This is a genomic window from Actinosynnema sp. NPDC002837 (assembly GCF_040295345.1).
Classification (GTDB): Bacteria; Actinomycetota; Actinomycetes; order Mycobacteriales; family Pseudonocardiaceae; genus Actinosynnema.
The window spans coordinates 1-45,160 of record NZ_JBEOVG010000075.1; the positions used below are offsets into that span (position 1 = coordinate 1).

Below are 45,160 nucleotides of genomic sequence, written 5' to 3' on the forward strand. Positions count from 1 at the left end.
AGGCTGAGACGTGATGCATAGCCGATTGAGGCGAAGTAGAGTGATCCCATGCTGCCGAGAAAAGCCTCTAGTGAGTGTTCATGCGGCCCGTACCCCAAACCGACACAGGTGGTCAGGTAGAGAATACCGAGGCGATCGGGCGAACTGTGGTTAAGGAACTCGGCAAAATGCCCCCGTAACTTCGGGAGAAGGGGGGCCGAGGGATTTGAAGCCCCTTGCGGGCTAGGATTTTTCGGCCGCAGAGACCAGCGAGAAGCGACTGTTTACTAAAAACACAGGTCCGTGCGAAGTCGCAAGACGATGTATACGGACTGACGCCTGCCCGGTGCTGGAACGTTAAGGGGACCGGTTAGCTCTTCGGGGCGAAGCTGAGAACTTAAGCGCCAGTAAACGGCGGTGGTAACTATAACCATCCTAAGGTAGCGAAATTCCTTGTCGGGTAAGTTCCGACCTGCACGAATGGCGTAACGACTTCTCGACTGTCTCAACCACAGGCCCGGCGAAATTGCATTACGAGTAAAGATGCTCGTTACGCGCGGCAGGACGGAAAGACCCCGGGACCTTTACTATAGCTTGGTATTGGTGTTCGGTTCGGCTTGTGTAGGATAGGTGGGAGACTGTGAAGCTGTGACGCCAGTCATGGTGGAGTCGTCGTTGAAATACCACTCTGGTCGTACTGGATGTCTAACCTCGGTCCGTGATCCGGATCAGGGACAGTGCCTGGTGGGTAGTTTAACTGGGGCGGTTGCCTCCCAAAGGGTAACGGAGGCGCTCAAAGGTTCCCTCAGCCTGGTTGGCAATCAGGTGTCGAGTGCAAGTGCACAAGGGGGCTTGACTGTGAGACCGACAGGTCGAGCAGGGACGAAAGTCGGAACTAGTGATCCGGCCATGGCTTGTGGAAGCGTGGTCGCTCAACGGATAAAAGGTACCCCGGGGATAACAGGCTGATCTTGCCCAAGAGTCCATATCGACGGCATGGTTTGGCACCTCGATGTCGGCTCGTCGCATCCTGGGGCTGGAGTAGGTCCCAAGGGTTGGGCTGTTCGCCCATTAAAGCGGTACGCGAGCTGGGTTTAGAACGTCGTGAGACAGTTCGGTCCCTATCCGCCGCGCGCGTAGGATACTTGCGGAAGGCTGTCCCTAGTACGAGAGGACCGGGACGGACGGACCTCTGGTGTGCCAGTTGTCCTGCCAAGGGCATTGCTGGTTGGCTACGTTCGGAAGGGATAACCGCTGAAAGCATCTAAGCGGGAAGCCTGTTCCTAGATGAGGTATCCCACCCCTTTGTGGGTTAAGGCCCCCAAGAGACTATTGGGTTGATAGGCCGGAGATGGAAGGTCGGTAACGGCTGGAGTTGACCGGTACTAATAGGCCGAGGACTTGTCATGAAGACGCTACGCATCCACTGTGCGGTTCTGAAAGAACCGAACCGGACCGCCTTGGTCCACCCGTGTAGGACTGGGTGGGTTGGGGTGCCTACGGGTTGGTAATTTCATAGTGTTTCGGTGGTCATAGCGGTTGGGGAACACCCGGTCCCATTCCGAACCCGGTAGTTAAGCCTTCCAGCGCCGATGGTACTGCACTCGTGAGGGTGTGGGAGAGTAGGACGCCGCCGAGCATACTTCACCCTCAGGGGCACTCGTTTACTCGAGTGCCCCTGAGGGTTTTTGGCGTTCGACGCAGTTTTTCCACGTGACCGCGAACCCTTTCCACGTGACGGCGAACCGTCACTTTCCGGCGGCTTCGACCGCTATTCGGGCGACGCGCTTGGCGCGACCGGGTGACGCTCCGTTTGCCGCGGTTGATCGTCCATACCGTAGCCGGCATGAGCAGCGGTAGTGGGACGAGGGAGGCGTCGGTGCCATGGCGCGCGCGCAGACAAATGAGACGAAGAGGCAGGCACGTCCGTGCCCGCCCGTCGTCGTCGGACACACCGATGTGGGCTTCGGCCGTTCTCGGCCTGGTGGTCCTCGTCGCTTTGATCTTGTTGTTGTTGACCTACGTCTGACTCGGAGTCATTCCACGGGCTTCAGGTCACCGGTGGGAAAACGGCGTTCGTTGCGCTCGATCTTGGCGAACGCGGCCTCGATCAGGTCGACGTCCAGCTTGTCGGCCAACCGCACCAGGTAGTGCATGACGTCGGCCAGCTCGTCACGGACGTTCCACGCCAACTCGGGGTCGTCCATCGCGTGCGCGGCCTGCTCGGGCGTGAGCCACTGGAACAGGTCGGTCAGCTCCCCGACCTCCCCGGACAACGCCATCACCAGGTTCTTCGGGGTGTGGTACTCGTCCCAGTCACGCGCGGCGGCGAACCGGCGCAGCGCGTCCCGCAGGTCTTCCAGGTTCTTGCCCGCTGAATCCGCACCCACTGCATCCGTGCCCACAGAGTTCATACTCGCAGAGCTACCACACGGTGGTCGCTGGGCCGCACGCCGCGTACCCGTTTGAACGCCGTGCTGAACGCGAACCCGTCGCCGTAGCCGACCGCACGCGCCACGGACTCGACCGTGGCGTCCGGCTTGCCCAACAGGTCCGCGGCGACGTCCATGCGCCACTGGGTCAGGTACGTCAGCGGCGGCACGCCGACCAGTGCGGTGAACCGGCGCGCCAACGCCGCCCGGGACACCCCAGCGCGCGCTGCGAGTTCCGCGACGGTCCACGCACGCTGCGGCTCGTCGTGCATCGCGCGCAGGGCGGGGCCGACGGTCTCGTCGCTCAACGCCCGGTACCACGCGGGAGTGTTCGCCTCGGGCCGGGCGAACCACTCGCGCAGCGCGTACACCAGCAGGAGGTCCAGCAGTCGTTCGAGGACGATGTCCTGCCCGGCCTGGTCCCTCGCCACCTCCGCGGCCAGCACGTCCACCGTGGGGCAGTGCTCGTCGTCGCACGTCACGACGAAGGTCGCCGGCAGGGCGTTCAGCAGTCGCGCCGCCACGCCACCGTCGACGGAGTAGGCAGCGGTGATCACGAGCGACTCGCCGTCGTCGGCGAGGCCGTAGGTGCGGGTGCCGACGAGCCACTGCTCGCAGTCCGCCTCACGGACCTCGAGCTGAGGCGGCGTGGACGGGTCGTCGGCCAGGACGAACCGCTGCGGTCCGTGGATCAGGCCGATCGACCCCGGCCGCAGCAGGACCTGGGTCCCGTCCTCGGCCAGCAGCCAGGTGTCGCCGCGCACGGCGGCGACGAGCGTGAACGGACGCGTCTCCGTGAACGCCAGCGCCCACGGCGGCGAGGCGAACGAACGGCACACGTCGGCGCTTCGCGCGCGCAAGCCGCGCAGGAGATCGGCGAGCGCGTCCTCGTCGGCCGCGGCGGAGACTTCAGCCGCGTTCAGGTCAGCCACTCCGCAACCCCAGCCACGGCGTCCACGGCGCTTCCACGTCATCCATGTAGACGATTGAACATGCATCCGGGACGGTGAGCCATGTTCCGTCCGGCACGATCTTGATTGTCTTGTGGCATGACAATCCTGGTGCTCGGCGCGACCGGCAAGACCGGTCGCCGTGTCGTTTCCTCCCTCGACGCCCTCGGCGTCGACTACCGCGGCGTGTCCCGCAGCACGGAGATCCGCTTCGACTGGTCGGACCCGTCGACCTGGGCGCGTGCGCTCGACGGCGCCACCGCCGTCTACCTCGTGCCGCTCGCGATGAACCTCGACGACGCCGAGCTGGTGGAGTTCGTGCCGCAAGCCGTGGCGGCGGGTGTGCGGCGGATCGTCCTGCTGTCGGCGCGGGGCATCCCGACGGACGACGGTCGTGAGCGCGCCGTGCGGGAGTCCGGTGTGGACTGGACGATCCTGCGGCCGACGTGGTTCTCGCACAACTTCAGCGAGGACTACTTCCTGCCGGAGGTCCTGGCCGGCGAGGTCGTGTTGCCCGCGGGAACCGGGAACGGCAACGGCGCCCACCCGTTCATCGACGCGCAGGACATCGCCGACGTGGCGGTGGCGGCGTTGACCCAGGACGGGCACGCGGGCGTCACCTACGAGCTGTCCGGGCCGGAGGCGTTGACGTTCTCCGAGGTGCTGGCGCGGATCGGTGAGGTGTCGGGTCGTTCGATCCGCATCACGGACGTGCCTGCCGCCGACTACACCGGCATGTTGGTGCAGGCCGGCATCGAGCCCGCGTACGCGGAGGTGCTGACGATGTCGCTGATCGCCATCCGCGACGGACACGACGCCGCGTTGTCCGACGGCGTGCCGTCCGTGCTGGGACGTGACGGACGGCTGTTCGGCGACTACGCGAAGGAGTCGGCCGGCATCTGGGCCTGACGGGCCACCCGCGACGGGCCACCCCTGACAGGTCACCCTCGACAGGTCACCCTCGACAGGTCACCCCCGACAGGTCACCCCCGACAGGTCACCCCCGACGGGCCACAGGTCACTCCCTGACGAGGGTGAGGTTCGGCCTGGCGGTGCGGCCGGGGTCGCCCTGCCCCGGCAGGGCGGTGAGCACGAGGCCGAACACCAGCCCGTTCAGCTCCTCCACGTCCAGCAGGAGCTCGCGGGCGACACCGTGCGGCGTGGTGCCCTGGGCGCGCAGGGCGCGGAAGACCTTGGCGAGCAGCTGGGACGTCTCGCGGTGGGCCATCCCGACGGCACGGCGGGCCAGCTGGGCGCACACGGTCGCGTGCTGGGTCCGCGTCAACAGCCCCAGGTCGCGCAAGCGGTGCGCCAGGGTCACCGGGTCGACGTGCCAACCGGCGCTGTGCGCGACGACGTGCTCGGTGAGCGGGCCTCGGGCGACGCCGGCCAGCACGCCGGCGCGGGGCAGCAGGAACGCGGTGGCGAACGTTTGCGGGTCCGACGCCCCGGTCAGCCGCCCGAGCTCGCGCGCCGCGTCGAGGCGGGCCTGACCCGGCGCGACCGCCGGGTCCAGGAAGACGTACGGGGTGCCGTCGTGCCGGCAGGAGAACGGGCCGACGCCCGCGCAGTCCGGCGGCAGGGAGAAGACCCGGACGCCGTGCGCCTCCAGCAGGTGCACCATGTTGGGCGCGGGCCGGTGCGGGATGCCCCAGCGGGCGCGCAGCACCTCGGCCGCCGTCTCCGGGTCGGGGTGCTCCCACGTCGGCACGTCCGGCTCGGGGAAGGTGAACGCCCGCGTCAGCCAGCCGTCGAAGCCGATGGCCAGGCGGGCGGCGCCGATCGCGGCGTCCCGCTGCCGCTTGGCCGCCGGTCTGGTGAATGCCACCTCGACCTCCGGCACGTCGTCGGCTTCGAGGAAGCCCGGCGGGAAGCCGAGGGCCTCGGTGAGCCTGGCCGTGGTGGCCGGTCGTGGTTGGCGGCGGCCGTGCTCGTAGTCCCCGATGCTCGCCGGGCTCGTGCCCGCCTTGCGCGCCAGCTCCACCGCGGTGAGGCCGCGGCGGGTCCGGGCGAGGACGAGGCGGGAGGGCGTGAGCATGATCGCGCCATTCTCGCACCCGCCTACCGGCGCGGCGTGACGGTGACGTCCACCTCGTCCGGGCCGTCTGGATCGCGCGGGGTGGGCAGCGGGCCGAACACCAAGGGCGGCAACGTGATCCGGCGCGCCCACCGGTCGACGACCTGGCCCTGCGGCGTGGGTTCCGGCTGCGCCACCTCGCGCAGCACGACCAGCCGTTCGCCTTCCTGCCGGGGGTAGGTGACCAGGAACCACAGCTTCCACTCGTGCGTGTGCAGCGAGTCGAAGAGGGTGAACTGGTCGCTGTCGTTGCCGCGCATCATGGCGGCGATGGCCGGGCCCTTGGCGTAGTCGCTGCGCAGGGGTGCGCCGGGCGTGCCGGTGTGGCGGTTGCCCTGGAGCGTGCCGAGCACGACCGGTCTGGTGGGGTGCTGGACGAGGCCCGCGTTCCACTTGTCGACCCGCGTCCAGCCCTCCGCCACGAGGACCTCGCGGAGCCTGCCGACCCGGTGGATCCAGTCGAGCAGGCCGGCGCCGTTGGTGGGCCCGAGCGGGGGCGCGGAGGCCCGGGCGTCGACCCCGGCCCAGATCGCCTCGTCCAGGTGGTCGGTGCGCAGGCCGAGCTCCGCCAGCTGGGCGTGGTGCTCGGCGGTCAGCTCGGTGGCGTTCGACATCCTCATGCCCGGCACGGTAGCGCCGACCACCGACAATCCGGCCGCCGACGACCGGGCCCGACGACCGGGCCCGACGACCGGGCCCGACGACCGGACCAGACGACCGGACCAGACGCCGGGCAGCCGGCAGCCGGCCGCCGCGGAACCTATGGTCGGAAACAGGGGCAGCGGGAACCGCGCCGGGAAGTGGAAGGATGACGTGGTGGATGCGCGGCGCAGGAACAACGTGGTCGTGACCGGCAACGCCGGCGGTCCCGTCGTCATGCTCGCGCACGGCTTCGGGTGCGACCAGACCATGTGGCGGCTGGTGGTGCCCGCGCTCGCCGCCACGTGCCGCGTCGTGCTGTTCGATCACGTCGGCGCGGGCCGGTCCGACCTGTCCGCGTGGGACGAGCGGCGTTATTCGACGCTCGACGGGTACACGCGGGACGTGCTGGACATCTGCCACGACCTCGACCTGCGCGACGTGGTGTTCGTGGGCCACTCGGTGTCGGCGATGGTGGGCGTGCTGGCGGTGGCCGCGGAGCCCACGACGTTCGCCAAGCTCGTGCTGGTCACGCCCTCGCCGCGGTACGTCGACGACGGCGACTACCGGGGCGGGTTCAGCGCCGCCGACATCGACGAGCTGCTCGACTCGCTGGACAGCAACTACCTGGGCTGGTCGGCCGCGATGGCCCCGGTGATCATGGGCAACGCCGACCGGCCGGAGCTGGCGGCCGAGCTGACCAACAGCTTCTGCCGCACGGATCCCGCGGTCGCGAAGGTGTTCGCCCGCACGACGTTCCTGTCCGACAACCGGGCGGACCTGGCCGCGGTGACCGTGCCGACGCTGGTGCTGGAGTGCGAGCAGGACGTCATCGCGCCGCCCGAGGTGGGCGCGTACGTCCACGCGCGGATCCCGGGCAGCAAGCTCGTCACGCTCCCCGCCACGGGCCACTGCCCGCAGCTGAGCGCACCCGAGGCCACCGCGGCGGCGATCGCCGAGTTCGTGGCGGACACCGCGTGACGGGCGACCGCGAGGCGTTCTCGGCGTTGTTGGAGGACAGCGCCGACGACCTGTACGAGAACGCGCCGTGCGGCTACCTGTCCACCATGCTCGACGGGCAGATCGCGAAGGTGAACGGGACGCTGCTGCGGTGGCTGGGGTACGAGCGCGTGCAGCTGGTGGGTCGGCTGCGGTTCGCGGACCTGCTCACCGTCGGCGGCAAGCTGTACCACGAGACGCACTTCGCGCCGTTGCTGAGGATGCAGGGCGAGGTCGGCGGCGTGGCGTTGGAGATGGTCGCGGCCGACGGCACGCGGCTGCCGGTGCTGGTGAACTCCACCCTGAAGACGGGCGGTGACGGTGAGCCGTTGCTGATCCGCACCACGGTGTTCGACGCGAGCGACCGCCGTGCGTACGAGCGGGAGCTGCTGCGCGCCCGACAGGAGGCGGAGCGGGAGCGCGACGAGATCCGGCGGCTCGCGACGACCCTCCAGCGCACCCTGCTGCCGCCGGTGCTGCCCGCCGTGCCGGGCGTGGAGACGGCGACGCACTACCACCACGCGTCGCCGTTCGAGGTGGGCGGCGACTTCTACGACCTGTTCCCGCTGGCGGACGGCCGGTGGGCGGTGTTCCTCGGCGACGTGTGCGGCAAGGGCGCGAACGCGGCGGTGGTGACGTCGCTGACCCGCTACACGCTGCGTTCGGCGGCCGTGTACGACCCCGACCCGGTGGCGGTGCTGACCAACCTCAACACCGTGCTCAACCAGGAGGTGGACACCGGGTACCCGCGGTTCTGCACGGTGACGTTCGGCGTGCTGACCGTCGAGGAGGACCGCTGCACGCTCACGCTGGCGGCCGGCGGCCACCCGCCCGGCCTGCTGCTGCGCGCGGACGGCACCGTCGAGTACGTGGAGATGCCCGGTGGTCAGCTGATCGGGATCCTGCCGGACGCGCGGGTCGTCACCACGACCGTCCACCTGGCCGCCGGTGACACGTTCGTGCTGTACACCGACGGTTTGATCGAGGCGCGGACCGGTCCGGAGACCCGCTACGGCGAAGAGGAGCTGCTGGCGTTCGCGGCCGGCCTGCCCCCGGTGTCCGCGGCGGGGGCCGTGGACGCGTTCGTCGGCCTGCTGGACCGGCTGGGCGACGGCGTCGAGGACGACACGGCGGTGCTGGCGATCGGCGTTCCGGCCGGTTAGCGCGTTCGGCGGCGCGCGGGCGGTCCGAGCAGCCGTCGGCCCGTGACCAGGGCGATGGTGGCGAGCACGAGGGGCGTGGCCAGCAGGAGCATGAGCGCCCACACGCCGGGCCAGGAGGTGGCGCGGGCGTCCCGGTTGAGCGGTGCCAACGACCGCCCGAGCGACAGGCCGCCGAAGGCGAACATGGTCATGAAGAGCGACGACGTCCACGCCACGACGATCCCCGAGCGCAGTTCGCGGACCTTGTGCAGGTCGAGGTGCTCGGCCGACACGTGGCGTCGGGCGGCGAGGAGGAAGGCGCCCGCCAGCACCACCATGACCATGCTGCTGCCGATGAGCGACCAGCTGAAGACGCCGAGCGCCGGGTACACGGGCGGCAGGTGGCCGCCGAGCAGCGCGAGCAGCGGGATCAGCACGAGGCAGGCGGTGATCAGCAGCACGGCGACCCGTCGGCAGCTCGTGCGGATCCGGTGCGCGTGCGGCGCCGGGATCCACAGGTACCGGGGTGGTAGGGGCGGCGGCGGGTAGCTCACGGTTCTGCCAATCCGGTCGGAACGACCTCGTGCCGGTGTGCGCGTGTGCCACCGGTCCCGACATCCTTGCAGCGGGTAGTCAACCAGGTTCGGAAAGTAATCGGCGTTGCGGGTCGCTCTACGGCTCCCAGACCTGGATCGCCCTGACCACGAAAGGCGCGTCCGGCACGTAGGTGCCCTTGCCCGGGTAGGTGGTGAACTCGGCCTCGGTCGAGCACGTCACCCGCTGGTAGACCGAGGTGTCCCTGGTCAGGTTGTTCACGAACGAGCGCGCCACGAAGCCGTCGGGCAGCGGGATGCACTCGCGCGGGTTCGCGGACTCCAGGTCGAGCCGGTGGGCGTCGCCGGTGTACTGGACGCCCGACCACACGCAGAACTCGCCGCGGTCGCAGGTGGGGTCGGGTTGCCGCGCCACCGCCGTGCCGCTCGATGCCAGGGCTCCGGTGGTGAGGGCCAGGGCGGTCACGAGGCCGAGGGTCGTCATCGGGGTCACCGCTCCAGGGTGCTGTGGTCGGCGGCCGTGCGGGGGCCTGGCGACCGCCGTTCACCTGATTGTGTGGGCAGGTCCGGGTTTCGGCAGGGCGAGGCGTTCGGCGAGGCGGAGGGCGTCGTGCGGTGCGACGGCGTCGGTGTCGTTGTCGAAGTACGCGTAGACGTCGTGGTCGGCGGCCCAGGCGCGGATCTTCGCGGACCACTCGTCCAGTTCGTCGTCGGTGTAGCTGCCGACGTACAGGGCCTGGTTGCCGTGCAGCCGCACGTACGCGAAGTCCGCCGTGACGTCTTCGACGTAGGGGAACCGGTCGGCGGAGTGGGAGACGACCAGCGCGATCCCGTGCGCGCGGAGGAGGTCGTGGAACTCCGGGACCTGGAACGTCGAGTGCCGGACCTCCAGCGCGTGCCGCAGTGGTCGGTCGGCGTCGGTGGTGGTCCAGGCGCGGTCGTCCGGCAGGCGGTCGTCGTGCCGTTCGGCGAGTTCGGCGGCGGCGGTCGTGGTGCGGGGAAGGAGGTCGAAGAACGTGGTCAGCCGGTCGGGGTCGTAGGCGGTCGTCGGGGGCAACTGCCACAGCACCGGTCCGAGCTTGGGGCCGAGTGCGAGCACGCCGGAGGCGAAGAAGTTGGCCAACGGGGTCTCCACGTCGCGCAACTGCTTGAGGTGGGTGATGAACCGACCGCCTTTGACCGCGAACAGGAAGTCGTCCGGCGTCTGCCGCGCCCACGTCCGGTAGCTGGAGGGGCGTTGCAGGGAGTAGAAGGAGCCGTTCAACTCGACCGACGTGAGGAGCCGGGAAATGTGCTCCAACTCCCGCCGCTGCACCAGGCCTTCCGGGTAGAACGCCCCGCGCCAGGTCGGGTACACCCAACCCGACGTCCCGATCCGCACCTCGCCCGTCACGTCGACGGGGTACCCGGATGATCTCCGGCGTACCCCGCGCTTGACCTCCACCGCACTCGAAGGTGCAAGTTGTGCGCATGGACGACCGCACACTTGATGCCTACCTGGCCAGGATCGGCGCGACGCGCGCGAGCACCCTGGTCGAGCTGCACGAACGGCACGTGGCCTCGGTGCCCTTCGAGAACCTCAGCATCCACCTCGGCGAGGCGATCGTGCTCGACGAGGACCTGTTGGTAAACAAGATCGTCAACCGGCGGCGCGGTGGGTTCTGCTACGAGCTCAACGGCGCGTTCGCGGCGTTGTTGACGGCGTTGGGGCACGACGTGCGGCTGCTGTCGGCCAAGGTGTTCAACGACGGCGCGTACGGGCCGCCGTTCGACCACTTGGCGTTGCGCGTGGGCGATCTGCTCGTCGACGTCGGTTTCGGGCGGTTCAGCCTGCGGCCGTTGGACCTCGTCAGCCGGGAGGACCAGCACGATCCCGCCGGTGTGTTCCGGATGGTCGACACACCGGCGGGCGACGTGGACGTGCTGTTCAACGGCGTGCCCCAGTACCGCCTCGAACTGCGCCCGCGCGCGTTGGAGGAGTTCCGCGCCACGTGCTGGTACCAGCAGACGTGGCCGGAGTCGCCGTTCCGGCGCGGTGCGACGTGCTCGCTGCCGACGGCGACCGGGCGGATCACCATCGCGGAGAACAAGCTGATCACCACGACCGGTGACGACAAGGTGGTCGAGGAGTTGGACGACGACGCGCTGCTGGACGCCTACGCCAAGCACTTCGGCGTCGTGCTGGACCGCGTGCCCCGGCTCGGCTGACCGCACCTCCCCTGACCGTGCCTCGGCTGACCGCGGCTCGGTTGACCGCGCCTCAGCCCAGCCGTTCGGCGAGCGCGAGGGCGTCGAACGGCGCGGCGCCGCTCATCGTGTTGTCGAAGTAGACGTACACGTCGCGCGAAACCGACCACTCGCGGAACCGTGAGGCCCAGCGGTCCAGGGCCGGGTCGGAGTACGCGCTGACGTAGAGCTCTTCGTCGCCGTGCAGGCGGGCGTAGACGAAGTCGGTGGTGAGCTCGCGCGGTTCCGGGAAGCGGCCGGAGGATTCGGCGACGACGAGCGCGACGTCGTGCTGCGCCAACAACTCCACCAGCTCGGGGGTGTCCCAGCTCGGGTGGCGGACTTCGAGCGCGTGCCGGACCGGCGGGTCCGGCAGCAGTTCCAGGAACGTGGCGAGCCGCTCGGGCCGCCACGGCAGCGTCGGCGGCAGCTGCCACAGGACCGGCCCGAGCTTCGGCCCGAGGTCGAGGACACCGGAGCCGAAGAACTCCTCCACGTCCTTCCCGACGTCGCGTAATCGCTTCGTGTGGGTGATCTCCCGATGGCCTTTGACGGCGAACACGAAGTTCTCGGGGGTGCGTTCGAACCAAGATTTGAAGTCCGTCGGCTTGCGCAGCCCGTAGAACGAGCCGTTGATCTCGACCGTGTCGAGGCGTCGTGACAGGAACTGCAATTCCAGCCGCTGTTGCAACCCGCGCGGGTAGAACTCACCACGCCACTCGGGATAATGCCAGCCGGAAGTGCCGATTCGGATCTTGCCCACGGTGATCTTGTTGCCCATCCGGGTCACCGCCCAAACGTGTTCGGCTAGAAGCCCGCGCCGTCCAAGGCGCCACTCACCACGCGATCGACCCGCGCCTGTTGCGGATCGCGCGCCAACGCCTCCGTGCACGGGCACCCGGCCAAGTCGTTGCCGCACAGGTACACGCCGAGCACCCGCAGGCTGCGCGCCGTCTGCCGCAATCGCGCCGCGCCCCGCAACCTGACCTGCCCGTACACCGCCTTGGCGAGCTGGTACGGCACACCGGGCCCGAGGTCGACGCACGCCTGGCTGTCCAACTCCTCCGCCACGTGCGCGATGGGCCGACACCCGTACGCCCGCGCCGACCGCACGAGCCTCTGGTCCAGCCTCGCCACCAGCCGCTTGGCCACCTCGTCCCGCCACGCCCGGTCAGCGCGCAGGTACGCCACCAACTCCTCCACGCGCACGGGATCGGGCCGGGGACGGCGGGCGCGCGCTCTTCGTCGTTGCGACATGACTCTCAAGATCGTGCGTCGCAGACGGCTGTGAGCCCTCCTCACCCGGCTGCGCGATCAGAGCACTCGCGCGCACTAGTACCTCGGATACCGAGAGACACCACGCCGGTCGTCAACGCGCCGATTTCTCCAGGTACTCCTGGGTCTCGGGGTCCGTCGAACAAACGCAAACCCCGCGCGGCCGGCGAGTGAGCAACACCCGGTAGGTGTTCCGGATGAGTTCGTGGAAGTTCGCGTCCTCGGCCTTCTTGACGGCCGGGTCCGATGTCGAGCAGACCCGCGCTCCACGCGTCGCAGAACTCCGAGCCACCACACCGGTACTGGGGCCCGCCACGTGCACGACGTCGACGTCGTAGCCGAGCGCCCGGGCCGGCGGGAGCCCGTCTCACTGAGCTCCAGCAGCACCTCGACGTGCCCGAGTCCGGCCTCGACCACGTCCGTCAGGAACGGGGGCAGGCTGATCTTCCACGACCGCACCTCGGCGGTCCCCACACCCGCCTCGGACTGGATGAGGGCCTGCTCTTCCGGCACGGTGTGCAACCGATCGGACATGTCGAGCAAGGTCCGAGTGCTGCGGCGCACGAGAGCCACCGGTTGATCCCCCACCTGGGCACGCGGATTACAGGTGCGGGTCGGGTGGGTGGCAGCGACGAGCGTGCGCTCGGTGCCCGGCAGGCCGCGTCCCGAGGTTAGCCCGACAAGACCTCAGACGGCCCACCGATGCCCTGCACAGGTGAGGGGAAGCGCTATGCCACGGACACCGGCGCCAAGCGCAGAACGGCGTGCCGCCCGCCGGTCAGGTTCCGGTCGGCCCAGTCGAGCACCGAGGACTCCTGGGCGAACAACACGATCTGCTGCCGTTCGGCCAAGGCCAGCAGCAGGTCGAGGATCGCCGAGGTGCGGGTGTCGTCCGCCTGCACGGTCACGTCGTCCAACAGCAGGGGGGACACCTCGTCCGCCGCCGTCAGGTGTCGGACGAGTGCGAGGCGGAGCAGGAGGTAGACCTGTTCGGCGGTGCCGACGGACAGGACGTTCGCGTTCCGCCATTCCCGTGAAGGCCCGCAGACCCGCACCGACAGCGTCGCCGGATCGAGTGCCGCGTCCACGTAGCGGCCGTCGGTGATCACCGGAAGCCACTCGCGCAGCGTGCCGACCAGCACGGGGGCGATGTCGCGGTGGACGGCTTCCTGGGCACGGGCGAGGTGCGCCCTGGTCACGTCGAGGGTCCGGGCGAGCTGCTCGACGTCGTCGAGCGCGGAACGCGCCGCCTCCACCGCCTCCTCGGCCTCGGACACGCCGGGAAGCGTCCGCGCCCGCTCGACGAGCGCGCCCTCCGCCAAGTCCGCCTCGGTCGCGAGTTCGGCCGCTTCCGCGCGTGCGGTGGCGGCGAGTTCCTTCGCCGCCACCAGCGCGGCGTCGACGTCGGCCACCTCCTCCACCCGCACCGAACAGGCGCCGGCGGACTCCTCGCACCGCAGTCGTGCCCGGTCGGCCACGTCACGCGCTTCCCCGGCCGATCGCCGCAGTGCCGCGTCCTGCTCCCGCAGGGAGAGGAGGTCGCTCTCCAGCTCGGCGAGGTCGGCTCCGTCGAGCAGCCTGGTCAGCAGCAGCCAGTCGGCGTGGTCGCGGTGTGCCTCGGTCGACTGCCGGTCCCTCGCCTCCCGCCAGCGGGTGATGACCGCTGACAACTCCTCGGCAGCGATGTCCCCCGTCACGGTGTGGCCGATGGCCTGCGCGGCCTCTCGCAGCAACCCGACCGCACGGGCTCGGGCCGTGATCGCGTCCCGCACGGCCGCCTCAGCCGCCACCCGGTCCGCCAACGACCGTTCGAGCGGTCCGCGGCGTGCGGCGACGCCGGCCTGGCGCGCGTTGACGGCACACCGTGCCTCGTACTCCTCGAACGACCACCGCACGTCGTCCGCCACGGCCGCGCCTCGCTGCCGCAGAGCATCGGCGAGCGCGACCCCCGCGCGGCCGACCCGGTCACGCAGCCGTCCGTCCTCGGCGCGCCAGGCGTCCGCCGCCGCACGCGCCTCGATCAGCCGCTCCGCACGTCCGGCCAACGCCGACAACTCGCGGGGGTCGGGCGGGAGGCCCAGTTCGCCGCACCGCGCCACCAGATCGGTCCGTGCCCGGTCGGCCCGTTCCCGCTGCTCCACCGCGGCCGCGTGGCGGGCCTCCGCGGCGGCGAGCGCGTGCTCGGCCTCGTACAGGGATCGACGGGCGTTCTCGGCGTCGATCCGGGCCCGTTCGGCTTCCGCCGCCACCTCGCCGTCGACCCGCGCCGCGCCTCGACGCCGCACGAATCCGACCCCGCCGCACAAGACGGAGAGGACGAGCGCCACCACGGCCACGGCGAGGGGACCGACCGCCACCAGGACGAGCCCGCTCACCAGCAGCACGGCGGCCAGCCCGAACACCACGGGCCGCAGTGCGGTCGCACCGCCGGACGCGGCTTGGACGGCGGCGTCGTGGCGGTGCCGGGCATCCTCTTCGCGGCGTCGGGTGTTCTCGGCTGTCGTGGTCGCTTCGCGCTGACGGTGACGCGCTCGTGCCACGGAGTCGGCCAAGGTCCCCGGATCGATCTCCGGCACGCCGTCGGTGGAAGCGAGGTCGGCCGCCAGGCGGCGCAGCACCGCCGGTCCCGCCACCACCGCCGCCTCGGTCGGGCCGTCCTGGTCGGTCGGAGTCGCCGGCTCCTTCGACCGGTGCGCCTCGGCGATGGCGAGCGCCTCCCGGTGCACGTCGGCGGCGGCGCGCACGTGCTCTTCAACAGCGGTGTCACCGGTGGGGGATGGAGGGAGTTCGTCCAGTTCCGCGCGCAGGTCGTCGGCGGTCGGGCCGTCGAGGGTGCGGGGCAACGGCGCGACCTGCCAGGCGGCTTGCGCCCGTTCGACCAGGGCGGCCAGGTCGTCCTGCGCCGCGGGCGCCGCCGGGGCCACCCCGCCGAAGCGTGCGTCGAGCACGCGGATCCGGTCGAGCCGGGTGGTCTGTTCCTGAAGGCGGACACCGTGATCGGCCACCGCTCGTTCCGCGCGGTCGGCCTCGGCGAGCGCGGCGTTCCAGGAACGCCACACCTCTCGCAAGCGCGTCAAGCCCTCGACGGCTTCCCCGGCCAGGGCGGCCCGGTGCGCACCGAGTCCGGCCTCCAGCCGCAACTTCTCCGACCGCTCGACGAGGTCGAGGTACTCCCCGTGCGCGCGCTGGGCCAGGACGAGCTGCTCCTCCGCCTCCGCCAGCCGCCTCCGCGCCGTCCTCAGCGGTTTGACCGCGTTGGCGCGTTCGGTTCCGACGTGCTCACGGCGGAACTCGTCGATGTGCTGCAGTGCCACGGCGGCGGTGGCGTCCGTGCCCGCTGTGGCCGCGGCCCGCTGCAGGTGCTCCTGCAACGCGCCGGAATCACCGAGCACGCTGAGCACGTCCGCCTGCCGCACGCACGCGGTCGCGGCGAACGAGCGGCGGTCCAGCCCCAGCCACCGACTGGCGTCCGGTGCACCGGCGAACATGATCTCGGCACTGACGTCCCTGTTCAGCGCGAGGTCCAAGGCCCGGCAGTCCACCTTGCCGAGCAGGTCCTGGCTGAGCTCGACACGTCGTCCGTCGGCCAGTTCGATGATCGCGGACACCGTCCACGCGCCGCCGCGCCACGGTCGGTGCCGGTCGGCGAACCGCTGTTCGGCGGGCCCCGGCCTGCCTCGTCCCCGTTGCCGCCCGCACAGCGCCGCGTAGATCGCGGCGTGCCAGGAGGACTTCCCCGACTCGTTGGGGCCCGCCACCACCGTCAGACCGGGGGCGAACTCCAGTGTGTGATCGATGAGCGGGCCGAAAGCACGTGCGGTGACCGACTCGATTCTCATGTGTTCCCCGTGTTCGACAGATCAGTGGACGGCGAGTTCGGAGGCCCGGCCGTCGAGCGCGCGCAGGCCGGTGACCAGGACACGTCTGCGGGTCTCCTCGTCCAAGGTCGGGTCCTCCCGGACGTTCCGGACGAACTGCCCCCGCACGGTCGGTTCCCCGGCGAGCGCGTCGAAGTCGTAGGCGACGTGCACCGGCCCGAGCCGTGGGACCAGGGCGTCCAGGTGCGGTGCGAGCGTGGCGAGGTCGGCCGGCCGGAGGTCCACCTCGGGCGCGATCTCGCCGGTGATCGTGACCCGCGCGACCCCGCTCAACCCGGCGACCGCCGCGATGACCTGTTCCCGCACCTGTCCGGAGTGGCTGACGCCGTCCAGGCGCACCGTCACGTCGTGCACTTCGCTGACGGACACGTCGTGGCGTTCCCGTTCCACGGTTCCGTCGTCGTGCACGGTGAACAGGACGACCCCTCGGCCCGCTGATTCGCCGAAGGCCAGCGGGTCGGGATTGCCGGGATAGGTGTGCCGTTCGGCGTCCCTCGCGGTGTGGAAGTGGCCGACGAAGGCGTGGTCGATGCCGGCGGCCTCGATTTCCGACGCGGTGAACGGCGCGTGCGGCAGCTTGCCCGATTCCTGGAATCCGATGGTCGCGGTCTCCGAACCGTGGAACAGCGCCAGGTTGACCCCGCCGCGGTCGACGCGGAAGTGCTCGACGAATCCGTCGGTGTTGGCGGGCGCGCGATGCGCGGCGCCCCACAGCGTGAGGCCGTCCGCCAATTCATGCGCGACGAATCGGTCCTCCGTGAACAGGTGCACGTTCGGGGTCCACTCGACCTGGTGGTAGAGGCTCTGCGGCCCGTACCAGTCGTGGTTCCCCGGCGCGAGGAAGACGGGCATGTCGACGCTCTCGAACGCGTCGCGCAGGAAGTGCGCGGTATCAGGTGAGAACCGTTCGTGTTCGTACAGGTCACCTGCGCAGAGCAGGGCATCCGCCTGCTGGGCTCGCGCCAGGGCCGTGATGCTCTGCAACGTCTCGCGCAGAGCGAGTCGGCGGGCACGGGCCAGTGCCGGGCCGGCCCACCGGAAATGCGTGTCGAGGTGGAGGTCGGAAAAGAGTAGGAGTCTCACATTCACCTCGTGGTCGCGCGCGGCGAGCACGCCCGAGCCCGACACCCGCTCGAACCGGGTGTTCGTGGTCCTCGTGTGCTGTTCTGGTGACCGGCATATAGGCCAGTCGCCCGTTGCCGTTACACGAGATGCGAGAAAAGGGACTTCAGCGTGATTTTCCGGGGGTGACCACGAAACGACTCGGCTCCGCCAGCACCGAGGCCGCGCCGTCGAGGTCGGCCAAGCGGGCCGCCAACGTCGCCGTCGCCAAGGTGTGGGGCAGCGCCTCGCTGAACTTGAGGCCCTCCAACGCCCGCTCGTCGACCTCCGGCAGGCACAGCCGCTCGGCCGCGTCGGTCAGCGCCGCCCGCCACATCTCCACGGTCACATCCGTGCGGAGGCGGATCGACGCGTCGTCCACGCGCTGCTTGGCATCGGTCAGTTCGGACAGCGTCGAGGCGAGCGTGGCGTTGGCCCGGTAGCCCGCCCACGTCCACCATCGCACGTCCGCGTCGTCACGGGTCACGACCGTTCCACCGGGGTGGACGGTGCTGCTCGCGTCCTCACGCTCTTCGGCCAACGCGCGGAGGGCCCGCTGCGTCATCTTCACCGGCGGGTCGCTGCCCAGCAGGACGTCCCGGACGGCGCGGCTCAGCTGCATCGAGGCTCCGCTCAGGCCCGGGGTGTGCCAGCGGGCCTTGCCGCCGCCGGTCGCCTCCTCCACGAAGCAGCGGCGGCGCTTCCAGTCGATCCAGCCGACCTTCCAGCTCCGACCGCCCAGCAGCAGCAGGCGAGGGCCTTCGACCTTCTCGGTCAGCAGGGCCGGATCGGTGCGTCCGATCTCGCGGCGTCCGTGCAGGACGGTGAACTGCGGCGGCGCGGTGAACACCGCCGTCATGTCCATGAAGTGCCGGCGTCCGAAGCGCTGTTCCGCCGCCGGCCCGATGAACAGCATGTCGCCGTCGCGGTCGAGGAACCCGTTGTCCACCAGGTGCCGCAGGATCGGCTCGGCACCGCGGTCGAACGGCGCGAGGCCGTTCCAGCCCTCCACCCACAACCGGTCGCCGATGCGGTTCTCCTGCAGCGCCAGCGCCAACAACTGCTGCGCGACGATGTGGCGGGGTTGCGGTGGTGCGCTGACCGGCTCGACGAACCCCCTGCTCCACAACAGGAGCAGCCCCGCCGCCCAGGCCACCTGGTCGCGCCTGATGGCGAGGAACAGGCAGTTGCGCACCGTCCCGGCCCGGCGGCCGGTGCGCCCGAGGCGTTGCAGGAACGACGCCACCGAGCCGGGCGCGTTGATCTGGATGACCCGGTCCAGGTCACCCACGTCGATGCCCAGCTCCAACGTGCTGGTGGACACGATCACGCAGTCGCGGGCCTCGGCGAAAGCCAGCTCGGCGCGTCGCCTCTCGTCCACGGACAGGGACGCGTGCGACAGGAACGTGGTGACCCCGCGGCTGCGCAGCGCCTCGCCCAGCTCCTCGACGAGCTGCCGGGAGTCGCAGAACACCAGCCGCTTCTCGCCCCGGTGCAGCGAGGAGATCACGGTGGCCGCGTTGGACACCGAGCCCACGTAGTCCAGCTCGATCTCGCCGACCGAGGCAGGGGCCACCGGGGTGCCGTCCACCCCCGGCGCGATGACCCGCGCCGGCCGCGTCCCGCGACCGGAACCCTGCAACCAGGTGAGCAGGTCGTGCGGGTTGCCGACCGTCGCGGACAGGCCGACACGCTGAATCCGCCGTCCGACCACCCGCGTCAGGCGCTCGAGGACGGCCAGCAGGTGCCAGCCCCGGTCATCGCCGGCGAACGCGTGCACCTCGTCCACCACCACCGTGCGGAGACCGGCGAAGAACGTGCCGTGCTCGACCTTGACGCTGACGAGCATCGCTTCCAAGGACTCCGGCGTGGTGAGCAGGATGTCCGGCGGGTCGCGGAGGATCTTCTGGCGGGTGGCCTGGGTCGTGTCGCCGTGCCACAGGCCGACCCGCCGCCCCAGCCACGAGGCATAACCCTCCAGCCGGGGGTGCAGGTTGTTCAGCAGTGCCTTGAGCGGGCACACGTAGATGACCGACAACCCTGTCCACTTGTGTTGCTCCATCGCGCTGAGCAGCGGGAAGCACGCGGCCTCCGTCTTGCCCCCGGCAGTGGGCGCCAGCAGCACGGCGTCGTCACCATCGACCAGCGGCCCCACCGCCTCGGCCTGCAACGGCCGCAGCGAACCCCACCCCAGGGTGTTCACGATGTGGTGCACCAGCACCGGGTGCAGGCCGTCGAGGCCGGTGGTCACGGCAGGTCCAGCTCGACGTCGTCGGCGGATCGCGCCGCCGCGTTCCGCTCGACTTCCGTCAGTTCGGACTGCGTCAGGGTGAGGGCGTAGTGCTTGCGCGGGTCGAAGTCGTCGTGCTCGTCCACGCGGTCCAGCACGTCGGCGACCAGCTTGCGCAGGAAGATCCGCGGCGCCACCCCGACCTGACCGCCGAGACCGCCCGTGACGGCGTCCGCCAGCTGGGCGATGTAGGAGTTGTCCACAGCGGACGACACGCGGTCGGGGTGGCGCGCGACACCGACGTACAGGTCACGCACCGCCCGGCCGAGTTCGCCGAGTCGGACCAGGTCGAATCCCGGCAGCCGCAACTGGACGGCCCGCGGCGAGTCGAACCTCGGGTCGGTGGTGAAGTCCGTGGCGAGGCGCTGCGCCAGGGGCGGTAGCCGCTGTACGCCCTGCTGACCGTCGAAGAACGCGGGCGTCCCGGTGATCACCAGGAACAGGCCGGGGAAGCGGCCCGCGTCGATCTCGTCGAGCAGTTGCCGCAGGGCGTTGAGCCCCTTCTCCCGCACGTCGCCGCGCACGCGTTGCAGGGTCTCGGTCTCGTCCAGCACCAGCAGCAACCCGGGGTGCCCGGCGTCGCGCAGCACGGTCAGCAGGCCCTGGAGGAAGCCCAGCGCCTGGAAGTGGTCGATGTCGCCCTTGACCTTCGCCGTGCGCTTGGCGGCCGCCGCGACGTGCGGCTGGCCCGCGAGCCACGCCGCCAACCCGTCCGCGATGTCGCTCTCGCCGGCTGCCACGGCCTTCCGGTAGCCCCGCAGGCCTGCGGCGTAGCCGGGCGTGGTGCGGGCGATCTGGCCGAGCCTCAGCTCCAGCAGCGCGTCGACCGCGTCCCCGAGGCGCTCGGCGTCCGACCCGTCGACCTCGCCCTCGGCCAGGACGTCTTCCTCCAACGCGAACATCCAGCTGTCGAGCACCGAGCGGAAGGCGCTCGGTGGGCTGACCGCTGTGGTCAGGTTCTCGCACAGGCGCCGGTACACAGTCTCCAAGCGGTGCAGCGGGGTCTCGGTCTCCGAGACCTGAATCTCGCTGACCGCCATGCCGGAAGCTTTGGCGCGCTCGGCGAGCCACCGGGCGAGGAACGTCTTGCCCGCGCCGTACTCGCCGCGCACCGCTTTGAAACCCGCACCGCCCGCCGCGCACGACGCGAGCTCCTCGTCCAACGTCGGAGCGAGCCGATCGAGCCCGACGGCGAACAGGTCCAGGCCGCTTTCCGGCACGGTGCCGCGACGCAGTGCCGCCAGCACCGCCCGCCTGCGTGCCGGACTGATCGGAGTCATCGACGCCCCTCGGGGAACTGCTCGTCGAGCAGCTTCTCGTTGATCACTACCGTGCGCCCGTCGTCGATCAGGTCGACCACGGGGAACTGGTCGATGTTCAGCACCCGGCCCAAGGCCGCGACCAAGCCGCGCGGGTTGCGCCCCGGTGTGCCCGCGGCGCGCAGGACGTCCGCGACGGGCATCCTGCCCCCGGCGGCCAGCACGGCGTCCACCACGTCCCGGAAGACCTCCGGTTTGAGCACCCTGTTGGCCGGCTGGCCCTTGTGCGTGTTGACGAACGTCTCGCCGCTGATCAGCAGGGCGCCACGTGACTCGGGTGCCGGCTCGTCGCCGAAGAGGTCCGGCTGGGTGTCGGGCGCCTTCGTCTTGCGCTTGACCGCGGCCGCCTGCTTCGGCTGCGGGGCGGCCTGCCGTCCGGTCCACCAATCGGGTGGACCCTGCGAGTGCACCGCCCACCCGGTCAGCTCCTCGACACCGGGCGGGAGCAGGACGACGAGCGGGATCGCGATCTCGGCCAGGGCGGCGCCGCCGTGGTAGCCGTGGCTGCGCGCGCCGTAGCGGACGTCCTCCGTGGCGGCGAGGACCGCCGTTCCGCCGGGCACCAGGACCCGCGGACCCGTCAGGGTCACTTCGTCGGGCTGGTGCTCGCCGTTCGGTAGTCGCCACCGGGCGGCGCCGGTGGGGTCCGGCCGGTGTTCGGAACCGTGTTCCAGCACGTGGCCGTGGTCGCTGGTGAGCACGACGACCCAGCCGCCCTCGGCGGCCCGGTCGAGCAGTTCCGGCAGGTGCGCGACATCGCGGTAACCCCAGGCGGGGTCGTCGGCCTGCCTGCCCCGGCCGAGCGCGTCGTCGACCGTGTTCAGCACGACCGCCACGACCTGGGGCTCGGTGCGCGGCGTGAACTGGGCGTCCAGGTCGGTGCCGAGATCGGCGCCGGACGATCCGCCGATCCCCGCTTTGTGCACGAGCACCGCCCGGGTGCGCGGTGGCCAGAAGTCGTGTCCGGGGAAAGCCTGCCGCTCGTGTTCGGCGGTGCCGGCGGTCAACGACGCGGTCAGCAGGGAGGTCCGGCTGTAGGTCGTCTCGGTGGGGAACGCGGCCAGCACCGCCTCACGCCCACCGTCGGGCGACCGCACCACCTCGGTCCAGCCGAGCCGCGGGTTGTCCTCGATCGAACGGGCGATCTCGGCCGCCGCCGCACCCGACATGCCGTCGACCACGATGAGCAGCACCTTGTGCCTGCGGGCGAGCGGGGCGACGACTTCGGGCAGGAGGGTCTCGACGGCGATCACGCCGTCCGGGCGGGTGTAGGCCGCTTCGGGCAACGCCCGCGCGAACTGCCGGTCGAGTTCACCGCGCCGGGCACCCGCGCGCTTGACGATCCGGCCGAGCGCCTTGGCCACCACCGGGTTCGCCGAGCCGCGACGAACCTGGGTGAGTTCGCCGTCCACCCACGCGAGGTCGCGGGCGTGGCGGCGCAGCGCGTCCGGCACCGTGGCGATGTCGGGTGGCGAGGTGTCGAGCCAGCGGCGCAGTCGGACCGCGGCGCGCAACCTCCGGACCTGTGGCCGCTGGTCACCGGCACCGTGGTGCTCCTCGACGGCCAGCAGGTCGGCTTCGTCCAGCGTGGTCGCCGCGCGCTCCATGCGCGAAGCGAGCCCGCTGGGCAGCAACCGGCTGTGGTGCGCGAGCTCCACGGCGTTCAGCTGGGCCAGCAGCGCGTCCGCGCGGCGGACCTGCTGCCAAGCCCGCTGCGTGTCGGAGCGGGAGACGAGTTCCACTGCGGCCGACGCCGCGACACCCAGGTCGGCGCGGGACGGCTCGTCGGACCCGAACCGCGAGTGCGCGAACGCGCCGAACGCCCGCGCCGCCGTCACGTCGTCCTCGGGGGCGCGGGTCAGGACGTCGGCGACAAGGAGTTCGGGGACCACGTCGTCCCGTGCGGCGGCCAAGCGCAGCACCACGTCGGCGGCACGGCCCAGGCGTTCCACGAGGTGCTCGGTGATGCCCCGGCGTTCGTCGGCCCCGAGTTCGCGCCACCGCGTGACGGTCACCACGTCGTCCACGGCGGTGATCAACGCGCCGAGATCCAGCGTCGCGGGGTCCACCGCCAACCGGTTGCGCACGACGTGGCGCAGCGCCACGTCGCGGCCGAACGACAGCCCGGTCGTGTTCGGTAGCCCCCCGGCCCTGGCCAGCTCCACCAGGGCGTCGACCAGCCAGGCGTTGTCCCGGCCGCGCAGGCGCGGGTCGAGTTGCCTGGTCCGCAGCAGGTCCTGAAGCAGGGTGTACTTGCTCACCTCGTGCAGGTGCTCCCGGTGCAGCCGCGCCATCACGGCGTCGCCCAGCTCGCCCTCGTCGCGGTCGGTGAGCACGACCAGCACCTCGTAGGCGGAGCCGTCCGCCGGCGGTATGGCCAGCGCGGACAGCACGGACAGCACGGACGGGCAGGCGACGTAGCGGACGGGGTGCCCGCGCACTTCGCCTTCGGCCGGTCCGAGCCACACCGGTTCCCGCCGCGTGCGCACACCGATCACGACTCGCCCAGGGACTCCGCCGCCCGCCGTGTCGAGCTTCTCGACGATGTCGGTCACCCGGCTGACGACGGCGTTCTCGATCGCGGAGTCGAGGTCGGTCGCGGTCATCCGCCCTCCACGACGCGGAACGTCACCTCGATGGTCGCGTCGGGGTGCTCCTCGCCGAACTTCCGCAGCTCGCCGAGGACGTCACCGAGCCTGCCCCTGGCCTGACGCGTACCGGGCGCGGGCTTCGGCGGCGGAGGAGTCGGGGGCACGAGAGGGGGCGGGGTGGGCGGCGTCGAGCGGAACAGCGCGACCAGGCGGCGCTTGGCCTGGTCGAGGGCCTTGCGCAGGGGCACGGCGTGCTCGTTGGCGTTCGCGCCCACCCGCAGCTCGGCCGCCACGTCGACGGCGGTGGGCTCGACGAGCCCGTCCAGGATGTCCCAGTCGGCGGTCCGCAACGCGCCCGCCACCTCGCCGGCGGACTCCAGCGACTTGCTGACCAGCATCGGTTCCACGCCACCGAGGTCCGCGTCCGCGAGCACCTCGACCAGCCTGGTCGGGTCGTTCACCGCGTACAGCCCGGTCACCAGGTCGCGCGCGACGACGGCCGTCCGGTAGCGGCCGTGGGCCGCGTCGCGGTCCAGGCCGAGACGGGCCGCGTGCTCGTCGAGCACCTCCACCAGCTCCACGGCGGGCAGGCGCACCTGGTCGACCTTGGCCCGCACGGCCCGCGAGAACTTCGCCACGGCACGCGGGGAGATCACGGCGGTCCGCAGGGACCTGCCGGTGAGGGCCTCCGCGAGCCGGCAGGCCGCCTCCCACTGCTGCGCCGAGGGCAGGGCTTGCCGGTAGAGCACCATGTCGTCGGCGAGGTCCTTGGGCGTCTCCGGCGGGTCGATCCGGTGGTCGGCGCGCATCCACGCCCGGTGGGTCAGCTCGGCGAACACGGCGATCACCAGGTTCTCCACCACGCGTTCCATGCCCAGGTCGCGCAGCCAGCCCCGCACGGTCCGCACGGTCAGCTCCCCGTCACCGTGCTCCTGGGCGGCCCGCCGGTCCAGCTCGTCGGCCCAGTACCGGCCCAGCACGAACGGCCCGTTGTGCTCCTCGCCGAGCCGGAGCGGGTGCGCGATCCGGCGCAGCGCCTCGCGGTCGCCGCGCTCGACCTCGATGCGGCCCTCCGGCGCGTCGGCGGCCTTCCGGACGAGCGTGAGCGTCGTGCGGAGGTCGGCGTCGCGGACGACGTCGCCCTTGCGCTGCGAGTCGAAGTCGGGGTGGTCCGGGTAGGTCGCGGCGTAGAGCTGGTCCACCAGGGAGCGCAGGGCCTCGGCGAACGACCGGCCGGCGTCGATCTTGGGGTTCACCGTGGCGTCGAGGCTGACCAGGTGGTCGTTCCAGTCCTGGACGATCTCCTCCTTCGGGCGGCTGATCAGCCCGTAGGCGTTCTTCAGCGCGTCCCGCAGCTCGTTGCGCAGCGAGCTCTGGAGGTTGCGCAGCAGGTCGTGCGCCCGCCTGCGGTCCTCGGGTCCGATCGTGCGGGTGTGCTCCTCGAGCCTGGCCCGGTCGCCGAGCAGGTAGTTGACCTTGATCAGCCTGCCGAGCTTGTCGAGCACGTCGGAGGTGAAGAACCCCGGCAACCACGCCACGGTCGGGCGGTTGCCCCCCAGCGCGCGTAGTTCGAGCACGCGGATGCGGTCCTGGGCCGCGGACTGGTTGTCGGGGTCGAACGGGTAGTCGAGCATCAACCGCCAGCGGCCGTCCACGGACGGCTCGAACAGGTCGTCCCGCAGCTCCTGGCGGTCCCGCACGTTGCCGTACACGACTTCGAGCGTGCGCCTGCTGCCCCGCCACACCACCGGGTGCTCCACAGGGGTCGTGCCGGTGTCGGTCACGCCGAGCTCGGAGAACAGCAGCTCCCGGACCAGCTTGCGGCGCGCGGGCTGCTGGTCGAGCGAGACGACCCGGTCGAGGATCGCGTTGACGTTCACCCCGACGAGGTTGAGCCGCACGCTCGGGTCGCTGCCCTCGCCGAGTTGCAACTCCGCGACGCGGCTGGCCCAGCTGCGCAGGCGGCGGACGACCTCGCCGACCTCCTGGCCCGGGATGAGCGCGGTGATGGTGCCGTGGTTGAGCGCGGCGAGCCGGCGGGCGGTGAGGTCGCGCAGCGCCTCCACGTCCGGCGCGAGCGCCGCCAGCAGCAGCGTCTTGACCAGGCGGTCGTCGCTGCGGAACGCGCGCAGGACGGCCGGGTCCGCGTCCGCCTGACCCGCGACCTGCTCCTCGCGCAGGTCGCGGTCGCGCAGCAGCATCGGCCGCAGGGTGCGCTGGTAGAGGGTGCGCGCCTCTTCGAACTCGTGCTTGAGCTGCTCGGTGAACGGCTGGTCGGCGCCGTCGGCGACCGCGTCGAACAGGTCGCCCAGCGGCACGAGTTGACCGAGGCGGAAGTCGTCGCGGCGGTTGACCAGGATCTGCCGCATCAGCAGCAGCGCGGTGCGTTCCCGCTGCAACGCCGACGACACGTGGACCAGCGTGTCCATGAACGCGGGGCTGAACGGGTAGGACCGCTCGAACGAGCCGCCGTCACCCGAGCCGATCAGCACGTCCCGCACGGAGCCCGGCAGCGCGAACGTCCGCTGGAACGCCTGCCGCATCTGCTCTTCCTTGCCCGGCAGGGGCTTGAGGACACGCTCCTGGGCGATCAGCGGCAGGTTGCGGTCTTCGAGCGTGATGCGCTCGATGCGACCGTCCCAATGGTTGAGCCGGTCGTGGAACGACTGGAGTTCGGCGCCGGTGCGCTCGGCCCCGATGCCCAGTTCCCGGAGGTCGCGCTGACGTGCGATGAAGCTGATGATCGGCGCGGGTCGGTGCGCGTCGCCTGCCTCGACCAGCTTGGCGACCTTCTCCGTCTCCCGGCTGATGAACGCCTGGTCGCCGATCTTGCCCGCCAGCCACAGGACCAGCTCGTCCAGGAACAGCACGATGCCGTCGTAGCTAAGTTCCTTGGCGTGTCGGCTGATCTCAGACAAGCCCTGGTCGAGCGGCTTGAACGCGCTGGCCGAGCCCCGCACCGAGTCGACGTAGTTCGGGAAGTACGCCTCGATGACCTTGGTGATCAGGTCGTCGGACGCGGGGCTGCCGATCGGGGCGGCGAACCCCTCGTCCAGCTTCTCCGGGGTCATCGCCTGGCCGAGGTCGCCCCAGCCGGTGTCGGCCTCGTTGGGGAACCCGGCGAGGAACCGCTCGTCACCGAGCTTCTCGCGCAGGCTCCGCGCGTCCTCCAGCAACCCTTGGGCGCGGTAGACCTGCGGGATCTTCGCGCCGGGCTCGTGTCGGCGGACGTGCTCGACGTAGCCGCCGAGGATGGCGGCCTCCAGGCTCTCCGACCCGGTCAGGTGGTAGGGGACCAGCAGGAACCGCTTGGCGCCGAGCCAGGAGTGCCGCGTCGTGACCTCGGCCAGGTCGGCCCGGTCCAGCGCGCCGGGGTGCCCGTCGAGCAGGGCGTGCAGCACCGCCATGAAGTGGCTCTTGCCGGAGCCGAACGACCCGTGCAGGTAGGCGGCCTTGGAGCTGTGCTCGTCCAGCGCGGACTTGATCAGGCCCAGCGCCTCGCCGAACGCCACCCGCAGCTGGGGCGTGACGACGTAGCTGTTCAGCGCCTGGTCGCGCTTGGTGTCGACGCCCTCGGTCAACTTGAGGACGAAGTCGCCCCGGTGGACGCCCGTCGGGATGTCGATCAGCTCCCGGAGCAGCGGCGCGGTGCTCGGCCCGGCGGTGGTCACGCTGGAGAACCCCCTGGTTCGCATTCTGTCGAATCCGACGGTAGCCGCCCCACCGTAGTCGGCCGGATCGCCGCCGGTCAGCCCACCCGGACCAGGCTCGCACGGCGGTGAGAACGGCCCTGATTGTCGTTATAGGACCGAAGGCCTTCGGCGTTTCAGGTGTCACCCGTTCAGCTCAGCGCTGACGTTGGTCATCGTGCGGGGATCGGTGGCGTGAACAGTCGCCGGCCTGCGAAAAACGCGACGCCGGTGAGCACTCCTGGCGTGACCATGAGTGACAGCACCACCCACGCAACGGCCGGGTAGCGGACGGCCGGGCCTCCGGTCGCCGTCGAGAGTCCCAGTACCAGGCCGACACCGGAGAACACCGTGCAGAACAGGCCGAATCCCCAGATCACACCCAGTGACCTGAGCGTCGTCAGCGACTCAGGCACGTCCAGGTGGTCTCCCGTCACGTGCCGGCGGGCAGTTCGGAGCACGATGGCCGCGATGAACACCTGGACGACGCCGATGGTCGCGAACGTCCAGCTGAGGAAGCCGAGCGCGGGGTAGAGCGGGGGCAGCCGGTCACCGAGCAGCACGATCGTCGGGGCCATCAGGACCCCGGCGGTGATCAGCGCGGTGCCGAGCCGTCCGCAGACCCTGCGGACCTCGTGCGCACGCGCCTCCGCGAGCTGCACGTGGCGCTGGGGCGGCGGTGGCAGCGGGTAAGTCGTGAAACCTGCCCTGTCCGCACTCGGAGGCGCATCGTGTCTGACGGCAGGCGGGATGGGATCCAGGAGACGGCGTCCCACGAAGAACAGGACGCCGGTCAGCACCGGCGGCGCGGCCAGCAGGCACAGGTGCGCCCAGGTGGCGACAGTGAAGCGCACCTCCGGGTGCTCAGGATTGCCCACCTGGCTCACGATCGTGCCGAGGAAGGCGAAGCATGCCAAGGACGAGAAGAACACCGCGGTCGCCCACATCGCGGCCAACAACCGCCTGGTCCTCCGCGCGCCCGCTGTGTCGAGGTAGCCGCCTTGGAGGTGGGATCGGATGCCAGTCAGGCCCAAGGCGGCGTAGAGCACGGTGAACACCGAAGCCGCGCCGATGACCCACGCCATCGTGTTCATCGGGTGGTACGCGGTCGGAAGGCGCAAGCCGAGCAGCACGATCGCCGTCGCGAGCACCAGGCTCGCGACGGCGAACAACCTGCCCGTCGAAGCGCCGGCAGCGTGGATCTGCTGGGCGCGAGGCTCCGAGATCCACACGAGTGGCGGGGGCCCCGGTGCCGGTTGAATCACGATCCCGGCCGCCAGTCCGACCCGTCGCCATCGGTGGTGCTGGCGTCCGCCATCGCCGAGGTATCGGGCATCACCCAATCCGAACCGAGGTCGTGGATCTTCTGCATGATCGCCGTCTGTTCCACCTCGATCGTGTTGACCTGCGACTTCATCGCCAGTATGCCCGTGCTGAGGAGCGCGATGGCCGCGCCGCAGGCGGCGCTCAAAGAGGCGATGCCCACCGGGGTGGCCACGACGGTGCACGCGCTCGCGATCGCGCCGATGGCTCCGATCACGAACGCGCCCAAGGCGAACCACATGGTGATCTGGAACGCTTCGATCGCGTTCGCCAGGTTGGTGAGCGAGCTGCGCAGTTGGTTGGCGATGTCCTTGACCGCGGTCAATCCGGCTGATTGGGCGGGCACCACGGAGTGGTAGGCGCGGGCCGCGCGCCCTTCCCACTCGACGGTCGTCCGGAGCTTGTCCATCCCGACGGTGCCGGCGATGTCGCCCAGCGCGTTGCCGACCTGGGCCACCCACTGCTCGCCCACTTGTTTGAGCCGGTCGGGGTTGCCCAACTGCTCGATCAGGTGGTCGACGTAGTCCCAGAGCTCTGCCACCTTCTCCGACAGCAGCCGCATGCTCTGGATGATGGGTGCGATCATGTATTCCAGCGGGGCCGGTACCCAGCTCATGAGACGGTCGACCTGGTCGAAGAACTCCTTCACGTTCTGCTTGGCGTCCTGCGACTTCTCCTCCACCTGCTGCACGAGCGGGTTCACCGCACGCCCCCCTCGTTGTGGATGCGGTCCATCGCCAACCGGTTGGCTTCTTCTTCGCTCTGGTAGGTGTTCGCGGCGGCGTGCAGACTCGCGCCGAGGCCGCGGAACGCTTCGATCGCCTGGGTGAGCATGTCCTCCAACGCGAGGCGGGCGTCGTTGTAGACGCGGTCCAAGCCCCGGTCGGCTGCCCATTCGGACATCTCCGCGTCGGTGATCACGAGGTCACCGATCGTTGAACGTGGCCGGTCCAGGTTGTCGGCGGCGTCCACCCACAGGGCGGCGTCGGAGCGCATGGCTTCGAGCGCGACGGAGATGTCGGTCATGGCAGCAACCCCACTCGGCGCAGCAGCGTGTTCGGATCCCTCACCAGTGCGGTGAGTTCGGCGATGGCTGGGCTCTGCGGTCCTCGTGCCAGGTCGGCGGGAGCGCTGCGGCCCCGGAGCGCCCGGAGCACTTCCAGGAACTCCTGCTCCAACTCGCTGTTGCGGGCCGTGTGGGCCCAGGCCGGGTCGACGGCGATGTCGAGCACCTGCCCGCTTTGTGCGGTGCCGCGCACGTGCCCGCCCCGGCTCTCTGCGGTCACCGACCGGTCGACCACCTCGGCGACCTGCTGCTTGAAGCGCTCCAAATCGGCTGTCACGGCGTCCATGAGCCGTGTCGCCTCTGCCAGCGTGATGCGCGAGCCGTCCTGCGGCGCGACTGCCGACGTGGGTGGTTCTTCGGCCACCGGTCGCTCGACTCGCTTCGCGAGTGCCTGCATGGTTGCCGCGTTCATCGCGGACGTGACGGCCGATCCCAGGGCCCTGGGATCGACGGCCTGCTTCCACTGCGCGGCCAGCGCCACCGACAGCACGTCGGCCGAGTCGTCGACCGTCACGGTCATGACGCCGCCGGAATCCCTCCCCCGCAGGACGTCGGCCGCGTCGGCAGCAGCTTCCTGCTTCCGACGTGGCCGGTGGTCCTCCTCGTCACCTTCTTCGAAGCCGAAATTGAATGTCTCGCCCACATCGCCCCCTGCGATCCGTAGTCAACCGACTTCGGACTGTAGCGGAATGGCGGGGCGGGCCGCAGTCGAACCCGGAACTACGCGCTTGGGGGCACTTCGAAGCGGGTGCCCCGCTTCTGGCCCGTCTGCACGAGATCGCCTCGTTCGACCAACTGCTTGAGCAAGGTGCGGGTCGCGGCGGTCGGCAAGCCCGTGAGCTCGGCAGCCTGGGCTGTCGTCAGCGGACCGTTGCGCGCGAAGTCCAGGATCACCTGGAACTGCTCCGAGGTGAACGAGACGTCCGCTTTGGTGCGACGAGGTGCGGCGGGCTGCGTGGTGCGACCACCGGCTTTGCGCGGAAGCGGCGAGACGTCGACCCTGGCGGACGGCTGCCACGCCGCGAGGTCGGACTTGGCGATGTGCAGTTCGCTGAGCTGGTTGTCCAGGAACCCTTGGTAGACCACGTAAGGCGACTCGCCGATGGCAGGGTCGATGTCCCCGTGCCACTGCTTCACCCACGGCAGCACTTCGTCCAGGCCGGCGAGGAGCGGCATGAGGCGGTCGCGCTCCCAGCCTTCTTCGTTCTGGCGGTGGCTGATGAGGACAGCGAGCGCGTGCGCCTGTTCCCGGTGGTTCCATCCCGCCCAACCCAGCAGCAGGCTGCCGTCACCGTCGCGGGTGGCGGCGGGGTAGGAGATGAAGCGCTCCTTGGGGACGTCGAGCTTGCCGCGGTGCCGCCAGTAGGAATTGCGCAGGAAATCGCCCGAGCCGTACTTCGGGGGGACCGGGATCGTGCCGAACTTGTCGGCGACGGCCTTGCGCACGGCCGGGTCGGTGACTTCCTTGCCCAGCTCGGCGGCGATGGCGTCCTCTTGGCGCTGGAGGTCCCAGACGTGCTCCCAGTCTGCACGCTTACGGAGGCCGGCGGGCTTGTAGCGGAGGACGGGGAGGAAAGGGACGTGCTCCTCGTCGATCAGCGCGGCGACGATGTCGGCGAGGTCGATGTCCTGGCTGCCCAGGGTGTCGGAGGCCCAGAAGCGGGCGACCTCGGTGAAGTCGGCGTCGTTGCGCATGAGGTCGGTCAGTTCGGAGACGGAGCGTGTGGTCGGCTGCTCGACTCCGTACGCGTCCTCGGCGAACCAGAGGTGACGGGCTTCGATGCGGTCCTGGAGCCATTCGCGCAGAGCGCGCTCTTGTTGCTTCTCCCACGGTTCGGTGGCCCAGCGGCGCTTGCACTCGGGACGCTCGATGAGCGCGATGTCCCGGCGCTTCTCGATCAGCGCAATGCGGGCTTCCACTACGCGGCGGTAGTCCTCGGGCCAGTGGGCGGGCAGCTCAGTGATCGGCGTGGAGCCGTGGCGCGCGAACCACTGCGTCTCGGTCTCGCCAGCGGCAACCTTGCGGGCAAGGATGATCTCGAAGGCCCGTTCACCGAGGTTGAGGGGCGGGACGGTGGCCGGATCGGGGATGACCACCTCGGCGGCTTCGGCGTCGGACAGCAGGCCGTAACGCTGGTAGACGTCCCAATCCAGCTCTTCCTGCTCAGCGATCATCCGGGCACGGAAGTCGGTCCAGTCGGCGTGGGCCTGGCCGAGCACGTCGCGCTGCGGAACCTCGCCATCCGCTACCGCCTTAGGCGACGACGCTGAGAGCCGCTGTGCCAGATCATCCAAACGCCGTGCGCGAGCGAGCGGCAACTCCCTGGGTAGTGGGAACTGCTCCAGCTTGGTGCCGGTAAACTCGTAGAATGGTTCCCATGCGTCATGCATGAATCCACCGGTGCCAGACTGGCTTCCCTTGTCATGGCAGACCTGCTTAAGCCAGAAGCAGGCGGTCGATGAGTTTAGCGTCCCGAGAAGCTGAACGTAATTATCTTCGGTTGCATCGGTTGGCAGTTTTATAACAGGCGATGTGCGGCCAAATGTCTGAGGCTCGCGGAATAGGCAAAAATGGTTATGTGTTGAGACGAAAGGAAAGGTGATAAAAAGTGAAGTCTCGAAGCGCTTGCTGTAGAACTCGCGATACTCCCACCACTTTACGTGTGGAATGTTGTCAATCGGAGTCCCGAAGCGTTTTCTCTGTCGCAGTCTCGTTCTGTGGGGCCAAAGAACGCACTGTAGTGCTTCGGCATTTTTGTCGGAGATGACGTGTAGGTCGCTACCGTACATCCATGGTACAGACAGTGCTGGACTGGTTGTCCAGTCTCGATTGTACTCTCCTCGCACGAATGATTTAGTCTCACTAATTCCGTTCTGATGCAGTTTCCTGGATGGCGCCTCAAATGCGTCGTCGTCGCCAGTGATTGCGGAAAAGCCGATCAGTTCAACTCGGGCCATAAGACGTTCGCGAGAGGGCGTGTCTATCTGTCGCATTAGGTTGTCTGCGCCGCCGCCGCTCAGTGACCAAGGGTGCGTGTTCAATTGTTCTCGTGATAGATCAGCTACAGTGATCCAACGCGTCTCACTGCCGGGGCTCTCCACTTGGCCCTTGATGGCCCTCCAGACCAGGCCGTTGGCGGGGTCTGCGGGCTGTGACGGTTCGCCGCGGATTCCCAGCACCGCGCGCACCGTCTGGCCTCGATCAGGGGAACGGCGACGGCCTGCCAGAATAACTGTGGGAGTACCGTGGCCTGGGATGAAGGCGCCTGATGTGTCGATTACGTGAGTCAGGTCGATCGTCGGAAGAAATTCTTGAATTAGTTTAGTGCCGAACTCGCGTTTCATGAAACTGTTCGAGGTGATCTGGCCGACAAAACCGGCATCACGTCGATCAGAGCTGCCGCGTCGTGCCAACTCGAAGAACCGTTGGGCGAACGGCACAGTCAGTTGGAACTGGCGGTGGCAGGCCGAGTAGTGCCGGCGGTACTCCTGGTTCAGTACGGAGTCGCTGACCGTGATGTATGGCGGGTTGCCGACCACCACGTGGTACGAGCCTTCATCGAGCAGGCTGGGGAAGTCTTCTACGTCCTCCGCCGTGAGCTTGATCCCGGCGAACTCGTCCATCCCGTCGAGCGTTCCGCGCTTGTTGGCCAGCAGAGAATCACCGATCGCGACGGTGACAGCCCAGCGCTGACCCTCTGCCTGCTCGATGGTCCGCACACCCGCCACCCGCCACGCCGCGAGGGTCAGGCGGAAGCGGGCGATGGCGACTGCGTAAGGATTCAGGTCCACGCCGTGGACCGAGTCGAGAGCCTTGCGGGCGATCTCCGTCTCGCTCAGGCTCGGGCTCTGCTCGCGCCAGGCGTCCGCGAGTCGGTGGAACGCGCCGAGCAGGAAGTGACCTGACCCGCACGTCGGGTCGATCAGTCGGAAGCCTTCCAGGCCGAACTCTTCCAACGCTGGCGTCAGCGTGTAGTCGAGAATGAACTCCTCGACGAACTCCGGAGTCTGAAGCAGGGCGTACTTGTCCTTCGCCGCCTGCGACATGTCCTGGTAGAGGTCGCCGAGGAAGCGGGTGTTCCACGTGTCGTCGCGGAAGTCGTGGATCAGTGAGCCGTCCGGCCGGCGGGACCGCCAGAAGGTGATCAGAGCCTTGGCGCCGTCGTGCGACATCGGGATGCGGTAAGCCGGGTTGTGCTCCCGGTCGAACAGGGCCGCGCCGGCATCGCTGCGACGCAAAGAGTCGAAGCCCTGCTCGATCCAGTCCGCGTCGGTGGCGTGCGGCTGCTGGCGGAAGAACGCGGTCTGGGCGTCCTCGGCCTCGGCGAGACGATCGCCCGGTCCCGACAGCACGGGTGCGATCAGGCCGTTGTCCTCGGACCACCGTACGAACACCGTGCCCAACACCCACGCCACGGCCGACTGGGTGACCTGCTCGCCGAGGAACGTGCCGAACGTCGCCGAGGTCAGCGTGGCCTTGTGCAGCTCCTCCAGTCGTGCTTTGACCTCGGGCAGCCGTTCAACCTGCTCACGCAGGTCTTCCTCAAGTGTCAGCACCTGCTTTTGCAGGTCGGTCAACAGTCGAGCGCGATCAAGGGAGGGCGACGTCACGAAGAGTCAGGGTAGGGGAGCGAGGTGGTCCGGACGGCACAACCACCCCGCTCGCAACTCAGTCGTTCTTCAGCGAGCGCACGAAGGCTCGGAACGAGTCCACGCTCACGCTGAACTCACCCGCTTCCGGGCACTTCGAGTCCCGCAAGCCCACTGCGTTCGTCCCCACCGCTACCTCGACACAGTTGGCGTCGTTGCCGCTGCGGCTGCTCTTCCGCCACTCAGGCATGGCCACTCGCGCCCACCTCACTCTCTCTCAAGGTCGTGCACGATGGACGTCATCAACCGGACCGAGTCCTCCTCGTCCAGCGCCACGGCCGTCAGCTTCTCAACCGTCAGCCTATAGAGCGCGACCCGGGCGGCTTCGTCCAAGAAGAGGCCCGTCGTGCGGTCTTCCACGAAAACGACCGGCTTGTCGTTGGCGAAGTCGAGGATGACGAACTGGCCCAGCAGGCCCGCGTGGCCGACGACACTCGACGGAATCACGCGGATGGTGATGTTCGCTCGGTCGGTCAGGTCGATCAGGTGCTTGACCTGCCGAGCCATCACCTTCGGACCGCCGATCGGGAGTCGAAGAGCAGCTTCGGTGAGGATCAGGTTCAGCTCTGGCGGCTTGCGACGGGCCAGGATGGCTTGGCGGGCCATGCGGCGGCCGACGCGGACCTCGATGCTCGGCTCCTCCTCATCCACCTGGATGGCCGAGATGATCGCGTAGGCATACTCGGGTGTCTGCGCCAGACCCGGGATCAACATCAACTCGAAGTCGGTGATGACCGTCGCCCTGGTCTCGAAGTTCATGTAGGTGCGGCTCTGCACGGTCGGGTTGCTGGCCTCCACCAGTCCCGAACCGTCGCCACCGCGTGCGCGATCCAGCAAGCGGTTGCGTTCCGGACCGATCACGCCGATGACTGCCAGGATGGCGGAGACCTCTTCGGGAGTGGGTTCCCGTTTGCCGTTCTCCAAGCGGCTGATGGTGCTGGCCGAGACGCCGAGCCCATCACCGACGTCTTGCAGCGTGAGCTTGGCGGCTGTGCGGAGGCGCTCCAGTTCGAACCCGATTCCCCTGGTGGTGACGCCCGCCATTGGTTTTGCCACGATGTTCTCCTTGCGAGGTGTGCAAACATCGAAGCAGAAAACACCGGCTGAGCTGCGGAAAGTCACCCGATCGAACGACCAACTGGCCTTGCTGTCGTAGTTGTTCCGCTGCAATCCTCGGCGGCATGAACACCGTTGAGGAAGATCGAGTGCTGCGGCGGCACCTGGCGGCCGTGCTGGTCGGGGTGCTCTACAACTCCGACCGGAAGTCGTTGCAGATGGCTCGGGCGGAGACGCATCGGTTGGTCGGCGCCGTGACTACGTGCCTGGGCACCCACCCGCTCGACGACACCGGCCGGTGCGGAGTGTGCGAGTCGCCGGAGTGCGCTCTGCGCAGTGATCTCCGGCTCGCGCTGATGCCGTTCGACGGCGTCGCCGAGGAGAGTATCCTCGACGTCGTCGGTATCGAGCGGAAGAAGCTGTGACGCCCGAGAAGCCCGTCGAGGACATGACGATGGCGGAACTCCTGACCAACCAGGTCGATCAGGAGTCCGTCGAGTCCGATCAGCCGGTCGAGCCCAGCAACTCCGACACGGCGTGAACGAGCCGCTGGGGGTCGGCCGGGCTCAAAGTGGACCACTCCCGCCCGTCGCCGGACGGTCGGCGGGTGAACTGCCACCGTCCTTCCGGGGTGTCATAGAACGACACCGCGTACGGTCCGCGCTTCCGCGGCCCCGGTCGGCCGTGCAGGGTCGGGCGGACCGCCGCGCCGAACTGGCCCATGCGCTGCACGTTGCCGAGCACCGAGCCGATCTTCTGCGCGTCGGGCCGGGGCAGGCCAGCGTCGCGCAGCGCGTTCTCCAGGCCGGTGGCGGATTCACCGGCGGCAGCCGCCGCACGTTCCAGATCCGACGCGAGGAGGCTGATGGACCGTGATCGGGGTGCCGGGTGCGGAGGCAAGAGCGACACCATCGACGCGGCGAGCGCGGTTTCGTCGATCCGGCTCAACACCAGCGCGTCTGCGGTCAGGACGGCCGACACCGCGTGCCCGCGCCGGGCTGCCGCGACCGCGCGGACCCGTGGGCCGGAGTCCAGTCGCAGCCGGGCGTCGACCTCACGCTCGGGGCGGGCCAGCAAGTCCAGCGAACCGGCCAGGCGGGCGTCCAGTTCACCGCGCCCGGCCAGTCCTCGTGCCTCCAGCGAGCGCCACGCGTCGTTGAACAACGCGCGGCGCTCGTCCATCGTCGCTCCGTGGGAGGGAATCGTCAGGATCGTCGGGTACTCGCCGAGCTTCAGGTGATCCCAGCACAGCTCGAACTCCAGCCGGGACAGGGTGAACGTCACGGGCCGTCGTCCCCGATCACCGGCGGTGCGACCCGTGGCATGGAGTCCTCTCCCCACACGTCGTCCAGCTCTTCCAGGTAGGGCGCGGTCTTGTGCTCGATGTCGTCCTCGCCCTTGCCGCCCTGCGGGGCACTGGCCATGCCGCCCATCATCGGGCTGCCCGCCGCCCCCCTCGCGCCCGCCGCGCCGGCTTGGGCGGTTCGGTTGGTGTGCGCGTCACCGCCCACGCCGGTGGAGGAGCCGGGGCCGAAGGGCTGGCCGCCGTGACCGGGCTGTCCCGGAACGCCAGGCAGGCCGCCACCGAACCTGGGCGTGCCACCGGCCGGGTTGCCGCCGAATCCCTTGGGAACGCCCGGACCGGTGCCCTTGCCGGGAGGGTTGCCGCCGGGCGGGGTCCGCCGGTCGTAGAAGCCCGGGTTCGGCCTGATCATGCCGGGCGGCGGCACCGCGACAGGTGGTTGCGGCGGTCCGGGCGTGTAGGGCGGGAGAGTGATCGGCGTGGGGCCGGGTCGGGGCGCGATGTCCGGTGTCGTCCCGACTGCCGAGGTGCTGGTGTCTCCGCCGGTGGGCGCGACGGACTGGGGCACTGGCTGCTGCGGCTGCGACGGCATTCGGCTGGTGCCGGTGTCCCCGTTCCACTGGCGGTCCGAGAACTGCCGGGAGTACTGGTTCTGCGGCTCGGACTCCTGGATCGACGTCGGCTCGGCGACCTGCGTCGTGACCTGGGGCGGCGGCACGAAGGTGCCCAAAGTGTTCAACGCCACGTTCGCGCCGTCGCGGTAGCCGTTCATCACGTCGACTGCGCGGTTCTTGGCCTCTTGAGCCTCTTTCTCCTGAATGTCCTGATCGGTCTGGCCGTCGAGCTTGTGGACGATGGCGGCCGGAATGCCGAAGAAGTTGTCGTTCGCGGTGGAGGTGACCTTCACCGGTTCTGGCATGACGTTCTTTGCGCTACCGTAGAGGGAAGTCTGGTCGGAGAAGGCGTCGCGCGTCTTGACGCCGGCGAGGCGGGCGTCTTCGGCCCACTGCACCAGCGGAGCCGTGCTGCCGGTGAACTGCTCACCCGCCGCGCCGACCCAGACTGCCCCCGCAGCCCGGATCGCCGACTCCAGCTCGCTCTTGGCGTTGTCCATCACCTCGCGGAAGCCGTTCCAGGCGTCCTTTACGGGATCGGCCGCCGAGTGGCCCGGCCCACCGTGGATCTTCTTGTAGAGCTGCTTGTGCGACTGCGCGTGGAAGTTGTGGTCACCAATGGCGCCCATCGAATTCCCCCTCACTTCAACAAGTTCTGCATAGCCGCTTCCGCCAGCTTCCGTGCCCCGTCACATGGCTCGGGAAAGCGATCCTCGAAACTCGGCAGGACCGAGAACGCGGCGACAAGGTACTGCCCATCCGCTGTGTCGACCATGACGTCGCAGGCGGCCGGATCAGACGGCAGGGTCACGGTGATTGACGGAAAGCCGAGGATTGGTTCGATCTCGTTCGGCTGCCCGTTTCGTTTGCCGCCGGTCCATTCCTCGATGCCTTCCTTGGTCACCGGGGTCAGGCGGTTACCTGCTCCCGTGACAGACCATGAGCATGCGGTGGTCTTGTAGAAATCGCTGGTCACCGGCCTGCCTTGGCGATCGATCTTGAGCGCGGGCAGTTGCTCGGCCGTCAGGAGCGTGCATGGCTGCACACCGTCGAGCTTGATCTCACGCGGTCGTGCCGACGATGGTCGGGCTGACGTCGAGGACGTCTCCGCAGCGATTGTGGTGGTCGTTTCGGGGCTCGGCTTCCCTGCTGATGGACTGCATGCTGCGGTGAACACCAGCACGGCCGCCAGTACACCGACAAGTGGACGACGCATGGTGCTCAGATACCCCTGTCCTGCTGCATGGCTACGATGTTGACGTCTTCGACCAGGTTGTAGGTCTTCGCGGCCTGGTTGAGTTGATCGATGCTCAAGCTGAGTTGGACAAGGAACTCCGTGGTCACGTCGATCGCGGTGGTTGCGTTCTCGGTAAACGTGCTCGCTGCGTCGCGTGATACGTCGTCGTCGGCGACCGATTGTCCCAGCAGGTTCGCGCGCTGGTTGGCGAGAAACTCCTGGACGGTGTCGCGGACCGCTTCGTAGCGGGCCATGAGAGCCAGGATCTGGTCCGGTGCGACCTGCATGATGACCGGGCCTGTCGGTGCCGGAGCGCCTGCGCCGCCACCACCACCACCAACGCCATCCGCCAAGTACGGCATGAGGTCTCCCCTTCTCCTGCCCTGACCATTGCGCTCGCCTGACCACTGTGCGCGCGTGAGCCGTCGCCGTGCGTGTCCAGGTTCCCACATGGAGATGCCACCGGGTGATGGAACCGGCAACTCGGATCAGGCTCAGCCCACGAGCGAGTGAAGTATCCCGGACGGCGGCCACGGGGACCGCGCAATGATCCATTCTTCGGGCGTGTTCACTCTGATGACGTAATCATTAATGCGAGGGACTGTCGTTTCGTCACCCATTGGGCACAACAACACCAATGCGTTAGGTCCCGTTGCTCCGTCCGTTTCCGCACCATAGCGGGCTCGCTTGGCGAGACGGTCCAACAGTGCCTGCCCGGCTGGGTATCGCCCGAGTGGGGTAAGGCCGTCCAGCGCCAACACGGGCTGTCGCGTCCACTCCCGCTCCAGCGCTCCGCACGCCTGCTCCACCACCCGGTGCAGGTTGAGCTGTTCCCTGCCGCCGGGATCGGCGGCGTCGGCGCGGAGCACGCGGTCGAAGTCGGGGATACGGTGCTCCCTGGCGACGTCGCGCAAAGCGGCCACGAAGGCCGCCGTTACGTCCACCACTGGAACACCCAGCGCGGCCTCAGCGGCGGCCCGCGCCTGAGCCCAGCGCTTGCGCCGCACGGTGATGATCCGCACCCCGCCGCGCTGCGCGGCGTCGACCAGACGGGCGTCCACGTCGCTGGCGGCGGTGCCGGAGACGATCGGGTGATGGCTCAGCGAGCCCGTCGAGCCCGTCGAGGACGTCACCCGCGTCAAGCCGGTCGTCTCGGGTGTGCGCGGGCGGTAGAGCTCGCCGTCCCAGGTCACCGGGAACCCGGCCTCGGTCAGCAGTTCCGCCAGTTCCCGGCCGGTCGGCAGGCGGTCGAGGCCGGGGAACCGGTTGTCCAGCCGTTGCTGCACGCCGTCGGCGGTCAGGCCACCCTCGGGCATCCCCGCACCCGCCTGGGCCAGCCGGAGCGCCCGCACCGGGGACAGGCTCCGCGGGTACAGCTCCAGGCGGAGGTTCGCCAGCACCGTGCCCGAGCCCGCTGCCGCCAGCCTGACCAGGCGCTTCTCGTCGAACACCTCACCGGTCCGCTCCGCGCAGGCCGCCAGCTCGCGCACCACGGCGGTCGGCGTCGGAAGCGGGTCCTGGGCGGCCAGCTCACCGGCCTTGTCCGCCAACCGCTCAGCGAGGTCCAGCAACGACTCGTCGGACGGCGTGTCCACGGGGTCACCCGAGCCGACCTGCAACGCCAGCAGCACCCGCTCGTGGTGGCGGCGCAACGACAACCGCGGTTCGTCGCGCTGCCAGTCCACCTCGTAAGCGGCCCGCAGCACGGCGTAGGCGTAAGCCATCCGCATGGGGTGCGATTCCACGTCCGAGCAGCCGTGCTGGGCCAGCAGGTGCTCGGCGAGCTCTTCAGCGGCGGCGACCCGGCGGAACGACACCAGGGTGTCGACCACCTCGCCCAACACGGTGTCGAGCACGTCGATGTTCGACCACGCCCGGCGGCGTGCGGACAGGACCTGACTGATCCGCCCCTGGGTGAGGTTGGTGTCCCCGGCCACCACGACGCTCGTCGGCCACCGGGTCTCCGGTAGCACGCCGTTCTCGTCGGGCAGGCCGAGCAGCAGGCGGCTGATCGCGGCCTGGGTGTCGTTGCGGCGCTTGGCCTTCGGCAGGAGCACGGCGACGATCGCGTCCAATGGCAGGCGCGAGCCGGTCACGTCGGACGGCAGGTGTCCAGTCGTGATCACGCCTGGCTCGGTCACGAGCCTGGTGCGCCACGCGGCGATGCGGTCGAGCAGCTCGGTCCGCGTCTTGCGGCTGAGCCCCCGGGCCTTGCGCACGTCGTTGATCCGCAGGTCGAGCAGGTCACCGACGGTGTCGGCGCCGAGCCGGTTCGCCACCGCGACCGCCCGCAGCGTCAGCCCGGCAGCGTTGAGCGCGGTGTCCATGGTCGCCCGCTCGGCCGCTTCCTCGCGCAACTCCTCCGGGTCGTCGGAACCCGAGGACGACACGGCGGCCGGCGCGGTCTCGTCCAGCGCGGTGAACACCCGCTGCCACGCCTCGCGCATCTGGGCGGCGGACGCGAACCGCTTGTCGGCGTCGCGGTGCAGGGCTTTGCCGAAGAACTCGCGCAGCGGCTCCCGCAGCCCGGTCTCGAACAGCTCGGTCGCCAGCGTCACCGGCTCGGTGTGGAACCGGGGGTTCGTGCCGTCCTCGCCCCACGACGGCAGCTCCAGGCTGGCCATCTCGTGCAGCGTGACGGCCGCCGCGTAGCGCTCGGCGTGCAGGTCGTACACCGGGCGGCGGTCGCTGCCCAGGAACGGGTCGATGTAACCGCGGGTGCCCGCGGTCACGTCGTTGAGCGGTGCGCCGGCCAGCGAGAAGTCGAACAGCACCAGGCCCTGCCCGTACTTCGGGTGGCTGCGCAGGCCCAGGTTGTCCGGCTTGATGTCGCGGTGCAGCACGCCCTTGCGCTCCAGGTAGGACAGGGCGTCGAGCAACTGGTCACCCAGCAGTTGGAGCTTGTCGGGCAGCAGCGCGCCCTCGTCGCGCAGGATGTGGGCCAGTGACCGCTCGCCCGCGTAGTCGATCTCGATCGCCTGCCTGCTGCCCAGCGGGAACAGGCTGCGCCTGCGCACGACGACGTGCTCGTGTCGCAGGTCTTCCAGGGCGGCGGCCTCGTCGGCGAGCCGGTCCACGGCGTCGGCCGACCGCGAGACCTTCAGAACCGTGTCGGTGTTGTCGTGCTCGACCAGGAAGGCCCGCGCGGTGGCGCCGGTACCCAGGACGCGCTGCACCACGTAGTCGGAGTCGGCGAGCCGCTCGCCCGGCGCGGCGTCCCAGGGGTCCACCCGGTCACCGGAGGGTTCGCCGAGCCGCTGGAACGCGGACAGCTCTTCCAAGAACTGCTCGACGTCGGCGAACCGGTCCCGGACCACCGGGTCGGTGGCCAGCGCGACCACCGCGTCGAGGTCGTCGGGGATGCTGTCGTCCACCGCGCGCGGGTGCAGGCCGCCGTGCCGGGCCAACTGGTCGAGCAGCTCGGAACGGGTGCCGGCGGGCGGCTGGCCGGTCAGCACCAGGTAGGCGATCGCGCCGACGCCGAACACGTCGATCGCGACGGTGCCGTCCGGATCGTCGGTGAAGTCCGGGGCCAGGTACGGGGCGGCGGCGGCCTCGACGTGGGCCACCGCGCCCGTGCTGGGGCGCAGCCGGTGCACCGTGGAGGAGCCCGACAGGCCGCGTGCCGCCGCCTGCCACTCACCCACCTGCAACTGGGGCTTCGTCCAATCGCCGGCGGTCGGCACGACGATCACGGCCCGGGGTGACAGGGCCCGGTGCACCAGCCGTCGCTCGTGCGCGTAGTGCACGGCCTCGGCGAGCTGGCGCACCATGCCCAACCGGGTGGGGAGGTCCAGGTCGGCGTGGTGCTGGGCCATGTAGTGGTCCAGCCGCAGCGCCTCCCGGGGCTGCTCGATCAGCAGCGCGGGGCCAGCCTCGTGGTCGACCAGGTCCACCGGGCCGAGTAAACCGGGGTGGCGGATGCCCTGGCAGGCGCGGAACTCGCGCTCGGCGGCGGCGCGGATGGAGCGCTGCTTGTCCGAATCGCCTTCGCGTTCGTAGAGGTAGATCCGGACCCTGCGGTACTCGCCGGGCATGTCCTCGCGCAGGGCGTGGTGGTCCTGCCACGTCGGCCCCGTGTCGTACGGGCGGGGTTCGATCTGCCACGACCCGACGGTGATGCTGCGCCGGGTCGGGTGGATCCCCACCCGCTGGAGCAGCCGAGGCAGCGCGCGGAAGAAGTCCGGGCTCAGCGGCGTCCGGCTGATCGGGCCGGTGAGCAGGTCGGAACCGATCTTGTCCAGCACCTTGCCGGTCTCGGGCCCGTAGACGCCGTGGCGCTGGGAGTCGTCGAGCCGGATGTCCAGCCCGGTCTCGGACAGGAAGATCGCCGGGGCCACGAACGGGATGGCGACCTTGTTCTGCCGGGCCGCTTGGACGAGCAGCGACTTCAGTTCCTTGGCCTTCTGGTCCGCCAGCGGCAGCGGGTTGTCGAACGTGCGCGGGTGGCGGCTGTTCGGACGGTGCTGCACCCACGTGCCGTGCCGGTTCTCCAGCCTGCCCTTCAGGCTCTTGATCTCGACCAAGTGCAGGCCGCTCGGGGTGGCGACCAGCAGGTCCACTTCACGGATATGCCCGTGCGGGGAGATGAACGTGAAGTTCGACCAAGCCTCGTACGGGTGCCGGTCGGGCAGCAGCTCGCGCACCTGCCGCAGTGCCGCCCGCTCGTGCGTGAACGCGGACTGCGTGATCTCGCGCCACCTGCTCGACTGCTCGTCCACCCCGCACCCTTCGACTAGACGGTCCATCATGTCCGATCGCGCGCGACGCGGGTGTGTTACCCGCCGGGTCGGCACGGCGGGGCGCCCGTCACGGCTTGACGGGCACCTTCGCCTGGCGCGAGAGGTAGTCGTTCACCTCGTCGGCGTCGAAGGCGGCCGGGTCGAAGTCGGCGGCCGAGTCCAGTTCCAGCCACTCCAGCCGCTCGTCGTGCTCCGGGTGCTTCGGGTCGGCCAGCACGTCGCAGAGGTGCGCGTAGCCCCAGATGCCGCCGCTGTCCTCCGGCGGGGCGGCACGGCGGCCGGCGAGGCAGCGGGGGTAGGCGGCACCCGGTTCGGCTTGCACGACGTCCTCCACCAGGATGTCGTGGTCCCAGGCGTCCCCGAAGTCGTACAGGTAGCCGATGCGGTCCTTGGGGTTGGGCGCCACGTCGGCCAGGGTCACGGTGGCGGCGTCGCCGTGGCCGAGTTCCGGGTCGGGCATCCCGTACTCGCCCTGCGGCGTGTCGAAGACCCACAGGTGGTAGTCCTCCCAGGCGAACAAGTCCTGGATGGCCTGGTGCAGCCGCACCAGCGGCGTGGACGACAGCACCTCCACGCGGCGCCAGATCGGCGGCTTCGACCCGCGCAGGGTGACCTTCAGCCGGTGCACGCTGGTGTCGAGGACGGTCGGCGCGGCCTCCGGCAGCAGTTCCAGCCGCTGCTCCAGCAGTGCCAGGGTCCTCGTCACGTCCTCCACCTGGTCCGGCTCGACTGGACACGGCTCGCGTTCCAGCGCGTCCGCCACGATCCCGCGCGCCTGTTCGGGCGTGTATTCCCGGAACGGGAAGCCCAGCTCCGCCGCCGCGTGGACGTACCCGGCCCGGATCTTCTTCGGCTGGTCGCTGACGAAGCAGTCCTTGAGGCCGCCCAGGTCGTGGTCGATCAACAGGACGAGGACGTGCGACTTGCGCCCGTACGAGAAGGTCAGCGCCAACCCCTCTTGAGCGCCGCGCGGGTCCGCGTAGCCGAAGCAGGCGCCGACGGTCGGCTTGCCCACCGTCTTCGCCCACTTCGGGTCGCGTAGCCCGCGCGCGACGAGGCGGTCGGCGGCCTGGGATGCGATCGGCCGCACCTCCGGCGGCGCGAGCACCGCGAACGCCCTGGCCAGTGCGAGGGCTTCCGGCCTGCCCGTGGCCTCCGCGTCGGAGATCATGGCGGCCACCATCTCCGGGAAGTCCTCGGGATCAGTGCTCTCGGCCATCGCGCCCAGGAACTCGGAAGCGGACAGCTCGGCGTCCAGTGGCCCGCAATCGGGCCCCAGCAGCGGCGAGAAGCCGTCGAGGAACGCCATCGCGAGCTCGGCCACCGGCTGGACGAAGCCTGCCGCGGTCAGGCGCTCCAACGCGTCGGGCACGTCCTCGGCGGCGTCGACCAGCCGCAATACCTCTTCGGGGGCTCCTTGATCAGCCAGCATCGCGCGGAGGTCGGACAGGGTGGGCTGGGCTTCGTTCGACACCCGCCTGATCGTGCCATCAACGCCGGCGGCGCCGCTCACGGCTCCTGGACCTGAACGTCGCTCACGACTGACGGGACGCGGCGCCCCTGCCGGGATGGTTCAGCCGGACTCGAAGACCGCCCGCACGCCCACCGGTCGAGTCCGCCAGGCGTCGGAGTTGGGCGGCCAGGTAGGGGCAGGCGCGGCGTTGGCCGCCGCGGTCCGCGATGGCGTTGGACAAGGACGCCAAGGTCCTGGCGACGCGGGCGCGGTCGGGGTGCCGGCCGCGGCGCTCGCACTCCGCCAGCCAGTCGGCGGGGGAGAGGTGGCCACGCTCGCGGTTGCAACGGCGGCAGGCGGCGACCTCGTTCTCCTCCCACGACGGGCCGCCCTTGACCTTCGGCACCAGGTGGTCGGTGGTCGGCGTGACGTGGCGGGTGAACGGGCGGCGGCACCACGTGCAGTCGTCGCCGTCGCGGAGGAGCACGTCGGCCAAGCGGGTGGGGCGGTCGCGGGCGTCAGGCATCGGCATCCAGGAAAGCACCGCGCCCCGGCCGTCGCACGACGGCCGGGGC

Annotated in this window: 34 protein-coding genes and 2 rRNA genes; 7 read left to right on the forward strand and 29 right to left on the reverse strand. The window is 69.8% G+C overall.

All coding sequences use genetic code 11. The features are described 5' to 3' along the window. Both ABTZ99_RS34220 and rrf read left to right on the forward strand, forming a co-directional pair. Window positions 1-1,388: ribosomal RNA gene (locus tag ABTZ99_RS34220) — 23S ribosomal RNA — on the forward strand; the annotation flags it as partial. 113 nt (window positions 1,389-1,501) lie between these two features. Continuing rightward, a 5S ribosomal RNA gene (gene rrf, locus ABTZ99_RS34225) occupies window positions 1,502-1,618 on the forward strand. A 397-nt stretch (window positions 1,619-2,015) separates the two neighbouring features. Here the strand turns inward: rrf and ABTZ99_RS34230 are convergent. Further along, a complete protein-coding gene (locus ABTZ99_RS34230) occupies window positions 2,016-2,384 on the reverse strand; it encodes a nucleotide pyrophosphohydrolase (protein ID WP_498786886.1) in 369 nt (122 codons plus the stop codon). Window positions 2,385-2,389: 5 nt separating this feature from the next. Beyond that, window positions 2,390-3,334: an AraC family transcriptional regulator gene (locus ABTZ99_RS34235; protein ID WP_498786885.1), complete on the reverse strand. Its 945-nt coding sequence runs from the start codon at window positions 3,332-3,334 to the stop codon at window positions 2,390-2,392. Window positions 3,335-3,460: 126 nt separating this feature from the next. Between ABTZ99_RS34235 and ABTZ99_RS34240 the strand changes: the two genes are divergently transcribed. Then, a complete protein-coding gene (locus tag ABTZ99_RS34240) occupies window positions 3,461-4,270 on the forward strand; it encodes an NAD(P)H-binding protein (protein ID WP_499617265.1) in 810 nt (269 codons plus the stop codon). Window positions 4,271-4,379: 109 nt separating this feature from the next. Here the strand turns inward: ABTZ99_RS34240 and ABTZ99_RS34245 are convergent, their stop codons facing one another. Next, window positions 4,380-5,399, reverse strand: a complete 1,020-nt coding sequence (locus ABTZ99_RS34245) for a helix-turn-helix domain-containing protein (RefSeq protein ID WP_498786883.1) — start codon at window positions 5,397-5,399, stop codon at window positions 4,380-4,382. A gap of 23 nt (window positions 5,400-5,422) precedes the next feature. Next, complete coding sequence (locus ABTZ99_RS34250; RefSeq protein ID WP_498786882.1) at window positions 5,423-6,058, reverse strand: hypothetical protein; 636 nt, start codon at window positions 6,056-6,058, stop codon at window positions 5,423-5,425. Window positions 6,059-6,254: 196 nt separating this feature from the next. Between ABTZ99_RS34250 and ABTZ99_RS34255 the strand changes: the two genes are divergently transcribed. Beyond that, complete coding sequence (locus ABTZ99_RS34255) at window positions 6,255-7,058, forward strand: alpha/beta fold hydrolase (protein ID WP_499617269.1); 804 nt, start codon at window positions 6,255-6,257, stop codon at window positions 7,056-7,058. Beyond that, a complete protein-coding gene (locus tag ABTZ99_RS34260; RefSeq protein WP_499617272.1) occupies window positions 7,055-8,239 on the forward strand; it encodes a PP2C family protein-serine/threonine phosphatase in 1,185 nt (394 codons plus the stop codon). The genes ABTZ99_RS34255 and ABTZ99_RS34260 overlap by 4 nt, the downstream gene beginning before the upstream one ends. On the opposite strand, the gene ABTZ99_RS34265 is transcribed toward ABTZ99_RS34260, so the two are convergent. The 3 genes from ABTZ99_RS34265 to ABTZ99_RS34275 form a co-directional block, all read right to left on the reverse strand. After that, window positions 8,236-8,772, reverse strand: coding sequence for a hypothetical protein (locus ABTZ99_RS34265; protein WP_499617275.1), 537 nt, complete (start codon window positions 8,770-8,772; stop codon window positions 8,236-8,238). The two genes, ABTZ99_RS34260 and ABTZ99_RS34265, sit on opposite strands and share 4 nt — an antisense overlap. Window positions 8,773-8,890: 118 nt before the next feature. Next, complete coding sequence (locus ABTZ99_RS34270) at window positions 8,891-9,256, reverse strand: peptidase inhibitor family I36 protein (protein ID WP_230571401.1); 366 nt, start codon at window positions 9,254-9,256, stop codon at window positions 8,891-8,893. 60 nt (window positions 9,257-9,316) lie between these two features. Further along, on the reverse strand, window positions 9,317-10,165 hold the full coding sequence (locus ABTZ99_RS34275) for a DUF72 domain-containing protein (protein WP_499617278.1): 849 nt from the start codon (window positions 10,163-10,165) through the stop codon (window positions 9,317-9,319). 77 nt (window positions 10,166-10,242) lie between these two features. Here ABTZ99_RS34275 and ABTZ99_RS34280 point away from each other — a divergent pair, with 77 nt between their 5' ends. Continuing rightward, on the forward strand, window positions 10,243-10,980 hold the full coding sequence (locus ABTZ99_RS34280) for an arylamine N-acetyltransferase family protein (protein ID WP_499617281.1): 738 nt from the start codon (window positions 10,243-10,245) through the stop codon (window positions 10,978-10,980). Window positions 10,981-11,032: 52 nt separating this feature from the next. Here ABTZ99_RS34280 and ABTZ99_RS34285 read toward each other — a convergent pair whose 3' ends face one another. The 15 genes from ABTZ99_RS34285 to ABTZ99_RS34355 form a co-directional block, all read right to left on the reverse strand. Next, window positions 11,033-11,779, reverse strand: a complete 747-nt coding sequence (locus tag ABTZ99_RS34285) for a DUF72 domain-containing protein (protein ID WP_499617284.1) — start codon at window positions 11,777-11,779, stop codon at window positions 11,033-11,035. Between the two features lie 26 nt (window positions 11,780-11,805). Then, window positions 11,806-12,255, reverse strand: a complete 450-nt coding sequence (locus tag ABTZ99_RS34290) for a hypothetical protein (protein ID WP_230571397.1) — start codon at window positions 12,253-12,255, stop codon at window positions 11,806-11,808. A gap of 746 nt (window positions 12,256-13,001) precedes the next feature. Then, entirely contained in the window at window positions 13,002-16,112 is a 3,111-nt protein-coding gene (locus tag ABTZ99_RS34295) for an AAA family ATPase (protein WP_499617288.1), read from the reverse strand. Between the two features lie 21 nt (window positions 16,113-16,133). Then, window positions 16,134-17,234 (reverse strand): metallophosphoesterase family protein, encoded by a 1,101-nt coding sequence (locus ABTZ99_RS34300; protein WP_499617291.1) that lies wholly within the window; start codon window positions 17,232-17,234, stop codon window positions 16,134-16,136. A 145-nt stretch (window positions 17,235-17,379) separates the two neighbouring features. Continuing rightward, window positions 17,380-19,503 (reverse strand): DEAD/DEAH box helicase, encoded by a 2,124-nt coding sequence (locus tag ABTZ99_RS34305; RefSeq protein ID WP_499617294.1) that lies wholly within the window; start codon window positions 19,501-19,503, stop codon window positions 17,380-17,382. Next, a complete protein-coding gene (gene brxD / locus ABTZ99_RS34310) occupies window positions 19,500-20,822 on the reverse strand; it encodes a BREX system ATP-binding protein BrxD (protein ID WP_499617297.1) in 1,323 nt (440 codons plus the stop codon). The genes ABTZ99_RS34305 and brxD overlap by 4 nt, the downstream gene beginning before the upstream one ends. Next, window positions 20,819-23,467, reverse strand: coding sequence for a BREX-2 system phosphatase PglZ (gene pglZ, locus ABTZ99_RS34315; protein ID WP_499617300.1), 2,649 nt, complete (start codon window positions 23,465-23,467; stop codon window positions 20,819-20,821). Before pglZ ends, brxD begins: the two co-directional genes overlap by 4 nt. After that, window positions 23,464-27,147 carry a DUF6079 family protein gene (locus tag ABTZ99_RS34320; RefSeq protein WP_499617303.1) on the reverse strand — a complete coding sequence of 1,228 codons (3,684 nt, stop codon included), beginning with the start codon at window positions 27,145-27,147 and terminating at the stop codon, window positions 23,464-23,466. Before ABTZ99_RS34320 ends, pglZ begins: the two co-directional genes overlap by 4 nt. Before the next feature lie 167 nt (window positions 27,148-27,314). Continuing rightward, window positions 27,315-28,313, reverse strand: coding sequence for a hypothetical protein (locus ABTZ99_RS34325; RefSeq protein WP_499617306.1), 999 nt, complete (start codon window positions 28,311-28,313; stop codon window positions 27,315-27,317). Between the two features lie 89 nt (window positions 28,314-28,402). Next, the gene (locus ABTZ99_RS34330) at window positions 28,403-29,167 is read right to left on the reverse strand and encodes a hypothetical protein (RefSeq protein ID WP_499617309.1); all 765 of its coding nucleotides are present in this window, start codon (window positions 29,165-29,167) and stop codon (window positions 28,403-28,405) included. Then, on the reverse strand, window positions 29,164-29,490 hold the full coding sequence (locus ABTZ99_RS34335; protein ID WP_499617313.1) for a hypothetical protein: 327 nt from the start codon (window positions 29,488-29,490) through the stop codon (window positions 29,164-29,166). Before ABTZ99_RS34335 ends, ABTZ99_RS34330 begins: the two co-directional genes overlap by 4 nt. Then, a complete protein-coding gene (locus ABTZ99_RS34340; protein WP_499617316.1) occupies window positions 29,487-30,173 on the reverse strand; it encodes a hypothetical protein in 687 nt (228 codons plus the stop codon). Before ABTZ99_RS34340 ends, ABTZ99_RS34335 begins: the two co-directional genes overlap by 4 nt. 77 nt (window positions 30,174-30,250) lie before the next feature. Next, entirely contained in the window at window positions 30,251-34,141 is a 3,891-nt protein-coding gene (pglX, locus tag ABTZ99_RS34345; protein ID WP_499617319.1) for a BREX-2 system adenine-specific DNA-methyltransferase PglX, read from the reverse strand. Between the two features lie 58 nt (window positions 34,142-34,199). Continuing rightward, complete coding sequence (locus tag ABTZ99_RS34350) at window positions 34,200-34,370, reverse strand: DUF397 domain-containing protein (protein WP_499617351.1); 171 nt, start codon at window positions 34,368-34,370, stop codon at window positions 34,200-34,202. 17 nt (window positions 34,371-34,387) lie between these two features. Continuing rightward, window positions 34,388-35,236 (reverse strand): helix-turn-helix domain-containing protein, encoded by an 849-nt coding sequence (locus ABTZ99_RS34355; RefSeq protein WP_499617322.1) that lies wholly within the window; start codon window positions 35,234-35,236, stop codon window positions 34,388-34,390. 125 nt (window positions 35,237-35,361) lie between these two features. On the opposite strand from ABTZ99_RS34355, the gene ABTZ99_RS34360 reads away from it, so the two are divergent. Then, window positions 35,362-35,661: a hypothetical protein gene (locus ABTZ99_RS34360; RefSeq protein ID WP_499617324.1), complete on the forward strand. Its 300-nt coding sequence runs from the start codon at window positions 35,362-35,364 to the stop codon at window positions 35,659-35,661. Window positions 35,662-35,740: 79 nt separating this feature from the next. Here the strand turns inward: ABTZ99_RS34360 and ABTZ99_RS34365 are convergent, their stop codons facing one another. The 7 genes from ABTZ99_RS34365 to ABTZ99_RS34395 all read right to left on the reverse strand — a co-directional run. Beyond that, window positions 35,741-36,520: an ESX secretion-associated protein EspG gene (locus ABTZ99_RS34365; protein WP_499617327.1), complete on the reverse strand. Its 780-nt coding sequence runs from the start codon at window positions 36,518-36,520 to the stop codon at window positions 35,741-35,743. Continuing rightward, complete coding sequence (locus ABTZ99_RS34370) at window positions 36,517-37,782, reverse strand: PPE domain-containing protein (protein ID WP_499617330.1); 1,266 nt, start codon at window positions 37,780-37,782, stop codon at window positions 36,517-36,519. Before ABTZ99_RS34370 ends, ABTZ99_RS34365 begins: the two co-directional genes overlap by 4 nt. 11 nt (window positions 37,783-37,793) lie before the next feature. Beyond that, window positions 37,794-38,336: a DUF3558 domain-containing protein gene (locus tag ABTZ99_RS34375; protein ID WP_499617334.1), complete on the reverse strand. Its 543-nt coding sequence runs from the start codon at window positions 38,334-38,336 to the stop codon at window positions 37,794-37,796. Window positions 38,337-38,374: 38 nt separating this feature from the next. Next, window positions 38,375-38,752 carry a PE domain-containing protein gene (locus ABTZ99_RS34380; protein WP_499617337.1) on the reverse strand — a complete coding sequence of 126 codons (378 nt, stop codon included), beginning with the start codon at window positions 38,750-38,752 and terminating at the stop codon, window positions 38,375-38,377. 132 nt (window positions 38,753-38,884) lie between these two features. Further along, window positions 38,885-43,111, reverse strand: a complete 4,227-nt coding sequence (pglW, locus tag ABTZ99_RS34385; protein ID WP_499617340.1) for a BREX system serine/threonine kinase PglW — start codon at window positions 43,109-43,111, stop codon at window positions 38,885-38,887. 88 nt (window positions 43,112-43,199) lie between these two features. Beyond that, complete coding sequence (locus tag ABTZ99_RS34390; protein WP_499617344.1) at window positions 43,200-44,606, reverse strand: plasmid pRiA4b ORF-3 family protein; 1,407 nt, start codon at window positions 44,604-44,606, stop codon at window positions 43,200-43,202. A 61-nt stretch (window positions 44,607-44,667) separates the two neighbouring features. Next, window positions 44,668-45,160, reverse strand: a 493-nt coding sequence (locus ABTZ99_RS34395) for an HNH endonuclease (RefSeq protein ID WP_499617347.1), incomplete at its 5' end; no start/stop codon positions are given.

Bases quoted from the DNA above. Each gene is read 5' to 3' on its own strand.
- ABTZ99_RS34245 (WP_498786883.1), bottom strand. From the start codon at position 5,399: ATGCTCACGCCCTCCCGCCTCGTCCTCGCCCGGACCCGCCGCGGCCTC.
- ABTZ99_RS34350 (WP_499617351.1), bottom strand. From the start codon at position 34,370: ATGCCTGAGTGGCGGAAGAGCAGCCGCAGCGGCAACGACGCCAACTGT.
- ABTZ99_RS34380 (WP_499617337.1), bottom strand. From the start codon at position 38,752: ATGCCGTACTTGGCGGATGGCGTTGGTGGTGGTGGTGGCGGCGCAGGC.
- ABTZ99_RS34360 (WP_499617324.1), top strand. From the start codon at position 35,362: ATGAACACCGTTGAGGAAGATCGAGTGCTGCGGCGGCACCTGGCGGCC.
- ABTZ99_RS34295 (WP_499617288.1), bottom strand. From the start codon at position 16,112: ATGAGAATCGAGTCGGTCACCGCACGTGCTTTCGGCCCGCTCATCGAT.
- ABTZ99_RS34290 (WP_230571397.1), bottom strand. From the start codon at position 12,255: ATGTCGCAACGACGAAGAGCGCGCGCCCGCCGTCCCCGGCCCGATCCC.
- ABTZ99_RS34320 (WP_499617303.1), bottom strand. From the start codon at position 27,147: ATGCGAACCAGGGGGTTCTCCAGCGTGACCACCGCCGGGCCGAGCACC.
- pglZ (WP_499617300.1), bottom strand. From the start codon at position 23,467: ATGACCGCGACCGACCTCGACTCCGCGATCGAGAACGCCGTCGTCAGC.
- ABTZ99_RS34240 (WP_499617265.1), top strand. From the start codon at position 3,461: ATGACAATCCTGGTGCTCGGCGCGACCGGCAAGACCGGTCGCCGTGTC.
- ABTZ99_RS34280 (WP_499617281.1), top strand. From the start codon at position 10,243: ATGGACGACCGCACACTTGATGCCTACCTGGCCAGGATCGGCGCGACG.
- ABTZ99_RS34250 (WP_498786882.1), bottom strand. From the start codon at position 6,058: ATGAGGATGTCGAACGCCACCGAGCTGACCGCCGAGCACCACGCCCAG.
- ABTZ99_RS34270 (WP_230571401.1), bottom strand. From the start codon at position 9,256: ATGACGACCCTCGGCCTCGTGACCGCCCTGGCCCTCACCACCGGAGCC.
- ABTZ99_RS34285 (WP_499617284.1), bottom strand. From the start codon at position 11,779: ATGGGCAACAAGATCACCGTGGGCAAGATCCGAATCGGCACTTCCGGC.
- brxD (WP_499617297.1), bottom strand. From the start codon at position 20,822: ATGACTCCGATCAGTCCGGCACGCAGGCGGGCGGTGCTGGCGGCACTG.
- ABTZ99_RS34335 (WP_499617313.1), bottom strand. From the start codon at position 29,490: ATGACCGACATCTCCGTCGCGCTCGAAGCCATGCGCTCCGACGCCGCC.
- ABTZ99_RS34370 (WP_499617330.1), bottom strand. From the start codon at position 37,782: ATGGGCGCCATTGGTGACCACAACTTCCACGCGCAGTCGCACAAGCAG.